This is a genomic window from Shewanella sp. SM21 (assembly GCF_025654335.1).
GTDB lineage: Bacteria > Pseudomonadota > Gammaproteobacteria > Enterobacterales > Shewanellaceae > Shewanella > Shewanella oncorhynchi.
On the sequence record NZ_JAKKRL010000015.1, the window covers coordinates 57,672 to 115,342 of the forward strand.

The window sequence follows — 57,671 nt, forward strand, 5'->3', positions numbered from 1 at the left end:
ACTCAGTGCGCTGCTAGCGAGTGTTTTCTGCCCCATTACATTGGCACTGATGGCTAAGCGATAGTTCGCATAGGCTTTATCATAATCTTGAGTGCTACCGCTCAGTTGTTGTAATTGCGTTAGATTCATCGCATTCGAGGCCGCGTCTACATTGGTGATGTTAGTGTTTGATGGCGTTGCTGCAAACGAGTGAGTACTGATAAGCAAAAAGCTGGAGGCGAGGAGTAATGTTTTCATGGTATTTCCTTATTGAGTGAGTTTCCCAATGTTTGGGTACGGGCTCATTATCAGAAATTCGATAGAAGAAGTGCAGACACAAAGGTCATGGCTTTGGCATGACAAATGTCATCAGTTGAGTTGTGTGCTTATATTTTTTATGAGGTGTGCTTTAAAGAAAGTGCGTGATGAATAAAGTGGACAATACCTAGAGAGCAAAACACCGGAGAGGCCCCGGTGTTTTTTTATCGCAAATGATCAGCTAAGTGTTAAACCACAGCTTGAGTGCTTGCTTGGTTTATTAGGTAGCCCAAGTAACCTAAGTAGCACAGTAGTAATACTGAACCTTCGCGGCGGCCAATACGAAATCCTGTCCAAGCGAAAGGTAAAATCATGATGGCAAATGCCAACATCACGATGAAATCAAAGGGTTGGAAGCCAAGTGATGATACCGGCTGTACTATTGCAGTAATACCTAAAATACCCAAAATATTGAATATGTTAGAACCGACAACGTTACCTATGGCTATGTCACTCTGACCTTTCAGTGCTGCGAGAACAGAAGTTACTAACTCTGGCATACTGGTACCAATCGCCACGATCGTTAGGCCGATAATGACTTCACTGATACCGAAGGTCTTGGCTAAATCTACCGCGCCGTTGACAAACAAAATACCGCCACCGACTAACATACCAATACCGACTAAGATAAATAGGGCTGAAAGTAGCGGATTATTTGGACCTGCTTCAATCTCTTCCTCTTCATTACCATTTTTCGAGCTGATGTAACTAAAGGCTAAATAACCGAACAGTAGTGACAGTAATATCACACCGTCAATTAGGCTGAGCTCGCCATCTAACAAGAGTGCCCAGAACAACATAGAAGCCAATATCATCAAAGGGATATCACGCTTTACGACTTGAGATTGCACTTGAATAGGGCGGATAAGTGCCGTGATGGCTAAAATCAAACCTATGTTAGCAATGTTAGAGCCAATAACGTTACCTAAGGCGATACCGCTGTTTCCTGCTAGAGCAGATTTTACACTCACAGCCAGTTCTGGTGCACTAGTACCAAAGGCAACAATAGTTAAGCCTATGATAAGTGGCGTAATACCTAAACGTAGAGCGATTGAACTCGCGCCACGAACTAGGGCTTCAGCGCCTAAGGTTAAAATAATAAAACCGCCAATAATCGATAGTGTAATTAGCATCGTTAGACTCTGTTAAACCTAATATTGAATGGAAAAGTACAAGGGAATTGCCCCTTGGCCGACTGGCGCACATGATACGTGGTTTTATCGGATTTTGACAGAATATGTCATAAAAAAGCACACCCTAGGCGTGCTTAGTTTTAGCTGATGACCATACTCGCCAACTGATTGTTTGGCCTAGTTATTTTTGAGTTAATTCATCTTCCCAGCGGACTTGGGCGCCACGAATGCCGTCAACTCGTTCGCTAAAGGCTTTTTCAAGCACATGGCGTTTGATTTTGAGGGTAGGCGTGAGCGCATCATTCTCAATCGTCCAAGGATCACTGACCACGACAATCGCATCGACATGTTCGTGTGACTCTAAGTGCGGATTAACGCTATCGAGTGTCGCTTTGAGTGAGGTGCGGACTTCTTCACGGGCTTGTAGATTGGCCCCTTCGGATAACTGCACTAGTGCGACTGGATGTGGCAGACCAGAGCCAATCACACAAATCAGTTCAACATGGGGATCCTGCGCCAATTTACGTTCGATAGGCACGGGCGCTACATATTTGCCCTTGGCGGTTTTAAAGTTGTCTTTCACTCGGCCAGTAATAGTGACACAACCATCGGCATCGATGGAGCACAAATCGCCTGTGTGGAAGAAACCATCAGCATCGAATGCCGCTGCAGTAGCTTCAGGCTGCAGATAATAAGCTGTCATTAATCCCGGGCTCTTGAGCAGTAGCTCACCATCCTCGCCTTGGCGGATCTGGCAATCCTCAACTGGGCGGCCAACAGTACCAATTTTACGCGCATCAAAAGGATAGTTGATGATCGAATAGGCACAGTTTTCTGTCATACCCCAAGCTTCGCAGATATTAAGACCAATACTGTGATACCAGTGGATCAGTGATGGCGGAATAGGTGCCGAGCCAGAGCCGAGTAGACGACAATGGTTCAAGCCTAAACCCTTATGGATTTTGTATTTCACAAAGCTGCTAAGCAGTGGGATTTTCAGCAATAGATTAAGTTTACTGACCCCAATTTTGTCGATAATGTTTTTCTGAAACAGGCTCCATAACCGTGGTACCGAGAAGAATACCGTTGGTTTTGCCCGTTGAACATCGACAACGAAGGAGTCGAGACTTTCAACGAAAGCCACCACACTACCTGAGTAGAAGGATGAGCCTTCAATCGCAACGCGCTCTGTGATGTGGGCTAAGGGTAAATAGGATAAAAGTCTATCGTCGCCATCGGTGCGCAGGTCACGGACGACCGCTTGGCAAGTCCAGCCATAGCTGGCGAAGGTTTGAATCGCGCCCTTAGGTTGGCCAGTCGAGCCAGAGGTATAGATGAGTGTCATCACTTGATCTGGAGTAGGAAGTGGGGCGTTAACTAAGGGGTAGCCTAGCTTAAGTAATTGTTCCCATTGATATTGTGCTGGCATCGTATCATAAGGCATGGCAAGGCGTAGTAGCTCGCCGCCGACACCAGCCTCTTGGTCAGCCCAATGGTCAAGTTTGCCGAGAAAAATGGCTTTTGCGCCACTGTGTTGCAGCACATAGCGAATAGTATCTGTGTTGGCGGTAGGGTAAATAGGTACGCTGACATAGCCGCCGTGCATCAACGCGAGGTCGGTGATAAACCATTCGGCACAGTTTTTAGAGAGAACGGCAATTTTATCACCACGCTCTAAGCCTAAGTGATGTAAGGCTCCGGCAAGTTGTTGAACTTTTTCTTGAACTTCAGCCCAAGTAAAATCAAGGAATTGACCCTTGATCGGTTGGCGTAAATAGACTTGGTCCCCCTGAGTATTAGCCCAGTGCGCCAGCATTTCAATTGGCGTCTTAATCGCTGTATCCATTGGCAATTCCCTGTTATTTATTGTTCTTTTGGCTGTACCCAGTATGGCGAGTTTTGTGAGCTCGCGCAAATAGTTTACAAGATTGTAAAATATGAGAATGGAGCGCAAAGCCTACAAGTTGAGTGTTATACCAATCGTATTAAATATCTGTTCATTCAGCGGGAGTTCAACGCGCTTTAGACAAGGCGAAGGCTTGAAGGCATAGTGGTGCTCTGTCGAAAGCCTTAAACGCAGTATAAAGCGCGTTGCCATGTAGTGAACATCAGCCGCCCTTCGGGAGCCACACAGGCATCCCACTCCGGTGTTGCATTGACTTAAAAGGGAATAACCATTTCTGCGTCAATGCGCCTTGGATTGAAATGCCTGTGAGGCTCTGAACTGATTAGATATTTAATGTGATTGGTATGAAAGCAAGATGAAGAGAGTGGCGAGCGGAGTGTTGGATTGTGTTGGCAACAAAAAGGCGCCGTAGCGCCTTTTCGTTTATAGAAGGTGAAATGCTAGCGCTTACAGCTCCATCACACCGTCCATTTCAACTTGAGAATCCTTCGGCAATTGCTTCACGCCGATAGCAGCACGGGCTGGGTATGGCTGGCTGAAGTAACGGCTCATGATTTCATTTACTTTAGCGAAGTGGCTTAAATCAATCAGGAAGATGTTGAGCTTAACGATATCGTTGATTGAACCACCCGCAGCAGTACAAACCGCCGTTAGGTTTTCAAATACTTGCACGACTTGTGCTTCAAAATCATCGCTGACAATTTGCATTGTGCTTGGCACGAGCGGGATCTGGCCAGATAAATACACTGTGCTGCCGATTTTAACCGCTTGTGAATACGTGCCTATGGCCGCTGGGGCGTTTTCGGTCGCTATGATGATTTTTTCTGCCATGACGCTCTCTCTAGTGTTGAGTTAATTAACGATTACGGGATGTGCGCAGTACTTCGGGTAGTACCCTAATTCGGCGCATCACGTTGGCTAAATGGATCCTGTCTTTCACCGAAATCCGCAGGTTGATCAAATACACGCGACCATCGCGTTCTTCAGTGCTGAGGTTGTGAATGTTTGAACCTTCGGCGGCAATGATCGAGGTGATCTTCGCCAGTGCACCTTGGTGGTTAACAATTTCCACCCGCAGATTGGCTTGGTAATCAACGCCTTCAACATTATCCCATTGTACGGGAATATATTTGTCTGGCTCGCCTTGATAACCACGAATATTGGCGCAGTTTTCCATGTGTACCACTAAGCCCTTACCTTGGCTCACGTGGGCTATCACGGCATCACCTGGGATGGGGCGGCAACAGTTAGCAAAGGTAACGAGCATGCCTTCGGCGCCACGAATTGGCATCATGTGGCCGTCGCGACTCTCTTGATTCTCAAGATTATCGCCAATCAAACGCTGGGCGATAACAATACTCATGGCATTGCCAAGGCCGATGTCGGCGAGCAGCGAATCGAGCGTGGTATGTTTAGTATCGCGGATCACTTTTTCAATCTGCTCAGGCGCAATGCTATCGAGTTTAGTTTTGCCTAGCGCATGGTTGAGCAGGCGGCGACCGAGTGCAATCGCATCATCACCTTTAAGGCTTTTCAGCACTTGGCGGATTTTAGCGCGAGCCTTGCCAGTCACCACAAAGTTTAACCAAGCGGCATTCGGACGCGCGCCTTTGGCGGTAATGATTTCAACGGTTTGGCCTGAAATTAACGGTTGGCTAAGCGGATACGCTTGGCGGTTAACGCGGGCTCCGACGCAAGTATTACCCACGTCCGTATGCACTTCGTAGGCAAAGTCTACCGCGGTTGCATTCACGGGCAATTCCAGAATGCGACCTTCAGGGGTGAACACATAAATCTCTTCAGGGAAGAGTTCAGTCTTCACGTTTTCAACGAATTCGAATGAGGTGCTGGCGCTTTGTTGTAATTCCAACAAGCTTTGCATCCACTTACGGGCACGCACTTGAGTCGTCGTGCCTTGGCCTGTTTGCGCCCCGCCTTTGTAGGCCCAGTGTGCAGCTACCCCTTTGTCGGCCATCTGATCCATATCTTCGGTACGAATTTGGATCTCAACGGGCACGCCATGTGGACCAAATAAAGAGGTATGGAGTGACTGATAACCGTTGGCTTTAGGGATAGCGATATAATCTTTGAAACGACCGGGACGAGGCTTATAAAGTCCATGCATGGCACCGAGTACGCGATAACAAGTGTCGATGGAATCGACTATCACCCTAAAGGCGTAGATATCCATCACTTCTTGGAATTGCAGTTCTTTACTCTGCATCTTGTTATAGATGGAGTAGAGGTTTTTCTCGCGACCTTTGACTTTCCCTGGAATACCCGCATCGTTTAAGCGCGTATACACAGCGGCTTCAATGCCTTGGATCAATTCTTTGCGATTCCCACGGGCGGCTTTAACGACTTCTTTAAGCACCCGATATCGCATGGGATAATAAGCTTGGAAACCTAAGTCTTCTAACTCGGTCTTGATGTTATGGATACCGAGACGGTTAGCGATGGGCGCGTAGATTTCTAAGGTTTCGCGGGCGATACGGCGACGTTTGTCGGGACGCAGTGCGCCTAAAGTACGCATGTTGTGGGTTCTATCGGCAAGCTTGATGAGGATAACGCGGATATCCTGCGTCATCGCCATCATCATTTTACGGAAGTTTTCAGCCTGGGCTTCTTTCTTGTCGCGAAATTTAAGCTTATCGAGTTTTGACACGCCTTCGACGAGTTCGGCCACCGCGACACCGAATAGTTCGGCTAAATCGTCTTTGGTGACATGGGTATCTTCGATAGTGTCGTGGAGCAGTGCTGCCATCAGCGTCTCATGATCAAGACGCATGTCAGCAAGGATGCGGGCAACCGCAACCGGATGAGTAATATAAGGTTCGCCACTCGTGCGCATTTGCCCTTCGTGGGCATCGCGCGCAATCTGGTACGCCTGCTTGAGCAATTCTACCTGTTCAGGTTCTAAGTAACCGGAAGCAGACTCCTTTAGACCTTCAAACAGATACAAGTGGCAGCTCTCCTTTTACCTAAATAGGTTTTTACTCAAAAACTATAATGAACGACCTTCAGCAATGGCTGCAACCGCTGCAATTTCAGCTGCTTCACGTTCACGCACCGTTTGACGCTCATCGGCATCTAAGGTGTGAGCATTAACTAAACCTAGTTCGATTTCACGCAGGGCGATAACCGTGGGTTTGTCGTTCATCTCTTCAACCATAGGGTCTTTACCCTGCACGGCGATTTGGCGAGCACGACGCGCCGCAACCAAGATCATATCAAAACGGTTGCCGATTTGTTCTACGGCGTCTTCTACAGTTACGCGAGCCATGTGTTGAAACTCCAGTTTATCTAGGGAAAAAATGACGCAAAATTGTACACTATGACAGCTATCCTGCCAACAGATCGTGAAGCATATCATTTTGCGCGTGGATCTGACTAGCACCTGTTAAGCGCTGACTGCGAATGATGGCACGCAAATCGGCTAAGGCAGTGTCAAAATCGTCGTTGACGATAATAAAATCATATTCTTTATAGTGGGACATTTCCGATACGGCTTGTGCCATACGGCTGGCGATAACATCGCTACTGTCTTGTCCGCGACCAGTGAGGCGGCGCTCTAGCTCGGCTTTAGAGGGTGGTAGAATAAACACACCAACGGCCTCTGGCATCACGGCTTTAACTTGTTCGGCACCTTGCCAGTCGATATCGAGGAAAACATCGATACCTTGGGTGAGCGTATGCTCGATCACATGGCGCGAGGTACCATAGTAATTGCCGAACACTTCTGCCCATTCAAAAAAGGCATTTTCAGCAATTAAGGCTTTGAATTGCTCAACATTAACGAAGTGATAGTGTTGACCATCAACTTCGCCTGGGCGTGGTGCGCGGGTGGTATGAGATACCGAAACCTGCATGTCGGCTGGCTTGTCTTTAAGCAAGGCTGAAATCAACGAGGATTTACCTGCGCCACTTGGCGCCGACACAATAAATAAATTTCCGCGTGCGGTCATGAGCTAAATATCCAATGGGTTAACGCAAGAAGGGCCCAGAAAGCCGAGTATTATACCGATTTTGACCATAGAAATACTAGGGCTTGTTGGCTGGCAATTTAAGCCTATTTTAGATTTACTTCGATATTATGTGCATTTTTATCCGACTTGGGTCGTAGGCACTGACAATTGCGGGTAAATTGGTTACGCTCGTGCGAATAAGGCAATGAGTGTCTTTTTGTATCTCGTTTTTATAACAATAAAGGAAGGGTCGTGCTGTTAAAATCTCTTTTCTGCCTTCACGGGCGTGATTCTCGTCCCCGTTTTGTCGCAATCAGTGTTGGCGTTTACGTCTGTATTGCATTTGCAGCCGCTGCTTTTGGGGCTAATTTTCTGATGTATTTGCTGGCATTGTTGGGTCTACCTTTATTAGGGCTCACCAGTTTGCGTCGTTTGGCCGATGCCGATAAGTCAAAAGGCTTGATTGGCGTATTTCTATTGCCGTTAATAATTTTCATCGGCCTGCTAGCGGCCGGTGTGCATATTGCCTTAATTGGATTGAGTTTAGTGTTAGCCGCGGGACTGACATTTTGGGGCTGGCGCTTTCCTGCACCAACGATAGTGGATTATCGCTACGGTTATTTCGGTCCTGAGCTGGATGCACCAACATCACAGGCAATGCCTAGGCGCCGTGTGGAACCGACTATCGTTCCTAAAACCATAGATCCTAAAATAGTAGATCCTAACACTATAGACCCTAAAGCCATGGCATCTAAAACTGCCATAGATCCTAACATCATTGACCCTAAACCTATTGTTGCTCAAGACGTTGCCGTAAGACAATCGGCAAAATCTACCTCTCATATTCAAGCACAACCTCAAGCTGAAAGGCGTGAGCCGCATGTTGAGCAGCTTCATGCCCAAACCATTAGCGCTGAGACTGTGTCTGAGCCAGAGGTCGATTTGTCTACCCATGTTGAATCTGTTTTAACATCGCCGAGGGTTGAGCCGAGTGTTAGCGCGGCGGAGGCAGAGCGAGAGGCGTTGCGTCAAGATGAGCTGCGCTTTGATGCGTTAACTCGAATGACGCAGAATCCTGCCGATTTTGTGATACCAGGCAGCCATGCAGATTTCCGTCCCGCTAATACTAGCCGCGTTGAACAGACCCACATTGAGTTGGTCGATGTCGATGTGGACAATGTTAATTTGAAACATGTCGACTTTACTGCGGCGCAATTAGATCCTGCCGAGCGTAGTGCTGAACCCGGTTGGCGTTTTACCGCCGAAGAAGATGACGAGCCTGACAGCTTTAACGATAGAGATCATGCCGAAGAAGTGCGTCAGCGCCGCGCCGAAGCAAAAGATTCTGGTTCGATGACTGAGCTATTTCGCGGTTTATTTGAGTTTTTGGCGCCACTAAAGCGTTTCTTGGTGTTGCCTAAGATTAAACTGCCGAAAGTGGAACGCCGTTATTGGCGCCCAGCAGGAATTGGCTGTGGTGTGGTGCTATTGATTGCCTTGGTGTGGGGACTTTGGCCAAATGGTGATGCAGAGACGGGTGATGGTGCAGAAGTTGTCACAGTTAACGCGATTGCGCCCTATGCGGGTGAGCGGGTGACGCTCGCGTTACCGGACGGTTTTTCTGTGGCGCTGGAGGATGACATCTTGATCATGCGTTGGCTCGGTGAGAAAGGTAAAGCACAAAACCTGTGGTCCTTAGCGACGGCAAAGGGAGATAAAACTTGCAGCGTCTTATCCTTTAACAATGGCACTGACTATCGCCCTGTGACTGTGGATCTGAAAGCGGATTCCGCTTCAGAGGCGCGATTCTCACCACTCGATACTCAGGCCATCATTATTGATCTCGCTCGTCGAGGTAATATTAGCCTGTGTGGTTATAAGTTCAGTCTTAAGGGCAGCCAAGCGATATTGGAACAAAATCGCACCTTTGGCGATTATATTGCTCGTTAAAAAAGTCTGCAGCTAAGTCGATAAAAATTCTGCTTAAATGCTAGTCACAATTAGAGGGGTAGATTACACTTTTGCTCCTCTTTTTCTCAAACCGTACTTTAGGTTGTTTAGGTCGCTGCGGTTTGGGGGAACACCTTTAAATTTGAACTGAATATATCAATCCAGCATGAATACAGAATTGACCTTAGTCATTATGGCTGCGGGGCTAGGTAGTCGCTTCGGCGGCGATAAGCAATTGGCGGCACTCGGCCCCGCGGGTGAACCCATGTTGGTGCTATCAATCATGTCGGCCATTCGCAGTGGTTTTCAGCGTGCTGTGCTGGTGATCCGCCCAGAGTTAGAAAGTGAATTAACTGAGATCCTGACACGATTTTTGCCAGTCGATTTTGAATATCATTTTTGCTATCAAGTCTTAACGGATTTACCCGAAGCGGCGCAGTTGGCGGATCTTAGCCATAGGCTTAAACCTTGGGGTACGGCCCATGCACTCTGGAGTGCGCGCTATCTCGTTAAAGGGCCAATGGCCGTTATCAATGCAGATGATTTTTATGGTGATAGCGCTTTTGCTTCCTTAGCCAAAGGCTTAAGCACTAGGCCAACCGAGTGGATGATGGTGGCCTATCCCATAGAACTCACATTGTCGGAACACGGTGGCGTTAATCGTGGTTTGTGTCAGGTTGAAAATGGTCAGCTTAAATCGGTCGCCGAATGGCTCAATATCGCCGAGCAAGCTGGCCACTTAATGGGTGATGGCCCGCAGGGTCATGCTAATTTGCCGGCGCAGTCCTTGGTCTCTATGACATGCTGGGGCTTCTCCCCAAACATATTTGATGTTATTAAACGTGAATTAACCGAATTTATCGGGCAACAGGGTCAACAACCTAAGTCTGAATGCTATTTACCCGCCATAGTACAAGCGGGAATTGAGCAAGGTTTGCCTGTGTATGTCGATGTTGCCTGTGAGCCATGGCTTGGCGTGACTTATCCGCAGGACACTGTCTGGGTAAAACAAAAATTAACGGAGTTATTGAGTGATTAAACTCATCAGGCAGTCAGTGTTGCCTCATTTTGGTATTGAATCTGCCGAGGCGAAAATTTCTGCCCTCGGTAATGGCCACATCAATGACACCCTTTTAGTGCGATGGCCTGCGGGCGAATTGGTATTGCAGCGAATTAACACTGAGGTATTTAAAACACCCAACGCTTTGGTCTGCAATGCCGATAAAATTAGCCATCATTTATGCGCTAAGTCATTACAGCAACAATACGGCCTTAAAGTCGTTAGCCCATGTTTAACCCAAGAGGGTGAGCTGGCTATCGATTTAGGCGAGCAAGGATTTTGGCGTGCGATCAGTTACTTGCCCCATAGTCTTAGCATTGAAGTGGTTAAGTCGGAACAAGAAGCGGAAATGGCGGCCAAGGCCTTTGGGCATTTTGCCTCTGCCTTGAGTGATTTTGATGCGACAGAGCTTGAAGATGTGATCCCCCAATTTCACCATTTACCGGGACGCATGGCCTTACTAAAGCAGGCCGCTGAACTCGATAGTCAGCATCGCTTAGCGCTCTGCCGTCATTGGGTCGATTACGCGTTATCTCAGCAGGCTTTGCTGGATGAACTTGCAGAAATATCGCCAAAGCTGCCGCTACGAATTTGTCATAACGACACTAAAATCAATAACATGCTTTTCGATAAACGCGACATGTCCAGCATGGCGATTATCGATTTAGATACCTGCATGAAAGGTCATCTGATGTATGACTTTGGTGATATGGTCCGCACCTTCTGCTCGCCAGAGGAAGAAGACTCAACGGCTTTGGATAAAGTCCAAGTGCGCCAAGATATCTTCGCCGCGATTTGCCGTGGCTACTTGAGCGAGTTGGGTGACGTTTTAACGGAAGACGAAAAGCGCAGTCTGTGGCTCGGTGCTCGGGTGATTTGTTTGATGATAGGTGTTCGTTTTTTAACGGATTATCTTAATGGTGATGTGTATTTCCATATCCACCGCGAAGGCCATAATTTAGACCGCGCCGCGAACCAGTTTACCTTGTACCAAAGCTTGCTCGACCAAGAGGCTGTGCTTAAAGCTAATTTTTAATTCAGCGCTTGGATATCTGTACATTGGTATCTGTGTACTGATCCAATGCATTGTTAAAGCGTGTAGTCGAAAAACTTACGGCTTTGTGGGCCTGCGCTATTGGTGTTGACCTTGTTGGGGTGTTTATATTCGCCCCAACTTGCCACGTTGCGGCCCACGTTAAGTTTAGGGAAACTCAGTGGCTCGCTTAAACCTAATGTAACATCGCTATTCTTCGCGTTTGCTTCCATTCCCAAAAATTGCAGTAACTGACTCAAGCTTCCTGCATGGCTAACATCAATTGAAATAAAGTCTTCCCGCCCATTAAAGTAAGCGAATACTTCTTGCTGATGCTTTTGATAACAAGCAATTAAGTGCTCACTGCTGGCAGGTTCCGCCACTTTATCTATGGCGAAAGTATGCCTAAAACTGCGCTTTAATATTGGATGGAAGCGGCCTGTTTTTTCATCCAAATGGGGTGCCATTTTACCAAGTAACATCTGCATCGAAGGCAACCAAGTATTGATATCTCGGTCGAGATAGACAAACACTGCTTCGGGAAATAATAAATCCAACTGCTGATAATCGCTGAAACAAGGCGTGTCAGACACTGCATCGGCAAGCATAAATGCCTGCTTAGTAAAGGCCATGTGTGCCACTTTTAGCCCTTGCTCCAATAGCGCCACACTCACACTCGTGGTGCCCGTGCGTGGCAAACCTATGATAAAGACTTTCTGCTTTTTCACCTTTATCTGTTCGTCACTGAGCGCATTCGACTGGACTGGATGCATTGCATCTTGCGTCGCAATCGGTGAATGACCAGTAGGTTGAACATTGCCGATACGCTGTGCATTAGCAGTACATTGTACGTGAGTCGAGGTTGGTGAATTGTTGGCGTTATCAGGCATAGGTTAGGCTCAGAATGTGTGTCAGCGGTGCGGTAAAGCCGTAAGTTATCACCTCGGCGTTTCACATTGGCGTGTCAAATCAGCGGCGGCAGTATATCTCAGTGCGAAGGCTTTGTCGGTGGCTACACATAAAAGTCACGCGTAGCGGCAATACACCACAGTAAAGGCGCCACAGTATCGTATGGCCGCTGTACGATAAAAATGGCTGACCGCAAGGCTTAGAAACGAGCTCCCGGATTACCAACAAGGCACATTTCCCTGTATTGCATAGCCATGTTGGTATTGATGAGGCGAATAGGTTTGTTAATCGCCTCATTATGTGAGTAGAATAGGCTTGTTATTTGATTCATGGGGTAGATATGTGGATTTGGCAGCAAGCCGATTGGCCTAAGTTTCATTGGAACACCAGCAGCATTGATGCCTTGCTGCGTCAGGTCTATTTCAATCAGGGCCTGTTGCTTGGCAAGCAAATGCTAAGTCACGACGATAGCTTATTAACTTCAGACGCTGCACTTGACACCTTACTCGCTAACATTATCCATTCCAGTGCCATCGAAGGTGAAAAGCTCAATGCGGCTTCGGTGCGCTCATCCTTAGCTAAAAAACTTGGCGTGACTGAAGATAAACCGTATCCGACAACAGCGCAAACCGATGGTTTGGCTGACATTATGCTCGATGCCTTAAAAAATTTAGATACAGAGTTAACCCTTGAACGGATATTGGGCTGGCATAAACAGTTATTTCCCCAGGGTTATACGCTGTTTAACCCTGTTATTGGCGGAGCGCTGCGTGGCGATACACCTATGCAGGTTGTCTCTGGCCGCATTGATAAACCAACAGTACATTTTGAGGCACCCTCTAGAGCGGCATTGGATGCTGAACTCTCGCAGTTTATCGAATGGTTTAATGCTTCACGGCAAGCGCAGGTTTTAGATCCGCTTATCCGTGCGGCGATAACACATCTTTGGTTTGTTACTCTTCATCCACTTGATGATGGTAATGGGCGCATCACGCGTTTATTGACTGATTTAGCTTTGGCGCAAGCGGAGAAACGCTCGATTCGTTTTTACGCTATGTCGGTCAGTATTCTTGCCCGTCGCCAAACTTACTATGACATTTTAGAGTCCACTCAAAGGGGGGATGTCGATATTACTCCTTGGTTAGTATGGTTTTTTGAGACCCTCAATGATTGCTTACTCAATGCGATGGCAGATGTGAGCAGAACGCTGTCGAAAACTCAGTATTGGCAAAGTGTCGACCAATCTTTATTGAGTCAAGAGCAAGCCAAAGTACTCAATTGCATGTTAGACGGCGATTTTGAGTTAGGGATTAATAGTAGCCAGTATCAAAAAGTCGCTAAGGTGAGTCGCGCCACCGCCACCCGTCATCTTGCGCAAATGGTCGAACAGCACTTTTTAGTTAAAGCCGACGCCGGCGGCCGAAGTACAAGGTACTTATTGCCGAGCGGAAAGTAGCGAGATCTTTGATTTAAGGCTCAGCAGTGGCCACAAAATGGTATCGCCCGCAGGCACGCCGTAAACTCTTCCTTGAGGGCTCCACCGCGCCATCCATGGCGCAGAGGGCCTGCTTATCAATACCATTTTCCGCTGTGCAGCCCTTGTACCGCTTTACCTTCAGTGTGGTACTTGTGTGAGGTTATAAATTAGCAGTTGAATAAGCGCATACTCACAATTGGTATCCACATTTCTTCTAATTAAATATCAGTATGTTATATTGCACCAAGCTGCTTAGATAAGGATTGATAACGAATAATGGAAATTCAGATTGGTGATGTACTGAGATATAAAAAGCCAGCATGTGGAGAAAACATGTATGAAGATGGCTACCTCAATTTCCATTTTCTAACCAAATCAATCGAAGCCAACAATCTGCAGCTTGAAAAGGGAATAAACCCTAGTGCCAAGATTAAAACCAGCTTGGGCCAACTCGTCCGCCCGGCAATACTCATTTCCAGTAGTCCAAATAAGAAAGGTTCAATAGAAACACCCTGGGAAGATTTTTATGACGTTGATAACGGTCATATCCGCTACTTTGGTGACAATAAAGAACCTGGTAAAGATCCTGCTACTGCACCAGGTAACAAAGCGCTACTCGAAGCTTTTCGATTAGCGCATTCACATTGCCTACTAGAGCGCTCTCTTACTCCACCTATCTTATTTTTTAGACGCGTAGTTATGAATGGTGTTGCTAAGGGTTATCCCCAGTTTCAAGGATTGGGTGTGATTAATAGCATAGAGCTAGTAACGCAATGGGATAACAAACTCGGGCGTACGTTTACCAACTATGCCTATGACTTTACCGTTTTTTGTATAGCAGCAGAGCATGAAGAGTTCGAATGGGATTGGATAAATAGCCGCCGTAAAAAAGCTTTTTCTCTAGAGATGACCAATCAAACAGCGCCTAAAAGCTGGCGACAATGGCTGAGCGAAGGTAGCAATGCTTTAAACAAACTACGACGCCGAGTATCTAAGTTAAAGCTAGAGAAAACGATAAATCAAAAGCCTATTCCGGGTTCTGAGTCTGACAAAATTTTAAATCAAATTTATGATTACTACGCTAACAAGAAGCATAGATTTGAGGCGCTCGCTGAGGAGATTGCAGAGCGTGTTTTAGACAGAGAGCTAGGCATTTATCAAAAAGGCTGGGTGACTCAAGGCTCGGGTGACGGTGGTGCCGATTTCATCGGTAAGGTGACTTTGGGTAGTGGATTCTCCAAAGTGGAGTTGATTGTGCTAGGTCAGGCGAAATGCGAGTCACTCAATACGCCTACGGGTGGTAATCATATTGCTCGTACAGTAGCCCGCTTAAAGCGTGGCTGGCTAGGTGTGTATGTAACCACCAGTTATTTTTCAGATTCAGTTCAACGAGAAGTGATTGAAGACAAGTATCCAATAGTCTTGATTCATGGACGAAGGCTTGCAGAGGAAGTTGCTAAGATAGTCTATGAAAGCGAAGCGTATTCGAATGTCACAGAGTTTTTAATCGCGATGGATGCAGTGTACCCATCGCGATTAAAGCAAAGGCAAGTTGAAGAAATATTAAACAGCTAAAACATAAATGAGCAGAGATTTAGATGTCAGACTTTTTGAATGAATTAAAAAAACGCAATGTTAAAAGTTTTAAAAGATATATAAATAAAATTCGATTTCCATATTTTAAAAAGCTTAAACAGCATACTGAAATTACTTTTAACTTCCCATTTACAGTGCTGGTAGGGCCAAATGGCTCAGGTAAGTCATCTACGCTTCAAGCATTATATGGTTGTCCTAATGGTAAAAATGTGAGTGATTTTTGGTTTTCGACTTCTCTAGACCCTATAGTAGAAGGTAGTGGTGAGGTCAATAGGTTTATATATCAATATAAGCCTGATGGATATAATGCTGAGATTGAAGTTATTAAAACACGTAGAAAAAGGAAGGCCAAAGGTAATCAACCAGAAGATCCTGATTATTGGGAAACGGCTAGACCTTCAATTAAAGATGGTATGAATAGCATGCCAGAGTATAAAGCTTGTCATGCTGAAATTAGAAGTGATACACGCTGGAACGCTATTAATAAAGATGTGGTCTACATTGATTTTAGGGCAGAATTAAGTTCTTTCGATAAATTCTTTTATTTTGGAAAATTTGAAAAAAGGCAAAGTATAAGATCAAAACAAGATTTTATAAGGCATCGTTCAAAAGCGCTTCGCCAACATATTGATGATAACACTAATTTCCCCATAACCTGGCACTGTCGCACAACTAAATCAGTTGTAAATCTTAATGAAAATGAATTGTACTGGGTAAATAGGATTCTTGGTAAATCATATATTTTAGCAAAAATTGTTACGCATGATTTATATAACAATGATGGTTATTCTATTATTTTTACTAATTCAGATGAACGCTATACTGAAGCCGTGGCAGGTAGTGGTGAAGTATCTGTAGTCAATTGCGCTGTTAAAGTGCTCAGAGCTAATAAAGACTCCTTGATTTTGTTAGATGAGCCTGAAGTTTCTTTACATCCAGGAGCACAAATTGAACTTAGGAATTTACTTCTAGATGAAATTAGAAAGAATGGTCACCAAATTGTTTTATCTACCCATTCTGAGCATTTCGTTTATGGCCTTCCAAATAATGCTATAAAACTTTTTCAATATAACAATGTAGATGGAAGGTATTCAATCCTAAATGAATGTTCTCCACAGCAGGCATTTATTAGGTTAGGCTCAAAATCATATGGCAATAAAAAATTATATGTTGAAGATGAGCTGGCTAAGGCTTTGGTTGAAGAGGCTATAAAAGAGATTGATCCAGAGTTACTTAATACTTATTGTGTTATACCTTATCCTGGCGGGGCACCAACAATTATTAATAACTTGCTTGTCCAATTTTTAATAGATGATGATTTTAATGATGATATCGTGTTGTTAGATGGAGATATGCTTTCATCTATAAATGAGACTGATAGGGAAAAATATAGTGAAGAGCTTAATTTAGGTGAAATTGCTGTTAAGTTATATAGTCAAGATATACCCGAGTCTTCACATCCAGATTTAGATGATATACTGCAAAAACAAATTAAAGGTTTGGGGTGTGAAATTAAACTTCCTTTGAATGGCGGCAATGCAAGTAATACAGAACAAAAAATAGAATTCAAACTAAAAATACTGGACTTGTATCATGGAAGATTTAGATTTATGAATGTAGATACGCCTGAAGAGTTTATTTGGGAAATGGCCGTAGGTGATAGACCTACAAATATTGATGCAATTAAAGAAGATTTTACGATAGGGACATATAAAGAAAGATTTAGAGATGCGGTAATTTCAAATCTAGGTGAGGCTAATGCAGATGCTAAAGCTATATTTGCTTTGCAGATTGCTTTCTTGCAGAAAAGAAATAAACAACATCCATTATGGGGAAGTTTTAAAGAGCTGCTTTCAAGTATTTTAAGTGTTGAAAAAATGCACAGTTAAGATTTTGGTTTAAAACTATAAGTGAGATTTTTATTTCGCGTGATAGTATACATTTATAGCTCATGCCCACGGATTGAGTGGGCATATATTATAGGTTGTAACTGAAGAAATTTAAGCAGAACTTTGAATATAATGTATGAAATTTTTAGTTCTTCAATGCATATGTGTAATTTTTGCCCTGTTATAATAATTGATAATATGGTTTTCCTCTAAATAGGATCCTCTAATTGCACTACATCATGCCGGTGTTACAGTAGCGTCGAGCTTTCCGATAACAAGATTTAAATGGATTTAGAATGCAATTGGCATTTAGTTATTTTGGGCGAGGCAGAGTGATTACAGTGACTTATTATTTGGAATAGCTATTTAGACAGATGACTATTTATTATGGTTCAGTAATATTTAGTTTGATAGATTTTCCATTGTTAATATAAAAGTTTATTTTTTTTGAGAATAAAAATATTCTATACTACGATTTGATGATTTTCTTGATTGTGTTTATTAACACTTTTCCTAATTTAACAGGAACTGCATTACCTATCTGTTTACCTTGTTGAGTCGAAGTGCCCAAAAAATTAAAGCTATCAGGGAAAGTTTGTAATCGAGCGGCATGACGTAATGTCATACCTTGGTTTTTCCAAGGGTGAACAAAACGGCCTTTAGAGGGGTTGTTACATCCTGTAGTGATGGTATTACTTGGTAAGTGGATCATTACTCGGCCATATACGTCTTTATGACCTTTATATCCATTTGAATGGCAGGGCAGCCTAAATTCTTCGCCAGCGTCTTCGCGGCTTCCATTTAAAGGTGTAGCTTCAAATTGCCTAATCATTTTGGGTGTTGGCTGCATTGTGATGTTACAAGGATCATCCTCTTTTACTGCTTCACCATATTCTAGGTTGAGTAGGAGATCTCTTGCTTCATCATCTGCAAGCTTAGTTTTTGGTCGAAAATACTCTTCAATATATTGCTCTATAAGGTCTGCTGGTATTTTTTCAAATACAGTAGAGGCCGTTTTCCAGTAAGGTGATTTATTACTAGACGGTGAGAAGTGTGTCGCTGCTGGCGGAAAATTTGCAGCATCAACATTCAGGTCTTTACGTGTACCAAAGATAAAAACACGTTTACGGTTTTGTGGCACGCCATAGTCTTTAGTATTGAGAATGTCGCAAAAATGAATGGTATAGCCATGGGTTTCTGCGAGAGCTAGAAGCTGATTGAGATAGTTTTCATGGCGTTTCCATAAAAGTCCCGCCACGTTTTCAATCAAGAACGCTTTTGGTCGTAAACCATCAACAAAATCAAAATACTTCAACAGAAGCTGATTTCGGGGATCATCAATACCTGCACCGTTAATCCTATGAGTAGAGAAGCCTTGACATGGTGGGCCACCAAGGAGCAAATCCAATTTTCCTGGTTTGAGCTTTAACTCTGTCATTAAGGCGGGCAAGTCGACAGCATTAATATCGCCATTAATTAATTTAGTTGGCGCTTGTAGGCGTTCAATGAGGTTACGTTGATAAGTAACCGTAGCGGCTGTATCTAGTTCGATAGCTGCGATGACATCAATGCCACATTGATGTGCGGCAAGAGATAAGCCGCCAGCACCCGAAAATAGATCTATCGCTTTCATTAATCATCAGTCCAAACTCAAATTTCGAACCGCAAATTATACATGGCAAGCACTATTCCGCTAGCTTTTAGTTTGTGATTGAGGAGTTTGTAATTGTGATAAAACTTAATGACTAACTTATGTTCACATCGTACAAAATAACGCCACATGCTTAGTCGTTAGATAGCTTTTTTGCATAAATGCTTTTGGGGCTATAAGTACAGATACCTGATAGAGCTGAGGTCATATTAAAATCGACATTGTTGCACCAGTGGCCGTCTAAAGCAGGGAGGTTTTAGTCGAGCCTACATGGAGGTATGAACGGCGTGTCACAGGGGAAATAATGTGGGTTAAGTGACTCATTTCATGTATCACTTTTTGATCTCATTTTTAAATTTAACTCTTATATCAATTGGTAACGAGTAATCCATCCATAAGCAATTAATCCTCTTTTGCCCTAAAACTAATAAATTGTTGTGCTTCTGTCAGTGCAAAATCAAAATGAAACGCTAGCCCTGATTGAATTTCTTCATTATCAAAGCATACCGACCATTCAAAGCCTCCCCTGTACCGATCTGGGTTTCGTTCGATGTAGATCTCGTATCCACACCATTCTTCTTCATAAGGTACAAAATAAGCCTCTTCAAACTGGCTAACGGATTGGTATTCCATGATGTAAACCTAGTGTATTGGTGGGCTTATATTCTCAGGCATTGCTGTTGTATGCTCCACGGACTATGAGTCACATCGAATAGTTTTATTTTATTAGTCGGGCATTTATGTCGTTTGGGCTATTAGGTAATCAATGCGAGATGCTGCAAACTAAGTCACTGTTTCGAATGGTAGCGCGGCTGCAACTGGGGTCCGCTAAGCAGACCCTCCGCGCTAGGGACAGCGCGGTGGAGCCCCCATGGATGGGTTCACGGCGTGTCTGTGTGCTGGGCCAGTTGCGTAGCACTGTTACTGGCGGCTAATTAGTTTCAAGCTTGGTTTTTCAGCTTTGGGTGCATCGCCGCATTATCGCTACGGTTTAATATCATGGTTACCGTATTGAAACGACCTTGGCGCTCAGTTGCTGTTTTATCTGCTCTAGATAATCAATCAGTTCACTGGGTTGTTCAAATTCAAGCTGTAGTGTTGGCTGAGAAGCGGTACGAATTTCTGGGTGTATGTTGTCGCCGTCATTTACGGCCGAAATGATGGTGTAGCGGGGATAATCTTCTTCGCGACAAATGGGGTCGGCATAGTCTACCCAAAGAATAAAGTAGTCGCTTTTTTGTTTGAAATAAAAGCTGGGGCACATGTCATTTTGGTAGCTTTTATCAATGAGAAATGGGTATAAGCTTAGGTCGAAGCCAAGATCAAATTCATAGCCAAATGTTTGATGGTAAGCACTCATATTTCTGCCTTTAATCATCGCATTAAGTGATGTTAAGTATAGTTAAAGTATTTGCTTAACGAACTGTTTTATCTGGTTTAAATGTGTTTTCATTAGTCTGTTTTGGCTGTGTGGTTATGTTCGTTATAACCATTATGTAAAGCCGTATTTATCCTTAACCCTATCTAATAATTGCTTAATCTCTTTGCTAAGAACTCAATCAAAAATTCAATCAATACTGTCACTTTGGTTGGGAGGTATTTTCGTTGCGGATAGTCTGTGAGCGCCAGTATCTTCTTTAGAGAAAGTACCGACTAGAAAGCCATTCATATAAACGTCAAGTGCTGCCATTACCACTCCTGAGCCCATTGCTTATTGTTAGATGGGCCTGTATCACTGTCACTCGCGTTGCGAGGTTTGAGTTCTATTTCGAGTTCGAGGGCTGATAAGAGTTTGAAAAATGTATCAAGTTTAGTGCTGTCGGGATTCTGTTCGAAGTTGGAAATTGTGCCTTGGCGTAAGCCAATTTTCTCACCAATTTTAGCCTGAGAGAGTCCCTGTGATTGGCGAACATCTTGTATATAAGCGCTAAGCTGTTTGGTTGTGGTGATCTTCATCTTGAATTCCCATTATTTCCCAATACGCTTTAAAGTATAAACATAACTTAACACGCTATAGCGTATAGTTAATGTTTAAGACGTTACAGCGTATAATTTGTTTATATACGTTGTAGCGTATAAATAGTGGCTAAAAATGCAAGTGTAGTATTGATTAAAAACATAAATCTGATTGTTCAAATGATTCGCTATCCGCCGCTCGAGAGAGTCAGTCTGATAGTCTATTGTTTATTTTTCATAGGGGGTGAAAGAGAGTTGTCCTTCCTCATTACTGACAAGTGAAAATTTACCCTAACTTGCCACTCGCCAACTTATTCATCAAAAATTCAATCAATACACTCACCTTAGTCGGCAAATGTTTTCGCTGTGGATAAACCGTGTAAATGCCATGTTCGGGGAGGGGATGATCTGTGAGCAAGGCTTGTAGGCGGCCTGCTTGTAAGTCGGCGTCGACCATGAAACGCGGCAGGTTGGCTATGCCTAGACCATCGAGTGTGGCTTGGTGGATGGCATCACTATTGTTGACTTGATAGTTACCGTTCGGCTGGATGCGAGTTGGGCCCTGCGGGCTTAAGAAGGTCCATTCAACACCATCACGAAAGTATGAGTAGAACAAACAGTTATGTTGGCTAAGTTGCTGCGGCGTGTGTGGCGCAGCGTGGCGAGCAAGATACTCGGGTGAGGCGCAAATGACACTTAAACAAGGGGCGATTTTACTGGCAATCAGGCTGGAATCTGGTAGCTCGCCGATACGAATCGCTAGATCGAATCCGCCAGCAATTAAATCGGTTGTCTTATCATCCATCTGCATTTGCAGCTGTATTTTCGGGTAACGGCGCAGAAACTCGGGGATTAAAGGGGCGATATGCAAGCGGCCAAATACCATAGGGGCTGCAATGCGTAAATTGCCCTGAGGCGCTTGTTGTAGCTCGGAAATGGCGTCCAATCCGTCTGCTGCGAGCTTAACTGCAGGGCGAACGTAGTCGAAGTAGCGGGCGCCTGCCTCGGTAAGACTTAAGCTGCGAGTGGTACGGTGCAGGAGTTGAATACCCAGACTTTGTTCTAATAGGGTAATGCGTTTACTCACCGCCGATTTACTCAGCCCAAGCTTTTGACTTGCCAGTGAAAAGCTACCGCATTCCACGACAGTGACAAAGATAGGTAGTGCCGAAAAGTGCTCCATGGTGTCCTTAGATTATCGCGTTCCCCAGCCATTATTGTTGATGATACCTCAACAGTCAGTTTTTATTATCGTGGTTATCATCGCCCTTGATGCAAGGTAGACTAATGCACTTGCTGATTGCGGGTGTCGACTGTGAAGCCTAGTTATTTTCGCGCTCATCGCTCATGTTTATCGCTTATCTTGATTACTGCTAGGTAGTTAGCCACAGTGTTGCCGCAATCGCCGATGTACCATTCTCGATGCCACTGAACGGCATAAGGATGGGTCTTAGCTATTTTGTCAGAAAGAGAGTTCCTATGTCCTTGCCTTACCAATGGATTTTGTTTGATGCCGATGAAACCTTATTTTATTTCGATGCCTTAAAAGGGCTTCAATTGATGTTTAGTGAGTTTGGGGTCGATTTTACCCAAGCCGATTTTGATGAGTATCAGTTAGTTAACAAACCACTTTGGGTTGATTATCAAGATGGCAAGATAACTGCCGCCGAGTTGCAGACCATACGTTTCGAGCCTTGGGCTGACAAATTATCTGTCACGGCCATGACCCTCAATAGTGCTTTTTTATCGGCAATGGCCGAAATTTGTTCGCCGCTACCCGGTGCCCGCGAGTTATTAGCCGCGCTCCAAGGTAAGGCTAAATTAGGCATCATCACTAACGGTTTCACTGAGCTACAAACCGTGCGATTAGAGCGTACAGGATTACAGCATCATTTTGATATTTTAGTGATTTCAGAAAAAGTCGGCATAGCCAAACCTGATGTGGGTATCTTCGAACATGCCTTCGAACTCATGGACCATCCTGAGCGCGAGACTGTGCTCATGGTCGGCGATAACCCGCATTCAGATATCCAAGGCGGCATCAATGCAGGTATTCATACTTGTTGGTATAACGTCCACGGCCACGATGTACCCGCCGGTATCGCCCCGCACTATCAAGTGAGCTCGCACCAAGAGCTGCAAAAAATCCTGTTACCGTAAACGATTGTTCACTGAGCCTAGCTCAGTACTTCGCACTCGATATTAGTGAATCAGAGTGAGTGCTTTAACTGATATTCCCTCAGTGTCATAAAATACAAAAAGCCCTTACATTAAGGGCTTTTGGGTATCTAAAACGCGTTAACTATCATTACTCAACGTTTTGGATCTGAATATTTTTATTTGTAATAAAACCATTATTTAACAATGGATAGCATGTTTTATTTTGTGGTAATTCGCATTGATACCCACCGATATACCCACCAGTTGGAATTCTATAGAAGACACTTCAACAGAATGCGTCAGTTTGTTCAGGTGAGGCCTTTTAGACGCTCTTCGAAGTGATGGTGCAAAAGTGGCTTAATGTCGTCCAACATTACAAATGGAGTCCCCCAGCGTTCTATCTTGGTAAATATGTTTTCGTAAAGTCGAGTGATTAAGCTTTGTGCGGACTCATTTTTGTTAAACTCACTCGTATTTTTGAGGAGTTTTTTCATTAGTTCAACTGCTTTCATTGTGTAAATGGTTTCACGTATAGCCACAGGATACGTGAAGTATTTAGCAAAATATTCCCATTCTTTGTACCAAGAATTTATCACATCGGGATATTTGTCTCCCCAAATAACTCTTACTTCAGATAACACTAATTCTGCTTCAGTTATGCTCTGTGCCATCTTGATTTTTAGTAAATCATCATTAAAGTTTTTTTGGTCTTCGAGTAGTACCGATTCAGTCGAGTTTCTAATTTTTCCTAAGATACATAGTTGTAGCTCTGTTTGAGGATATAGGGTTTTCAGCGCAGCTATAGAATCCTTATGGCTAGTATCTGAACAGATAGTTAGGATCTCTTTAACCCCACGTTTTTTAAAGTCGTTGAGTATGTGTGCCAAACTATGATTATTTTCTATATTATCAGATAGATATAAATCTAATAATTCAATGCTACCAGCCTCATTGAGCACGCAAACGGTACTCACAATGAGATCTTTTTCTTTTGTTTCATGATGATTCTGAATGATCCAAATCACTGGATATCTTGAATTTAATTCGCGTTTTCGTCTATTTTTGATCTCTAGGGGTAATTTGCTATAAATAGCGTTAACGATACCAGCCTTATTAACGGATTTAACTATTGGTACACTACGGTTAGCTCTGGGTTGGTCTTTAATGACTGATGAATGAGGTTCTTCGCCTTCAGGCATGTCGTTTGATATTGGGATTTGTTCCTTGACAGTCGCGGTATCAGTTATGTTGTGTGGATGGGCGACACTGTCATGTTCAGGCGAATTTTTAATCGTGTTACTTTGCTCACTATTGCCTATAACCTTGTGGTCTTCAGCCGGAAGAGTCGTTTCACTTTGCTTCATCGATGGCAGAGATGATGCTCTGTCGCATTTTATAGTGTCTTTGTGCTCATTTAAGACTTCTGGTTCTATTAACTCACCTTGCTTGGTTCTGTTTGACAGCAACTCTTTGTTTATTTGACTAATTGTATTTGTTGTGGCCGTTGGGTTAGCATTGAGGTGTTCGTGAGCTGTAGGAGTGCTGTCCTCTATTTTGTCTTTGGTTTGCTGATCTAAATCTTCGTGCCCGTCGATAATGTCGGAAGCAGCAAATTTATTTTTGTTTCCATGATCATTTTTTAAACCTTTCTCTCTCGATTTTTTTTCATGTTCGAAGTCAATGACATTCTCACCAGCTGGCTTTGCCCCGCTTTGTTGGGCTTGTTTCTTGCTTGAGGCCTGCTTTTTTTGAAGAGCTAGTTCTTTTTGAAAAACAATGTCTTTATCCTCTATGGTTCTATTGATTTTTTGCTTCTTACTACTTGTTTTGACTAATTCATTTTTAATCAATGACGGGTTCCATTCCTGTATCATTTCCGAGATGAATTCAGATTTTTTACTGTTTTTACTGATTTTTTCCAATTTATTAAAAGTAGCACTGTCGATTGTCACAGTGAAGGAGACTTTACCCTTCGAATTCTTTCTACATTTTTTTGTTCTCCAGGTCCCCCCCATCGTTTTTGCAATGACTGTTGTTGATTCTAATGTGTAGCCTCTCTGTACCATTTGATCTGCGAGTGAACGGACGATGGTATTGGTGTCGATATATTCAGATGGAATATAGAACCCTTTCTTATACAGATGCTCTCTGATCCATTTGATACTGTCTGGAGTCTCAGAATTCAGAAAACTGAAAAGCTTTATTACATCACCATGCATTAGAATCATCTAATTTTCCGTTTTTGCATATTTAAAAATATTATAAATTTTTACGACGTTACAATGTAACGTTACAAGTAACGACATTAATCGTTTGTGACCAATTATACTAGGGTTTTCTTAGCAATAATGTGTATTATTGGTAAACACGTATGGAATACAAAGGACATTAATAGTGAACGTACTTGAATCAATGACGGATGCACCGCCTGAAACTAGATTGTTGCTGCTCCAATGGTCCACCTTACAAGGCGGTCTTTTTATTGGTGGTGACATTCAGGATTTAAGTAAATTGTTCAAAATGCCAAAGAGAACTATCGCAGCTGGCTTGCACTATTTAGTGCAAGAAGGGTATATGTTAAAATTCCCAAACCTTGATGTGAGTCCTTCACCCGATAAGCCACGCTCACGTTTCCACTTTCAATTGACCAGTGAAGGGTATCGGCGCTGTAAAAACACACTCGCTACTTGTGACTTCCAAGAAGAGTTAAGAGATGTGCTGTTTGCTACGGACCTGAAGTTGCCTAGGCAAGGCATTCGCTTGCAATGGGCATGCTTAGTGTTATTGGCTAATAAGGCTGGCTATGCCATTGGATATTCGACTGAAACTTTAAAAAAATGGTCGGGTTTATCGGACAAGCAATTGGAACAAAATTGGAACTTTTTGGTGAAAGCTGGTGCAATCTCTTTGGTAGCCAAAGAAGTTAAAAACAGTGATTTTTTTGTGGCTTTACCCACAATGTATAAGCTCGAACTCCGCAGTGCAGCCTTAAATTGCGTAAATTTTGGCGTGCCTGTACAGCAAAACCATTTGCAGGAATTTAACTTTTTAAGGGAGGTTATCAGCTTCAATAGTAAGTTCCAGCAACAAAAGAAACAGCAGCAGATCCCATTGCAAAATAGTGTTCTCGATGACAAGTCGTATTTAGCTATGGCTAAAGGTTTTCTTGATCCCAGACTACGCGTTTACATTCACCATCTATGCGTATCTACGGTGCTGTTAGGGTTATCGCATGAGAAGGTGCTTGATACTTCTCATGACATTTTGAAGAATGAAACACTACAACGGTTTATCAGATCGGCCTTGGAATATGGTTTGTGCATGCCCGAAAGTTTAGTCATTTCAGCCAAAGGCCTACATTCGAACGATTGTAATGTTCAGCAACCAACTGAAAACGATACTGCTCATTTGATTGATTTTGCCCTCAAAGCTCTAACGGATGAGTTGATGTTTAAAATTGCTGAGTTTGCACCATTTCTAAGATTATTCGTTCGTGAATATAAGCTATTTCCAAATTTTGTTGGGTGGTTGCCTGGACATTTTATGCATTCAACCCGAACGATAAAGCTTGCAAAGGTTGAGAAGAAAAGTGAGCAAACTGAAGCTCTGGTAGGCGATGATGTAAGCAGTGAACAGCAGAGTAGAGAGGAGCGTGAGTTTACCACTTTTGTCTTGCAACTATGGTTACCTACCTCAGCTAAGGTCAAAGATAGCATGGTGCTGGGTGATCAGATCTTGGCTTACCAAGGATGGAATTTGGTGAATTCTCCAAATATTGTAAAGGTCAATGAAATCAAAGTTCACAAAATGCGCTTCGGTTGTGACTAAATGGTCGTTTAATTGTCGAGCGATGTGAGATCCCATCGCCCTTGCTCGCCCGATCTACCGCTCAATGATTGACGGGGATTTCAGTTATTGCGATTGTCTGTTTGTTAATACTATTAGTCTGTAGTCATACCTACTACTCAATAGTATCCACTCGACCAGTATCTCTAACACTACCTTATGAACATACAGGGTTAACTGCCATCAAAGGCGAGCTAACCTTTGCAAGTGATATCAATCCCTTTGGGGCTTTTGAGTTATAAATTACACAAACCCCATACGTTATGAACAATAACCAATATGGGATATCAATATGTACTCACGTCACACCTCAAACACTAACCTTACCGTCATCAGCAATGGCCAATACCAAGGCCTCAATGTTTATCCTAGGCCACTAAGCGCTGAATACTTAAGCGCCATTCTACAGACCTTACAAGCTGCTCTGACTGAGCACCCTCGTACCTTTATGGTGCGGTTTGATTTGCATCTACCACAGCTCAATTTTCGTGACTCACCTATAGTTTATGATTCAACGGTAATCAGCAAATTCTTTAAATCTCTGAGTGCTAAAATCCAGCATGATAGGCTTATCAAGGGCCGTGAGGGTAAGCGGGTGCATCCTTGTACTCTGCGTTATATTTGGGCAAGGGAGCGAGCTGATGCCGATACAGACCATTACCATATCGCTATCTTCCTCAATAACGATGCCTATAACCATCTCGGTAATTACAATCGAAGTGGACAAAACCTGAGTACTAAGATTGTTGAAGCCTGGGCCAGTGCCTTGGGATTAGATGATTACAGCACTCGGCATTTAGTCCATTTTCCTGAGGATACGCCAGTTTATTATCTCAATCGTAATGCTCCGAATTATCCTCAAACCTTTGCGAGTGCTTTCTTCCGCTTGAGCTATTTTGCCAAGTTAGAGACCAAGCATTATGGCGATAGAACTCGCTCATTTGGCTGTAGCCGAGTGTAGGATTCTCATTAAGTCTGGCTGCTGGTTAGATTAAAATTAAGTTCTTAAACGTGTTGTTCTATCAGATAAAAATGCCCATTGTTTTCATTGGGCATTTTTTATTTTTAACATTACTTATTTTGCTTGAGTTTTACATGATGGACTGAGGTATTAATGAGCTAGCGAAGTCTCTTTTAAAGACGCGTTGATATCGTTCGTTGGAGAGGATAGTAAGCTATTGCGATGTGGTTGCTATTGTGTTTTTGTTTGGTTGCCAAGTTGTTTTGTTGTGTAATCATTTATTTCATGATTTATGGATTTCCCTGCATTTTGCAAGGGTTTTATTTGTTATTAGAATTTGCTTAATTGTTAATTGAAGTTGCATTGGTTTTTCATCGGGGTTACAACGCGTTATTGCTGTTTCAAATGGAGCTTGATGATGTATACCAATCCCCTCAAAACCCTATTATTTTTCCTCACACTCACCACCACTTTCTCTATTTTCGCCGATACCGAAACAGTGGCGTTAACAGGCGCTTTCCGTGTCAATGAGATGGGAGCTGCAACCTATTCTTTGCCTATAGAGGCTTCTGCTGGGCGAGGTGGAATGAAGCCCTCCGTGGCGATTTCTTATTCATCCTCTGGCGGGGACGGTTACTTAGGCTTAGGTTGGGGAGTGCAAGCGTCATCTGCGATAACTCGCTGCCCTAAAACCATTGAGCAAGATGGATTCCTTCAGGGCGTGCAATTAAAAGACACCGATAGTTTCTGTTTGGATGGACAGCGTTTAATGCTCGTGAGTGGCCAAAATGGCGTCGATGGCGCGCAGTACCGAAAAGAAATTGATGATGCCTCTGTCATTACCGTAGTAGGTCAGGCCAATGGCGGTGGCCCTGGTGCATTTAAGGTTGAGACCAAAGCTGGTGAGACATTTTATTTCGGCGATGCGTATACGCAAGCTGGCAAAAACTTCGTTACGGCTTCTAATACAAACAACCATGATGATTCATATCAAGTTGCGCTAAGTAATGGCAATGAGGTCATTCATTCTTGGAGCTTGAAAGCCATTGAAGACGTAGTTGGCAATTACATCAGCTTCCATTATGTTAAAAACAATGAAGAACAGTATTTATCCAGCATCGATTACTCGGGGCATGCTAACGGTGCATTACCCTATAAAAAGGTCAGCTTTGAATATACCGATCGCCCTTTTCCTAAAAAGGGCATCGTTTACGGCTCAGCCGTATCACAGACAAAGTTACTCAATAAAGTCTTTCTATCAACAGATAATCAAATTGAGCAAACGTATTACCTAACCTATAAACTAGCGACGTCATTGGCTGAGTTTAACTATCTCGATAGCATCCAAGCTTGTGTTGGAACGAATAAAGCGGATTGCACAAGTGTTATTCAGTTTGATTGGGAGCGGAGCAGTGCACCACAATCGCCGACCTATAGGCCTTACACAGGCATTCTTCCTGCAAAAAATCTAAACATTCCTTCTGGTGAGAATTTAACCGCCAATATTTTTGATATGGACGGTGACGGGCTGGCAGATATTGTTTATGTCAGAAGTGGTACTTGGTACAAGCGCTCTATTGCGTCAGGTGTTGAGACGCAAATGACAAGCATAGGTGCATCTCAACATGCTTATGCTCAAACTATCGATTTTGACGGCGACGGGCAACGCGACTTACTTGTCGCTGCAAGCAACACCTCTCCTTGGCAAGTACTCTCTTTCAAGCCGTCAGAAGAAAAGACCAGAGATTGTGAGCCTGATGGTCGTGGGGGGCAGCTTTGCATTGATAGCACACGTACAGTGCAATACACCCAAACATCTTTAGGGCGAACAGCGATTGGTTTGAACGGCAGTGCGATGGTCGCCGATGTGAATGGTGATGCCTTAGAGGATATCGTGTTTCTCGATGCAGGCCAGATTAAGTGGTACAAAAACTTGAGCGGCGGGAGTTTTGCTGCTGCGGAGAGTTTGTTTACGTTCCCAACAGGGAGTGATGCAAGTCCAGGTATACCGCGTATAAATCATACGGCAAAAGGCTTTGAATCAAGTGCACTGTTAGATGTCAACGGTGATGGTTTGACTGACCTCATTCTTAAAGTAAAGAAGACCGTTAGCTACTGCTCTACTGGGATGGGGCTTATTTATGATATTTCACAGTCCGAGTGTGTTGCAGATTTTAATGGTCGCTGGGGACAAAATATCACGGATAACTGGATACTTTATGTATCAACAGGTAGCGGGTATAAAGAACAGCAAATTATCACCATCACATCGGGGATGGATACCTTACGGGCAGCTGATTTTAATGGCGATGGGCTAACTGATATTGCCTATGTCAGTGGTAATCAGTGGTATATCCAATTATCGGATGGCACTGCGTTTCTACCATCAATCAATACAGGGATAACGACTGACGCAGATAAGAAGTTGAACACCTATTTTATTGATATTATGGGTAATGGTCGTGCTGATATTCTTGCTAAATCAGAGTCGCTCAAATCGACACTCTACATGTCTGAGCCAAGTTCAATCAGAGGTGTCTCATCTTGGAAAGCATCCGGGATAATAGACCATGTCATTAATGAACGTTTGTTCTTTGCAGATATTGATGGTGCAGGCAAATTGGACATCGTCGCTAACGCCGGCGGTTGGTTTCGCTACGCTCCCGTCTCGCCCAAATACAACAATACTATTAAAGCAATCACGGATGGCTTTGGGGTTAAAACCAGTATCAGCTATGCGTATTTAACTGAGCAAACGAACGGTCAAAGTAACGTCTATAAAACACAAACCTCAAGTAATCTGGACCACTCAAAGAATTTCTCCATTATTGCACCGCTACAAGTGGTTGCACTGGTGAGTACCCAAGCCAGTAGCACTGGAAGTGTCAGCGTCGCTTATGAGTATGGCGGTCTGTTGGTCAATCGTTTAGGTCGTGGTGTTGCGGGTTTTGAATTGCTCCGAACGATTGATAAACAGTCGGACATCATTACTGAAACCATGTATGACCAAGTATACCCACGTATAGGGCTGCCTATTGCGACCAAACAGAGTTATCAATCGCAAGCCCTGTCTGAGGCTAGAACGCAAGTTGATTTTGCCCGCGATAGCTTTGGTGTGTATCGGCAGACTAGTATGTCCAGTACTGATATTACTCGTCAGTACGGTACAGATGGTGTTGTGAGGGACTTAACCAAAGTTGAAACTCAAAATAGCTATGATGATGCGGGTAACATCGTCAACAGTGAAGTGGTTACTTATGACTTACAGGCTAATGTTGCGGTATCTACAGCTATCATTACAAATGAGTACGATGGTGCTGGGGGCGGCGCAAGTAAAGGGCGGTTAAGCCATTCGGTAGTAACAAAATCTCGCGCTGGTCAACGAGATAATGTCGCCGATATCACCAATGAGAGTCGTTTTACTTACTTTGATAACGGCTTAATCAAAGACTCTATTGTTTCGCCTAACGATAATCGTTACAAGGTCACGACTTCTGTCACCTATGACGCGTACGGTAATAAAACCTCAGAGTTGATTACCGCAGGTACTAAGGCTGATGGTTCAGAACCCCAAACACGAACCAATAGAAGTACCTATGATGTCAGAGGCCGTTATTTAAAAACTACCACTAATACGCTCGGTGATGCTGCAACCTATGTCTATAACGGAACTACAGCTGATAGCGTGACGGGACTGATTACAACAGTGACCCTAACGGATGTGAATAGTCGTACACTCACGAAAACCAGTGACAGATGGGGAAGACCCATCAGTGAGTTGACGCCTGACGGTGTGTTAATGCAATTCAGCTATCAGCGCTGTAGTGGTGGCGGGTGTGCACCGTTCTCTGATGGTTACCTGCTTACTACCAAATCAAAGCCGGGAACGCCAACTGAAAACGTTATTATCGATAAGTTTGGTCGGACGGTAGGTAATCAGCTCATTGGTTTTGATGGGACAGTGATTATCTCTGCGAAAGAATATGACGCGTATGGTCGTCCTGTTAAAGACTATGACCCCAGTTATGCTTCACTGTCTGTGTATTTCACAGAAGTAAGATATGACAAATTTGGCCGCGTAATTGCGCAAGTCAATCCTAATCATGGGGAAACATTAGTTGACTTTTTAGGCTTTGAAACATTAACAATTGACCCTCTAGAAAATCAAACATCCGTTGTGGTGGATGCCCTCGGACTTCAATCTGTGGTCACTGACTCATTGAGCAATCAATTAAACTTTGTCTATGACGCGTCAGGAAACCTATTGAAATCCTATGTGTCAGGTAATGGAACAGAAATTGTTAGGACACAGCTGATTTATGACGACTATGGCCGCAAAACTACTTCGATTGATTTAGATAAGGGTACTTGGAAATACACCTATAACGCCTTTGGTGAGCTACTCTCTCAGACGAATGCCAATAGTCAGTCTACCTTCTTTTACTATGATACGCTTGGGCGGCAAGTGCGCCAAACCGAGCCTGAAGGCACTTCTTGCTGGGTATATGGCACTAAAGCGGCTAAAAACGCGGGCTTGTTGGTTGCTGAAAAACGTTTTGACACCATTGTGAATGATTGTAGCGCTGCAGGTGCAGCCCATCAAAAGACCACGAGCTATGATGAATTGGGGAGATTAAAATCCACAACCACCACGATAGGTGCGTCGAGTTATACCTCAAGCGCCAACTACGATACCCTCGGGCGAGTGTCTGAACAAAGCTATCCTGAAAATCTGCTTACCGTTGTTAACCATTACAATGCGTCTGGTTACTTGTATAAACGTACCGACAAATCGACGGGTAAAGCCTATCAAACCATCGAGCAAATGAATGCGAAAGGGGGAGTTGAGAAGGTTATTTATGGTAATGGTACTGAGGAATTAACGGCTTATGATGCCGAGTCAGGTTGGGTGAGTGATATTCAGTTAAAAAATGCAGGGGGGATGCTGCATCATTTAGAGTACAAATTTGATAGTGTCGGTAACCTTTTTTATCGCAATCACCAACTAGCAGCTGCATCAACGGCCTTTGCTGAAACCTATAACTATGATGACCTGTATCGTCTTGATGAACGAACGATAAGTTTCCCACCTGGCGACATTATTTTACCAAGTGATTTTAAAGTCCCTAAAAGCACTCTTCAATATGATGATTTTGGAAATATTACTTCCAAAACAGGTGTAGGAACATATAGCTATGATGCGACTAACCCTTACCGGTTATTAGATATTTGTAAAGATGGCGGATGTGGTGCTCTTGAAACACTCGCGGCCAGTAAATCCTGTCCTGCAGGTTATGCACTTAATGCGGCTGGTACAACTTGTCAAAAGAGCGAAAACCAATCCGCATCGCTAAGTTACAACTATAGTTGCCCAAGCGGCTACAGCCTTTCAGGAACGACATGTTCGAAAACTGAAACGAAAGTGGCACAGGTTAAAACCGAACAAAGTTGCTCTCGAGGGGGAACCTTAAATACCGCTACGGGCAAGTGTTCTCGACGTTTTAGTTTTACAGGGTTAACTAAGCCATCTGGAGCAGGAGTTGTTTGTGATAACGGTGAACCTATGGGCGGTGGACGACGCCTTTGGGATTGCACCGAAACTTATCAATCAACCGCTAAGCAAGTATATAGTTGTGAAGCGGGTTGGACTGTCAGTGCTACTAACTGCACTCGTACCTTGTCTCAGGCCGCTACTCAAATACCAGTCTATTCCTGTCCTGCAGGTTGGTCTGTAGCAGGGACCTCTTGCAATCGTACACTCACCGCTTCTATCACCTACAGTTGTCCTGCGGCTTGGACCCAAAATGGTGCGCAGTGCAGTCGTTTGCGTCAAGCCAGCTACGCCATGACCTATGATAAAAACGGCAATATACGTTCTGACGGCACACGTACATTCACTTACAGTTCCTACGATTTAGTAAATAATATCACTAAAGGTAACGAATCCAGTAGTTTCAAGTACGATGCTTCAAGACAGCGTTATGAACGCTATGATGTCAAATTGGAAGACGGGGTTTTAGCCTACTACACCACCTATTATGTCGATGGTGCTTATGAAAAAGTAGTGCGTACCGGCGGTGGTAAAGCTGCGCTCACCGAGCAAAAACTGTATGTAGGTAATTTGGTGATTACCAAACGAAGTAACAATAGCACGGATAGCTTCTTGTATTTGCATAAAGACCATCAAGGGTCTACTACGACCATTACGGATGCTGTTGGCAACAGTGTTCAGCAGTTTGTTTATGACCCTTGGGGTAAACAAACCGCAGTATTTGATACTGGGTTATTGGCCAACTATACCACGCCAGCCACCACTAAAGGTTATACGGGCCAAGAGCATATTAGCCATTTGGATTTAATCCATATGAATGGTCGTATCTATGACGCGACAATTGGGCGCTTTATGCAGGCAGACTCATTTATCCAAGCGCCAAGCGATACGCAAAGTTATAATCGCTATAGCTACGTGAAAAATAACCCCATGAGCTATACCGACCCCAGTGGATATTTTTTTAAGAAGTTATTTAAGGCTATTGCTGATATACCAATTTTAAACGCCGTAGTTACAGTTGTCCTCGCAGTATATTGTCAGGCATGTTTAGTCGCGTATAACACGTTATCTACTTTTGCTTTAACTGGTAGCCTTAAATCTGCTCTGGCTGCAGGTGTATCAACTGCTATGATGCCTGGTGGTGGTGGTACAGCTAATGTTATCTCAAGTGCTGCGATCGGAGGCGTAACATCTCTTATCCAAGGTGGTAAGTTTGGACATGGTTTTGTGTCTGCAGGGTTAGGCGCTGCTGTTGGTGGTATTGCCAAAGGAATGTCAAATACTGTCTCAAAAATTGTTGTCGGAGGGGTTGTTGGCGGGACACTGTCTAAAGTCTCTGGAGGCAAATTTGCTAACGGTGCGTTTTCAGGCGCATTTGCAGCTGCTTTGTCTTCTTCATCTGAAGCAGTCGATAGTGAAGTTCAGGGAGATATGGAAATGGCTGAAAAGATCTACGATGACGGCGATGGCTCAAAGGTTGGTGATATTGTTGCGGGTCATAAATTGGCTGAAATCCATGATAACAAAGATAGTGGATTTAGAGCGGGTGTTTTTATTGATTCAGCGGGAAATGCGGTTGTAAGTTTTGCAGGAACAGATTCTTCGAGCTTTGGCGGCTTTTTAAGTGATATGAAAGCAAACCTATTACAATCATTTGGTTTTGAGTCTGCGCAATACTCTAGTGCAAAGCAGTTAGCGATGGATGTAAGCCGAGAATATTCAAGCGTCCGATTCGTTGGCCATTCATTAGGCGGTGGTTTAGCAACAGCAGCAGCTTATACTACTGGTGGGCGCGCAACCGTATTTAATGCGGCGGGAGTACATGCAAATACCATTCGTGGCAGTGGCTATTCACCGATAATCACCCATTACTACAGTGGTTATGATGGCATTCAAGTCCTTAACTCACTCTCACCAATCAGCGTGCCTGGCCGCCAGGTCAATTTAGGCCATGCAGGTGCTCATGGAATGGGGTCAATGTGTACACGAGCTGGAGCAAATCCATGTTAAACAAAATTATCTATTATTTTATGCTGTTTTGCTCATTAAGTGCTTGTGCTTCTGATCCACGTTTTCAGGCCTTGGAAGACGCCGAAAAAGCACATAATAAGAAACAGCGAGAAACTTCTTTAGTGCTAATGGATTTGGATGAGATATTCCCTGATCCTCAAGTTCGAGCATTGGCGAAAGCGGCAGGAAGAGGCGATATCAAAAAAATCCGTGAGTTAGTGGCAAATGGAGTCGATGTCAATGCTCAGGGTAGATCTACAGGCACGCCCCTGTTTTGGGCAATTTATAAGGGTAACCTTGAGGGCTTTGAAGAATTACTAAAACAAGGCGCCACACCCAATGTCAAACTTGAGGGCTCTAGTACAGTGATGCATTGGGCGACCAGAAATAAAGATAGTCGCTTTTTACAGTTGGCATTAGCCTATGGTGGCGATCCAAATCTTAAAGGAGGAATGTTTGATGCCCCACCTATTGAGGAAACCGTTGAGTTAGGCGGAAAAACGATACCCAGGAATTATTATCTGCTCATTGAAGCTGGCACAGATCTTAATATAAAAACAAACACAAACGCTACCCTATTAACTCAAGCAGCTGGTAGACGTCGATACGATATTGTTTTAGATCTATTAAATCGTGGCGCCGAGTTCCAAATGGTTAACCGGAGAGGCATCATTGTTTTATTTGATTGGTTAGCCGAGCATGAGCGGGTGATGGATAAAAATGAAGACGCCTATAAACAGAAGAAAAAAGTTGAACAGTGGTTACAAGACAGAAATATTGACTTCAGCATAATCACTCCAGGCTCAAAGGGGAATTCTGGCTAATAGTGTCCGAGGATTTTTTGAGTGCTAAAGCCAAGGCGTTAACCGTGTATTTTTATCTACTCAGTAAAGCCCATTAAGTCGCTTGGTGTTGATTCGGTTGATGTATTGGCTAAATTAGTTTTGAGATGATATGGGTAAGAGTGGAAGGAATGAGTTATGAAGTATTTGTTACTGCTTATCAGTCTTTGCTTGTGTAGCTGCACTTCCACCACTCTGGAGGTGGCCAGTGTCCCTTCAATCAAGCCGTGGGATTCTGTTCCAGATACGAGAGAGTATATACAGAACGAGAGTCTTGATAAGTACATTGAGTTTTCTAGCGTCCATCTCTCATTGTTGTTGACCAATTACGAAACCAAGTACAGGGGTAATGCCATACTGGGTATAGAGATGAACCGTTGGCCCGATAGTCAATTTAATGATGATGAAATTATACTCGCATTGGGGGTAAAACCCTTGAAATTGAATGTTGAGTTAATAGCAAACAATATCGTACTAATCATGAAAGTTAATGGTGTTGAACAGCATTTCAAACCATATAGGGTGATGAAATTTAAAGACTATGATCCTATCTTTTGTGGTTCTGATTATTCTTTAGGTGCTGGATGGGGTACTCGCAGTATAGACATTGCCGATAAAAATGAGAGTTTACGGCTCGGCAGTGAATTTGTAGATAACTGTTATAACCTGTACTTTAAATTCCCTGAAAAGGTCAAAGATGTAGATTTTGCTCTCGATTTTACAGGCACCCTTCTACCGCTGGATAATCATCAAGTCATCTATTTTCATAAAAAACTGATTAAGTGGAGATCATCAAACTAAACTGACAGGGTTGTTGATTTAGCTGCGGCTTTTTACCTATAGGAGGCTGGCTAACGGGCTAAGCTCCTTAGTGAAAGTATGCTTGTTAGTAAAAATAAAAGTGTCATGAGCCTTGAGGTTAACTAAGTTCACTCAGTGAAGCTAAAAAACGATAGCGGCTTGAGGGCCGCTTCGTTGTTCAAGAGTTGACTCCAATACTTATGACCTTAACCAATACCATGTATCGGCTATCAGCTCAGCACCAGCTTTTACGCCATTGATGCCCACTTCTGCTGTCGTCAACACGGTGTTTAAGCCAGTTTCTATACTGCCGGTGACGAGTTTTATCCCAGCATCGGCTATCTCTCCTTGGCTTAAGCAAGTATAAGTTTCACCTATAGTTTGGCTGGTGCCTTTTAGTAGGCATTCGGCAGGTTTAGCGACAAGATCTCCAGGTGTCCCCAGCAGCGTGTTGACGTTATCGGGTAGCCCTAGGTATTCGCCGGTCATCTTAGCGGCGGTAGAGGCTAATACGACGTTTGCGACAGTCCCCGTTGCCAGCTTTGAAGCAGAGATCCCCAGTAAGCCTGCTCTGGCTGAGCCTTGCAGCGCAATGTGGGTAAGATTACTCACCTGATTGGAGGTGCTACTCCCTTCTAAGCATTCATTGACGAACTGTTCGCAATTATTGGTGGCAACGCTGTATGAGGTGTTACCCAGCTGATTGCGTGCAAGCTCAATAGCTTGGTGAGGAAACAGGCTGGACTTTTTCACTCTGATCTTATGGCCACCAGCAAATTGCTGCAGATCGATTTCTTCGATGATGCCCTGCTTAGATAAGTGAATCACATTTCCTTGGCCAACATAGAGGCCATGGTGTTCGGTTAAACCAAGAGGATCGATGTTGGTGACCAGATGATCACCTGGATGAAATTTATACATGGTATGTACTCCAAGAAAAACAACGCAGATACCCCTAGGTCGCATCTGCTAATGGGTTGAATAGGGCGTGCTGATTGACCTCAGATTTCCAGCTCGACAAAGTCTTTATCGATTTGCTGTTGAGTAATGCCGATATAACGCAGGGTGACCGCTTCCGATTGATGCCGCAGCATGCGCATCACCCGGCCAATGTCTTTGCAAGCTTGGTACAGGAGATAGCCGCGGGTTTTACGCATCGAGTGGGTGCCTAGGGCTAACTTGATATCATTACCGACAAAGGCAAACACTTTGGCGACGGCGCGCCGTGTCAGCGGTTTGGCGGGGGCCTGCCGGTCTTTTGCTTGGCTCGACCGGTATGATTGGAACAGGTAGATATGCTCGGGGTGACGCTGGTGGATCGCCTCAATCAACGCCAGCGTCTTCGGATTGAGTTTGATGCTGGCGCGTTTACCGGTCTTCTGCTCGATGATATTTAAGCGATCGCCGTCGATATCGCTGAACTTGATGGCCAGTAAGTCAGAGATCCTAAGGGCTAGGTTAAGGCCGATATTCCAGACATCGGCCATCTGCTCACCAAAGTGACGTTCGAGCAGGTAACTGATAAGCTTGATGGTGTCGCGGTTCTTGACCGCTTCGACTTCGTTCATGCTTGGTTCCCTCAATTGGCTATGTGATGATTGTGGGCACCAGCACATTGCAAACCCGCATCGGGCCTGCGTTGCTTGGTTCCCAAAATACCTTTGTGGGCACCAAGTTCAGTCGGCACTGACTTGAACCTGATAGACTTCCATCTCCACGTAGTTACAGAAGTTCTCCAGCAGCAACCTCACCAAGCTGTCGGCTTGCTCGATGTAACAGCGGCCAAAGAAGCTGTTGTAGACCTGCTTCTCCTGAAACAGTACTTCCATTTCTTTCTCAAGCTCAGGGAAGGGCCCGCCGCAGTAAGCAAAGTCGGTGAAGTAATTGAGATACCAGCAATCCCCCTGGCGGTAGAGGTTGATCTCCACTGGGTGATAACCACCTCTCTCCGCACTGTAGTCGGGATCGCGGTAGTTCAGGGTGACGATGTTGAGACTCGGGTTATTGAGTGCGGCCAGTTGCCGTTCTAACAATTCATAAAAAGGCTCTGGCAGTGGCAGGATGGTTTCGTGGTGTATTTTCATGGTGGACTCCAAAAACAAAAAGCCCGCTAATGACGGGCGTTGCAGGCGGGGTAGATTGTTGTTAACGACAGAGGCTTGACGTAATCACTTAGGGTAACAAGGGCGCGGGTGTGATGTGCTTGGCCCGTTGATTGCGATAGAGCAGAAACAGGTAGATAGGCTTAGGATGCTCGCGTGAAATGACGGCGAGGCGGGTTAATCCAAGCTCACTTCTACTTGATAGACTTCCATCTGGTAGTAACTGACAAAGTTATCGCTGAACAACTTAATCAGCCCCTGTGATTCCCGCTCCCCAATCCAGCCGCTAAACAGGCTATAGACTTGTTTGCTGTTAAAGCAGATATCGATGTCTTTAACCAGTTCAGGGAAGGGATGACCGCGAAAAGCAAAGTCGGTGACGTAGACTAAACGCCAGTGATCTTGCTGTTTCTCAAGCCGGACTTCGACGGGATGAAAGCCACCATCTTCGGCGTTGTAATCTGGATCGCGAAAATTAAGGGTGATGGCGTTGGCGTCTTTTGGTGTGACTTCAGCCAGTTCCTTTTCAATCACTTGATAAAAACGATCTGGCATCGCTGGCAGTTGATTACGTTTGATAGTTAATGTCATGAAATATTCCTTATTTAAAAACGGGCATAAGCAAGAGCCAAGGCGTTACTGCGCCTTGGCTCTTGCTGTCTATGCGGCTGGGTTAATAAAACGGGGGGTGGCTAAGCGGTTTAATGTGAGTCGCTAAGGGCTACTTGCTAAGGCTTTTGAGCTGGGAGATTAAAGTTTGGTGGTTATGTTTAACGGATTAGTACTGGCTTACCATAATGAACGGGTTATCGAGTGAGGGCGAGGTTGCTGGTGGTCAGTGGTTTATCTTCGGTTTGATAAATCGCAATATACAAATAGCCGTGACTGCCTAAGGTATCTGCTTCACAGATAAAGCCAGCGTGCTCAATGGTGACGCAGTGCTGCTCAGTGGCATCAATCTCGCCGGTGGCCACCAGCCGTTCAAGCTGTTTAACCATGGTCGGAAAGGCATCGACAAATTGTTGTTTAATTGCTGGTGGAAATTCACCGACAAAGCTTGAACGGTCATGGAGATAATCCAAGTGCAGACCACGTAAAATCAGCCTTGCACCAAAGCGGGGAGACACTTTACGGGGTAAGCCCCAAGCGTGCTCGATATCAAAAAGTTTTAGCGTTGTCATAGTGACCTCAATGGTTGAAAAGAACTTTAGGGAGTAGGGTACTCGATAGCTGACTAGCGAGAGCAGTGATAAATACCTGTGCTAGTTAGAGCGGTTAATACAGCCGACTAGTGGAGTGGGTGATGACATGTAACGGTCTTTAGGTGTGTACGCTCCAATTCGGTTGCTCGTTGCTGCCATGGTTGAAGTACACCCCGTTGATCACACGCTGCCATTCACCTGTTGGCACACCATAACTGTCACAGGGGCAAACATAGCGGCAAAAGCTGATCCTCCTTGGGCAAGTGCTCAACCACATCACGGTGAAAAACAAATAATACGGTTTTATGTAGCTCGCGGTGTGGTGCAACGACTGGCTTGCCAATCACTTGGCCCATGGCATTGAGCGGCCGCACAAACATCGGCAAAATCAGCTCAACTGTTAATCGGTTACGCAGTTCGGGAAACGCGGCGCAGGCTTCGGCGACACAGGCCTGAGAAAAGCTGTCGGTAAATTCAATCATGATGGACTCCTTGATTTGGCGTGGCAGGTTTAAACGCTGGCTTAAAGTAAGCCGCGCTCAGCAAAGGACACCGGTGTACGACCAACCACAATATGGTCAAGTACACGCACATCAATAAGTCCAAGTGCATCGGTTAGTCGTTTAGTGATGTGCTTATCTGCCGTTGACGGTTCCGACTCGCCGGAGGGATGGTTGTGGGCAAAGATCACCGCTGCGGCATTGACGGCTAACACAGCTTTTACCACCTCTCGTGGATAAACACTGGCGGCATCTAAAGTGCCAAAGAACAACTCTTTAAACTCGAGTAATTGATGCTGATTATCGAGTAGCATCACTGCAAATACCTCCCGCTCATAACCGCCGAGTTTGTAAGTTAAAAAATCCTTAGTGGCTTGAGGGTTGGTATAGGCGTCCTTCTTCACATAGCGCTCGGCAATGATATTGGCGGCAGAGGCGAGGACCTCATCGGCAGTTTGCGGCCACTGAGTCACATGCTTGTCGGTGGTTTCGTGTAGAGCAGCTTTTGTGTGCATCGCTTTTGTTGACATATCTGGCTCCTTGAAAGCGTTAATGGGCTTATGCAAAGGAGTGATATATATCTGAAAAGATTTGGAAATAGATAAAAAGTTAAAAATTACTAGAAGGACATATGTGATGAGACAATAACCGAGAAACTCATCATGAAACTAATTCGCCTTACTAAAGTTATGGATTACACAGGTCTAGCACGCTCCACTATCTACAAGTACATCGCAGAAGGAACATTTCCCAGACCGGTGTCACTCGGTAGCCGAGCTGCCGCTTGGGTAGAAAGTGAAGTGCAAGAATGGATTTTAACAAGAATAGAGGAGCGAGATGCCCAAAGTGCAACCGTTTAAGCCCATACCAACATCCGTTTTACAGTACATTAATTAACTTCAGGGTATCCCTTACAACCTCCCGTCTTCAAAGGCTAGGAGTGTCCTCCATTACTAGATTGAAATGCTTTTTCTTGGCTGAATCCCTCTATAAGTAAGCCTATGAGCAATAACTAAAAACAACCTAAATAAACCAAGGGAACGACCGAAAATAAGCTAGGGTAAGGACAAAATTCAGAGCTTGCTTAGTTACTATTGTAATAACACGATCTGCCTAACAGCCACTATGCATTAAGCACTGGAATGGCAAAGACTATTCAAACAGGGCACTAACTGACATATAGACAAGCACATCGCCCTCACCGGCATGCGCTTGTCTTGTCGCCCTGATGATCAACACAAGGTGTGGATGTTTTCACCCCTTAGTTCTTCGCCTTCAAAGCGTTTAACTCCAATTTTCAAACGACGAAGAGAACGTAGTTACATGGCCAAATTACCTGAAAAGAAAATCTGCAAAGGCTTTGAAGAGACCCAAGGGATACCGCCAGACAGCTTATACACGGTCACTTTTCCACTCAAGGCAGTCTCACTTTGTAGTCGAACTGCAGCATGGATAGAAAGTGCAGTGAAAGAATCGATTTTGGAAAGGATAGGAGTAAGAGATTGTTAACTTAAAGAATTTGAATATGACCTAATAAGTTAAGTCTTAAATGAAATCAGTGATTAGGGATATCAGTTTAGAGATGATTTAGTTGCTAAATATGACGTAGGTGTCACAACAACGTTATGGTGAGTAAGCGTTTATGAATGTAGTATGTATTTGAAACGGAGAGCATACTAAGGTTTTTTATGGATGATTTTTCACCTTCTGATTTAAAAACAATTCTACACTCAAAGCGCGCCAATATGTATTACTTGGAATATTGCCGTGTGATGCAAAAAGATGGCCGCGTGCTTTATTTAACAGAGGCAAAAAACGAAAACCAATATTTCAATATTCCCATCGCTAACACCACAGTTTTGTTATTGGGCAATGGCACTTCTATTACCCAAGCAGCCATGCGTATGCTGGCACAAGCAGGCGTTTTAGTTGGATTCTGTGGCGGTGGTGGTACTCCCCTTTATATGACCTGCGAAGTGGAATGGTTCACACCACAAAGTGAATATCGGCCCACTGAATATTTACATGGTTGGATGCAGTTTTGGTTCGATGATGAAAAACGATTATTCGCCGCTAAGGCCTTCCAGCAAGCCCGCATTCAATTTATAGAGCAAGTGTGGCAGAGGGATCGCGAACTCAAAACGGAAGGTTTTATCTTTAAGGATCCTGCAATCCAAGCCGCGCTCGAGTTTTTTTATGCCCGCACTGAGGCGGCAACTAAACAGTCGGACCTGCTACTGACCGAAGCCCAGTTAACCAAAGTGCTGTACAAGCACGCCGCCAATAATACCCAACTCAAAGATTTTACCCGACAACACCAAAGCACGGATGTCGCTAATGATTTTTTAAACCACGGCAATTATTTAGCCTATGGACTTGCAGCTAGTTGCCTCTGGGTGTTGGGCATTCCACATGGTTTTGCCGTGATGCACGGGAAAACTCGCCGCGGAGCATTAGTGTTCGATGTCGCTGATCTCATCAAAGACGCAATCGTATTACCCTGGGCATTCGTCTGCGCCAAAGAAAAGGCCAGCGAACAAGAGTTTCGCCAACAAGTGTTACAAGCCTTTACCGACCATAATGCCTTAGATTTTATGTTCAATACGGTGAAAGGCATTGCACTGCAGGAAGAAAAATAGAACTGGCATAAATGCCAGTTCATAAGCAGCCTGTACGGCTGTGTACATGATCTAAGTAATCTTCTGAGCTACCTATTCGGTAGTTCAGGCATTCTACTATATAAAAAACTAAAGGATAAATTTATATTTTATTATAATCTATGTAATGGTTGATCTGTTTTGTTTTGCTGTATATTATTCCATCACTAACATGGGTCGGGGATGGTGATGACAATCATTTTGGCGTTGATACTGAGATATATAATAATGGTAAAGAAGCTTATATCAAAGTTTATCTCTTTGATATTCAAGCCACAAAATATAAGTGTTTTAATAATGATAACAAGACTTATAAATGAACTGAAAAAATTGTTTTTCTAAGCAAATTGCAGCCAAAGGCTTATAAGGTACAGCAGCTATGATGGTGACTTTTATCAGTCAGTGCGAGAAAAATGCCCTCAAAAAGACCCGCCGCGTGCTGGATGCTTTTGCTAACCGCATAGGCGATAACACTTGGCAAACCCTGATCACCGAAGATGGCCTGTTAACGGTTAAGAAAATGCTCAAACAAACTGCAAGTCGAAGTACTGCAGTGAGTTGCCACTGGATCCGCTCACGTTCTAGAACTCAGCTCTTGTGGATCGTGGGAAATCGATTGAAATTTAATGAACAAGGCATAGTGCCGGTGAATCGCACTCAGCTTAATTTGGAACATAAAGAATGGGAGCAGGGCTGGCATTTAAATGAAGTAATTGTCCTTGCGTCGAGTATTGCTGGATTATTTCATGATTTTGGAAAAGCGAATGATTTATTTCAGTTAAAGCTTAAAGGGTTAACTGAGTCTAGGGGGGAACCCTATCGGCATGAGTGGGTGTCCCTGCGATTATTTGAAGCCTTTGCTAATGGTTTAGCGGATAAGGATTGGCTGGAGAAATTGGCCAACATTGATAAAAACAGTATTGAAATAGAACAGCAGGTTTTGTCAAGGCTGTTTAAAGAAGACTCTGGATATCAGCGACCTTTTTATCAACTTGCACCATTTGCTAAATTGGTGGCTTGGTTGATTGTATCGCACCACCGACTTCCGCTCGCCCATGTAGGTAGCGTACATACAAAGGAAATAGACAGCTGGCTCTCTCATTGTTTTAGTTGCCATTGGAATTCAGCGAATGCAGAAAACATGACGGCAATAGATACGGATCTTATCAGGCAAAATTGGCAGTTTAGTCAAGGTACGCCACTCTTAAGTCGGCCTTGGCAGCATAAAGCCCGAAACTTATCCGAACGTGCGCTGAATTGTCCATTGATATTTACTGAACAAGTTTGGCTTGAGCAACGCTTTGTTGGACATATGGCGCGCTTGTCGTTGATGCTCGCCGATCATTATTATTCCTCTCTTCCCGCTGAAAAATCTAAAGTTCAGTGGCGAGATAAAACGTACAACGCCTTTGCTAATACTGATCATAATAGAGTGCCACAGGCGGGTAATGCGTTAAAGCAACAGCTTGATGAGCATAATATTGGTGTAGCGGTGAATGCCCAGCGCTTTGCACAAAACTTACCTGCTTTAAAATATACTTTACCAGCGATTGCCCAACATAAGTTATTTAGTCAGAACACGACAAACGGCAAGTATCGCTGGCAAGATAAGGCTTTTGCTCAAGCTAAGTTGATAGCTAAAGGCAGCGAGAGACAAGGTTTTTTCGGGGTCAATATGGCCTCAACCGGATGCGGGAAAACCATAGCCAATGCCCGCATTATGTATGGTTTAGCAGATGAACGAGAAGGTTGCCGTTTTTCAGTCGCACTAGGTTTACGAACACTTACCTTACAAACGGGTGATGCTTATCGGGATTTACTTAAACTTGGGGATGATGAGCTAGCGGTACTGATTGGTTCACAGGCCGTTAGCACCTTACATCAACTGAACAATGCAACACCGCAGCATAAGCAGATTGGTAGTGAGTCGGCAGAGGATCTTTTCGAACAATTATTTATTAGTTATCAAGGTCAAATTTATGATGGGCGGTTAAAGCATTGGCTTGCTGCGAGTCCTAAATTGGAGCAATTAGTGAGTGCGCCCATTTTGGTCAGCACCATTGATCATCTAATGCCTGCCACTGAAAGCTTGCGAGGAGGTAAACAAATTGCGCCTATGTTGCGATTACTCACCTCTGATTTAATTTTAGATGAGCCGGATGATTTTGGACTTGAGGACTTACCCGCACTATGCCGCTTAGTGAACTGGGCAGGCATGTTAGGTTCTAGAGTTTTACTGTCATCAGCGACATTGCCGCCATCGTTGATCAAAACACTATTTGATGCCTATCATGCTGGCCGCCAGCATTTTAATCAGGCGCATTTCGCCACGACCGAACAGCCTCCAATCTGGTGTGCTTGGTTTGATGAATATAAAAGTGAAACTTTAGAGATATCCAACTCAAGATCTTATATTGAGCAACATAAAATTTTTGTGAGTAAAAGAGTTAAAAAGCTCGCTTGCCAACAAGTCGTCCGTAGGGGAGAGCTGGTAAAGCTTGAATTAGCATCGCCAACCACCCTTGATGAGTGTGTTGCCGCCACGCTACACAGATGTCTACACCAGCTACATGATAAGCACCATGTTGTACATCCATCAGGGCGTAAGGTGTCTTTAGGTGTTGTGCGTATGGCTAATATTAATCCAATGATCGCTGTTGCTAAGTTACTGATTAACATGTCACCGCAAGCCGATTACAGTATCCATTACTGTGTTTACCATTCGCAGTTTCCATTAGCACATCGCTCTTACAAAGAAAGTCGCCTCGATAACGCCTTATCACGTCACGATGAAGCCAATTTGTGGCGCCAGCCTGAAATTCAGCAGGCATTATCAATGACCAATACTTCGAATAATATTTTCATCGTATTAGGCACTTCAGTCGTTGAAGTGGGGCGCGATCATGACTATGACTGGGCGATTGCTGAACCTAGTTCATTGCGAGCTTTAATCCAACTTGCAGGACGTATTCAACGTCATCGTCAGCAGGTACCTAAGACGGCTAATTTATTAGTTTTAAATAAAAATATTCGGGCACTAAAAAATGAGCATCCAGCGTACTGTAAGCCAGGGTTTGAAAGTGCCGCTTTACCCTTACTACAACATGATTTAACCCAATTACTGACTACTGAACTCGATGCCATTTCGGCAATTCCAAGAATTATGGAGCCTGTGCCCAGTGCTAATGGCAGTGAATTTCAATATAGCGATCTGCACAAAAAACAACATGCTCAGGCAGTAAACTCCTTTTGGGGGCAGGAACATCGTGCTTTGCAACTGGCGTTAGGACCTGTTGGCAAAGACAAAGCTGGAGTCATTTTTTATCGCAGTTATAAAGAGGCCAATCTTTGGTGGAAGCATGATGTTGCTTGGAGTGGGGAGTTTATTCGCCAAACCGCATTTCGCCAATCGCAACCCCAAGAGGCATTTTTATTGCGATTACCAAAAGATGAAATATTAACCTGGTGTCAATTAGATATCACACATAAACCCTATCAATATCCCACGTTAAACCATCGTTTTAACTCTGAAATAGTCCCGTTAGCTAAAGGATGTTTCTGGTGGTTTAAACCATCGACCGAACAAATATATCAAGACTTGGCTGACTTACTGGACAGTTCGATCACTAAAGTGAGTGAGCAATTTGGTGAGATTAACCTTCGAATGGCAAATAAAGATCAACCCGCCCTAGTGTGGGCATGGCACGAACAACTTGGTGTGTACGAATGTAAAGACAATAAGGACAGCCCATGGAATTAACTTTAAGCGATGCGCTTGCCGATTATATCGCTCAGCGTAAGCAAACCAAGCTTGAACCGCTACAAAAAGCTCGGGATAAGATACTTGAAAAAACACAGGATCCTATCGAAATAGCAACAGCAAATAGGGAATATGCTGAAGCTGCTGCACCGATTGAGGCGGATTTTAATCCGGTGAATTGGTTAACTGATGCTGCAAAACGCGCCAAACAGATTAGTCTAGCAACCCATGCGGCTAAATTTACCCACAGTGATGCTAAAGCCAGCAGTATATTGGTAACGGATATTGCGCCAGAATCGCAGACCTATCTGAACACGGCGAGTCTAGCGAATAAAGCGATAGATGCTGTCGGTAATGCGGCGGCACTTGATGTGGCAAAACTGCTGAAAATATCAGTCAATGGCGAAAGTCTCATCAAGCAGCTACAAGCTCAGCATGTTGATGCTTTAACTGCATTTACTCAAGATACTGAATTACTTAAAGAGTGGCAGCTTGGATTTGCTAGAGCATTGGCAGATGAAAAGCTAACGGGACATACCTTAACTAAGCAATTGTACTTTCCAGTATCAACGGCGCTTAATGGCGATGAATCACAACACTATCACTTACTGTGTCCCTTGTTTTCTTCATCCTTAGCCCATGAGTTATATCATCACGTCACATCAACTCGTTTTGGCGATGAGCCCAAAGCTATTAGAGAGGCGCGTAAAAAAGGTCATTACCACGCATCGCTCGAGAAGATATTCCCGGCAACAGCAGTGCAAAACTTTGGTGGCTCAAAACCACAAAATATCTCTCAACTTAATAGCGAGCGGTATGGACAAAGTTTCTTACTCAATTGCGCGCCACCGCATTATCAAGCTCAAAGCAAGCCGCCGCTCACGAGTGCCAGTATTTTTAGCCGCCAATTGCGGTTTAAAACCGCAGGTTTTATTCGCGAATTTAAAGCGTTTTTGGCTGGGGTAACCGCGCAAGAAAACAATTTTAAAGCGCGATATCAACGGGATTATGGTTTTGTGTTGCCAATTATCGATGTGCTACTTAATGAGGCCGCCATTATTCAAAATATGACGGAATTTGCAGGTTGGGCAACGTCGGCTGAGTGTCAATTAAAAACCGCTCACGGTCTTTGGCTCGATGTCGCCAACCCAGAACCGCGTTTTCAGCAGGAGCGTGCCAAAGGCGATTGGCAAGACATCATCGCCAACGATTTTGCGACTTGGTTATTGGCTCAGCTGCAAAATAAAGAACGATATGTGCTAGGTGATATTGAACATCAGTATGTTAAGAAATTATGTCTAGTGCAGCTTAAAACCTTTGAGCGTCATACACCTAAACATGGGGATGCATAGAATGTCGCAGTATTTATTAATTAAAAAACTCGATGTGCAAAATGCGAATGCCATTGCAGGGTTGACCTATGGGTTTCCGGCGATAACGAATTTTTTAGGTTTTGCCCATGCTTTATCACGCAAGTTATCTCGTGAGCTTGATGTGAGCTTAGGTGGCGTTTGCGTCGTTAGTCACAAAAACAGGGTGCATGCTCGCCAACCTAAAGGCTGGGGAGATTATGTTTTTGCCTTGACTCGTAATCCATTAACTCAACAAGGAAATACCGCACCAATCAATGAAGAAGGCCGCATGAACATGCAAGTTTCTTTATTGATCGAAATTAAGGGGTTAATTCAAGGCGATAATCAAACAGAGCAAATGCTCATAGACCAGATTAACGCTTTGTTACCTGCAATGAGGCTAGCGGGAGGGCAGATCGCTCAATACGGGCAAATTGAGATATTGAGCGACCACGAACAGCAGCAAAAAGCACTACGGCGTTTAATGCCGGGATTTATCTTAATCGATCGTAGCGATTACCTTGCGAGCCATGTTAATGGATTACAGCAAGAGGTCGTTCATGGTGCTAAGCCAAGCCTGTTTGATGCTTGGTGTGACTTTGCCACCCTAAATTATCAGGCAACTCGGTTAGATATGGAACCTGAAATAAGCGGACCATCAGATACCATCAAAGCGGATTGGCATTATGTGCCAAAGCCTCAAGCGGGTTATTTAGTCCCTATTGCAACAGGTTATTGTGCTATCTCGCCAGTATACGAAGCGGGGCAGGTTGCCAATGTGCGGGATAAGTCAGTCCCTGTTGCATTTGCCGAAACCGCTTATAGCGTAGGCGAATGGCTAAGTATTCATCGGTTAATTGATATTAGCGCGGGAATATGGCGCTACAGCTACCAACATCCTTGGTACTTAGCAAAGACAGAACCATTTCAAGTAGATATACCATCCATTGCAGATTTTGACGCTGCATTAACCTCATTTAATTTAGATGACTATTAATTAATAACGGAGCATTAATCATGGCAGATATCAAACTGAGTACACCATCAGTGTTAGCTTTTGAAGCAAAATTGCTTCCATCCGATGCCCTTATGTTTGCGGGTAATTGGGATGAAAATGTATGGCAACCTATCATAGTAGGAGAAAAAGCCGTAAGAGGAACGATTTCAAACCGATTAAAAGCCGCAACAGCAAACGATCCCGCAAAACTTGATGCCGAAGTCTCTAAGGCGAATTTACAAACGGTCGATATTGCTGCGCTTCCCCACCATACAGACACGCTAAAATTGGTGTTTACCCTACGCATCCTGAGTAATTTACATATACCGTCAACGTGTAACGATCCAGCCTATCAGGAAGCCTTAGCCGCAAAAGTGAAGCAATATCAAATTGAAACTCAATTTAGTGAACTGGCAAAACGCTATGCGCAGAATATCGCTAATGGCCGTTTTTTATGGCGCAACCGTGTTGGAGCACAAGCGGTAAAAATTGTCGTAACAGCCAATAATCAGCACTTTACCTTTGACAGTTATGATTTCAATCTACGTGATTTTGCCGATGATCAGCAGATAAACGAGCTGGCGAAAATAATTCAATTTGGCTTAATGGAAAAACACGCCCTGATTAAGATCGAGGCATACAGCCAACTTGGACAAGGCCAAGCGGTATTCCCTTCACAGGAATTGGTGATGGGCGGTGGTAAGGGAGATAAGAGTAAGTTCCTTTATCAACTTGATGGACAAGCGGCAATGCACTCGCAAAAAATCGGTAATGCATTGCGTACGATTGACACTTGGCACCCCGATTTTGAAGAAATTGGACCGATTGCGGTTGAACCCTACGGTTCTGTGACTAACCGCGGTGCGGCCTACCGTCAACCGAAAGAAAAAAACGATTTTTATAATTTGTTAGATGCTTGGATGCTCAAAGACAAGATCCCTAGCATTGAACAACAACACTATGTCATGGCCATGCTGATCCGTGGCGGTGTGTTTGGTGAATAAGGAGTTGCGATGAATCATTATCTAGACATTACCTTATTGCCCAACGAGGAAGTGGGGCATTATTTCCTCTGGGAGAAACTCTATCATCAAGTGCATCTTGCTTTGGTCGAGCATAAAAATCGGGTAGGGCAATTTGAGATTGCTGCTGCATTTCCACAGTTTAACGAAATGGATAACAGTTTAGGCTCAAAATTACGCTTGCTGGCAACTCAACCTCAGCATTTGGAAGATCTAAAGGTAAGCAATTGGCTGCGTCATTTTACCGACTACTTGCATATCAGTAGTATCCGTCCCGTGCCCGAAAAAATAGAAGTTTATGTAGCTTATTCGCGCCCAGCAATCCGTGCGAATAAAGCGCGGGAAATCGCTCGAAGAATGAAGCGTCATAATGAAACGTTAGTGCAAGCTACAGCGCATTTTGAAGGTTTTAAGCCTAAAAAGACCAAAGCGCCCTTTGTTTATATGCAAAGTTACACTAAGGATTCGCGCTTTCCTTTATTTATTCAACAAACACATAGTGCTGTAGTAAAGGAGGGAAGTGTTTCGTTTGACAGTTATGGATTATCAAGCAGAGGCTATTTACCCAAGTTTTAACCTTATAATTTATGCTCTTTAACAAATTAAATAGAAACAGTGAGTTACTGTAGTGTGTTTTTCGTAAGGTAAAATAATGTTTTTTATCCTAACGAATTGTAGTTACTCACTTTTAAACTAGTAATCTATTGTTCACCGCCGCACAGGCGGCTTAGAAAAGATATTCACGAGCGCGGTTGATTTCTGCAAAGTTCACCGCCGCACAGGCGGCTTAGAAATGAAGAACAAACAAACTGGATGGCACGATGAAGTTCACCGCCGCACAGGCGGCTTAGAAACTATAAGCAAGCTGCCGATCGGTGCCCAAGAAGTTCACCGCCGCACAGGCGGCTTAGAAAGAACCAATTGATGTTACACTGCACAGGTTACGGTTCACCGCCGCACAGGCGGCTTAGAAAGCACAAGTAACCTACTAATGAGTGATAGCACCGTTCACCGCCGCACAGGCGGCTTAGAAAGTATAGTTCGGGTGGCGGTGATAGTGTGACAGGTTCACCGCCGCACAGGCGGCTTAGAAATCATCCCATCCTTCGCTTTTTAAGCTACGAATGTTCACCGCCGCACAGGCGGCTTAGAAATAGGTCGGAAGAAACCAAGATGATGCGCATTCGTTCACCGCCGCACAGGCGGCTTAGAAAACCTGACAGAAGAGTAATTAGCTCGAAAAGCGGTTCACCGCCGCACAGGCGGCTTAGAAAATTGGGTTAGAACCTGTATAAGCACCGCGACAGTTCACCGCCGCACAGGCGGCTTAGAAAAATACGCGCGATTCGATTGAACCGTGTATCCCGTTCACCGCCGCACAGGCGGCTTAGAAATCATTGTGCGCGGCTAATTCTATTCAATGGTTGTTCACCGCCGCACAGGCGGCTTAGAAAAACCAACTGACGCGCCCTATAACGGTTCTTCTGTTCACCGCCGCACAGGCGGCTTAGAAAATCTTGGTACTGAATTATTCGAATGCGCATTAGTTCACCGCCGCACAGGCGGCTTAGAAAACCACTAAACAGGCATTGTCACGAGTACGCGAGTTCACCGCCGCACAGGCGGCTTAGAAAAAGAGGCTAAAGAGTTGATGGACGCAGGAGTGGTTCACCGCCGCACAGGCGGCTTAGAAACAGAAAGTTCGAGAGATTCTTTATTGGGTTTTGTTCACCGCCGCACAGGCGGCTTAGAAATAAGCCACAACGGAAGGTTTTTATAAGGGAATGTTCACCGCCGCACAGGCGGCTTAGAAAATGATATTTAATCCCGTCATTATCACTGGTGTGTTCACCGCCGCACAGGCGGCTTAGAAAAAGAACATGAATAGTCATAGCACGAACAAGCCGTTCACCGCCGCACAGGCGGCTTAGAAAAGTCTCCAAAGACTCAATCTTCAACAACGTATGTTCACCGCCGCACAGGCGGCTTAGAAAGATGAACCACAGCTTAGGAGTTTTCTTCTTGTGTTCACCGCCGCACAGGCGGCTTAGAAACGTAATCCTTCGTCCTGCCAAGCCGCTTTTCCGTTCACCGCCGCACAGGCGGCTTAGAAACGCAAAACTGGCAAGAGCCAAAACCACTATACGTTCACCGCCGCACAGGCGGCTTAGAAAATTCATCTAGCGTTCTTCGAAACTGGTCTTTTGTTCACCGCCGCACAGGCGGCTTAGAAAAAAATCAATAATAGATTGAAACGCGCCACCAAGTTCACCGCCGCACAGGCGGCTTAGAAACCATAAAGATGGCATAAGTAAATCCTCATTGTGTTCACCGCCGCACAGGCGGCTTAGAAATGTGAAGACTACCATAGACAAAGAAACTTACGGTTCACCGCCGCACAGGCGGCTTAGAAAATCAAACACCAGTACATCGACTTCAACAGTGAGTTCACCGCCGCACAGGCGGCTTAGAAAATACCCCATGCACAAACGGACGACCTAACAAAGTTCACCGCCGCACAGGCGGCTTAGAAAGATAGCGCATTAGCAACACAGATCACCACTGTGTTCACCGCCGCACAGGCGGCTTAGAAACCGCAGGTAGGGCAGTTTTTCCCGATAGGAATGTTCACCGCCGCACAGGCGGCTTAGAAATAAGTCGCTCCCCGTTTGCGAGCCAGTACCAAGTTCACCGCCGCACAGGCGGCTTAGAAATTGTCTGCTATCTCACTCCGACATCATGTCCTGTTCACCGCCGCACAGGCGGCTTAGAAATTCCCACCAACCGTCTTGGCGCTCAAAGTCTGGTTCACCGCCGCACAGGCGGCTTAGAAAGTCAAAGCACAGCGTAGAGAAGCCCGCCGCTAGTTCACCGCCGCACAGGCGGCTTAGAAACGCTGCGGTTTCGGTGACACGTTTAGGGGCTGGTTCACCGCCGCACAGGCGGCTTAGAAATTAGGAACGCCCCACCCCCTAGCAGCATTGTAGTTCACCGCCGCACAGGCGGCTTAGAAACCGCCAAGAACCTGCTGATTTAGCCTCGTTTGGTTCACCGCCGCACAGGCGGCTTAGAAATATAAAGTTGGTAAAGGGCGTAAGTTATTTGTGTTCACCGCCGCACAGGCGGCTTAGAAAATTGATGAATGCCTGTTTTAATATGGGTTTCAGTTCACCGCCGCACAGGCGGCTTAGAAATAGTTGCTGAAAACGAGATGCTGCGAGAGTCAGTTCACCGCCGCACAGGCGGCTTAGAAAGTTTTCTTGTGTGCTAAATTCACAGACAAAGCGTTCACCGCCGCACAGGCGGCTTAGAAAGTGCGGCTCGTAAATCCGCACCGTTGCGCATTGTTCACCGCCGCACAGGCGGCTTAGAAATGCAGATGGATCAGCGCACAATGCTGATGATGGTTCACCGCCGCACAGGCGGCTTAGAAATAGTGTCATTACCACCAATCGAAGATATACTCGTTCACCGCCGCACAGGCGGCTTAGAAAAGTAGTTGAGGTAATGACAAACAAGTCATTTTGTTCACCGCCGCACAGGCGGCTTAGAAATAACCAGAAATGCCAGTTAGCGTCCTTGTCCCGTTCACCGCCGCACAGGCGGCTTAGAAAGCTGACGAGTATGTTAGCTGGTCGCCTAAGCAGTTCACCGCCGCACAGGCGGCTTAGAAATTACAGTGTACCATACCAATTTCACAGAATCCGTTCACCGCCGCACAGGCGGCTTAGAAAAATTTGGGTACCAGAAAGACGAACGCGCTGAAGTTCACCGCCGCACAGGCGGCTTAGAAACCTAAAAATGGTGCGCGCGGCTGGATTCGAATGTTCACCGCCGCACAGGCGGCTTAGAAAAGAAGGATTGATGAAATGTGGACAGAGAAAGTGTTCACCGCCGCACAGGCGGCTTAGAAAAACGCCATTTGTAAGGCGTTTGGTGGTAAGTAGTTCACCGCCGCACAGGCGGCTTAGAAAATCGCCGGAACCGATTTCAGCTTTAACGTGACGTTCACCGCCGCACAGGCGGCTTAGAAACCATAACGGGCATAGGCGCGCTTTGCGGGTAAGTTCACCGCCGCACAGGCGGCTTAGAAATTGTATTGCGCTGCCAGTAACCGCCGTAAATAGTTCACCGCCGCACAGGCGGCTTAGAAATAGTGTAGTTCCACCCGCTTGCTGTTAGCACAGTTCACCGCCGCACAGGCGGCTTAGAAACCAACCAAGATAAACACGCCGCTAAGGTGGCAGGTTCACCGCCGCACAGGCGGCTTAGAAATTCACCCGCTTTAGCGCCATGAAGAGTCAGTTGTTCACCGCCGCACAGGCGGCTTAGAAAAGCTTAAAGCAATTTTCTCGGGCTCACATATGGTTCACCGCCGCACAGGCGGCTTAGAAACTACTCGTGAGTTGTTGCTACGACTATTCACTGTTCACCGCCGCACAGGCGGCTTAGAAAAGTGGAGAAGCCGCCATGGCCTGTGCCGAAAAGTTCACCGCCGCACAGGCGGCTTAGAAAATGCGGAAATTATTCGATTTACCATTACAGTAGTTCACCGCCGCACAGGCGGCTTAGAAAAATGAAATGGCGTAAAGATCACAAGCAGCGTAGTTCACCGCCGCACAGGCGGCTTAGAAACTTATCGCTCATTTCCCACGTAAGGCGCTTCTGTTCACCGCCGCACAGGCGGCTTAGAAAGAACAAGCACGGCTTGATGATGTAGCAGATTCGTTCACCGCCGCACAGGCGGCTTAGAAAAGGCATGACAGCTACAGGTTTCTTTTCAGGCAGTTCACCGCCGCACAGGCGGCTTAGAAAGTAACCTTGACATTAGTAATTTGTAACCCTAAGTTCACCGCCGCACAGGCGGCTTAGAAACACAGAACGAAAAGCGTGTTGCGCTCGCAGAAGTTCACCGCCGCACAGGCGGCTTAGAAAATTTCCAGAATTTCGATATCTTCCGGAGTATTGTTCACCGCCGCACAGGCGGCTTAGAAAAAAAGAAGCAAAAATCATTCTTGCTGGTGATTGTTCACCGCCGCACAGGCGGCTTAGAAAAAGCAGAAGAACAGGCTAAAGCCGAAGCTGAGGTTCACCGCCGCACAGGCGGCTTAGAAAAATGGAGTTCAATCAGTGGCAACGGATACTGCGTTCACCGCCGCACAGGCGGCTTAGAAAAATTGCATTGAAAAAGGCAGCGTTGTTTTTCAGTTCACCGCCGCACAGGCGGCTTAGAAATGTTGTTTACTTGATTTCTGGAAGTAAGGATAGTTCACCGCCGCACAGGCGGCTTAGAAAATACGCAGTTTTTAGTGTTTTCTTTGAAGTTCGTTCACCGCCGCACAGGCGGCTTAGAAATCGATCGTCGTTTCCATGTCGTAGCCCATTCGGTTCACCGCCGCACAGGCGGCTTAGAAAGACTGCCCCGAATGCGGGTCGTTCATGTGTCAGTTCACCGCCGCACAGGCGGCTTAGAAAAGCCACAGCAAAACGCGCCCTTAAGCAGTTGGGTTCACCGCCGCACAGGCGGCTTAGAAAACACCGCCGTTTTTAATCCGCAGTGGATTAAGGTTCACCGCCGCACAGGCGGCTTAGAAATCTATTGTTCTATCATCTCCAGTTGGAGGTGGGTTCACCGCCGCACAGGCGGCTTAGAAAATTTGCTGCCTAACATGTTTATCACCTTCAATGTTCACCGCCGCACAGGCGGCTTAGAAACGATAGTGAAATTGCGGTATGCGTGGTTATTTGTTCACCGCCGCACAGGCGGCTTAGAAAATCAATCGCGGTCACTTCACCGCCGGATTCCTGTTCACCGCCGCACAGGCGGCTTAGAAAACTTTGATGATGGGACATTAAACCCGATCAATGTTCACCGCCGCACAGGCGGCTTAGAAAATTAATTCGCGTTCTGCGTTAACAACATCACAGTTCACCGCCGCACAGGCGGCTTAGAAATATCAGTGCAATGATTGCAAAGATAAGGGCGAGTTCACCGCCGCACAGGCGGCTTAGAAAAATGAGTGATATTGCAGATGTAGCTGCCATTGGTTCACCGCCGCACAGGCGGCTTAGAAACAAGAGCCAGAACTATTAGCTATGTGGGTTAGGTTCACCGCCGCACAGGCGGCTTAGAAATTTGAGTGGGTTGAAAGTTCTTCTTATTGCATGTTCACCGCCGCACAGGCGGCTTAGAAATTTGAGTGGGTTGAAAGTTCTTCTTATTGCATGTTCACCGCCGCACAGGCGGCTTAGAAAGCTTCAAACAATAACCCTTGTGAGTAGGGATAGTTCACCGCCGCACAGGCGGCTTAGAAACCGTTTATCGCGCTGCATAACTGGATGAAACGGTTCACCGCCGCACAGGCGGCTTAGAAATTGTCAAAGGTAATACAAGCTTTTCAGCCTCAGTTCACCGCCGCACAGGCGGCTTAGAAACTTGGGTGTAAACAGGTTTTTTAGATGTTCAGGTTCACCGCCGCACAGGCGGCTTAGAAATAAGGACTCGTATGAATGACAAAATCGAATCAGTTCACCGCCGCACAGGCGGCTTAGAAAAACATGCAGACACTTGGGCACGTTGGTGATTTGTTCCCCGCCGCACAGGCGGCTTAGAAAATCATGTTGAAGCAAAGCGCTGTTAGGGCAGTGTTCACCGCCGCACAGGCGGCTTAGAAAAAACAACAGTCGATGGCGGCCAATTTGAAGCCGTTCACCGCCGCACAGGCGGCTTAGAAAATGCTAACCGTATGAAATACACAGAAGACAAAGTTCACCGCCGCACAGGCGGCTTAGAAAATGTGGCCTTGCATTTCTTTAGCAGCCATGACGTTCACCGCCGCACAGGCGGCTTAGAAAATGAAGGATTTGCTTGATGAGCTGTCAGTTCACCGCCGTACAGGCGGCTTAGAAAAAGAACCGTTCAACCGCTTCAAACAACAAACCGTTCACTGCCGTACAGGCAGCTTAGAAAAGCACGAACAGACGATTCTAGAATCTCAACCAGTTCACTGCCGTACAGGCAGCTTAGAAAGTAACTTGGGTCTGGGATTTCCGACAACAGGAGTTCACTGCCGTACAGGCAGCTTA

The 57,671-nt window shown here is 44.8% G+C and carries 40 protein-coding genes, 1 pseudogene and 1 CRISPR repeat array (2 of these 42 cut by a window edge); of the genes and pseudogenes, 19 read left to right on the top strand and 22 right to left on the bottom strand.

From position 1 onward, the window contains the following. The 7 genes from L5L94_RS18185 to gmk form a co-directional block, all read right to left on the bottom strand. Positions 1-237 carry the start of a hypothetical protein gene (locus tag L5L94_RS18185; RefSeq protein WP_263164399.1) on the bottom strand. The gene continues 468 nt to the left of window position 1, outside the view, so 237 of the gene's 705 nt are visible here — the first part of the coding sequence; it begins with the start codon at positions 235-237; the stop codon falls past the left edge of the window. Between the two features lie 248 nt (positions 238-485). Beyond that, entirely contained in the window at positions 486-1,430 is a 945-nt protein-coding gene (locus tag L5L94_RS18190) for a calcium/sodium antiporter (protein WP_105251158.1), read from the bottom strand. A 181-nt stretch (positions 1,431-1,611) separates the two neighbouring features. After that, positions 1,612-3,276 (bottom strand): AMP-binding protein, encoded by a 1,665-nt coding sequence (locus tag L5L94_RS18195; protein WP_212600293.1) that lies wholly within the window; start codon positions 3,274-3,276, stop codon positions 1,612-1,614. Between the two features lie 507 nt (positions 3,277-3,783). Continuing rightward, a complete protein-coding gene (locus tag L5L94_RS18200) occupies positions 3,784-4,167 on the bottom strand; it encodes a RidA family protein (RefSeq protein ID WP_263164401.1) in 384 nt (127 codons plus the stop codon). 25 nt (positions 4,168-4,192) lie between these two features. Further along, the gene (spoT, locus tag L5L94_RS18205; protein ID WP_105251161.1) at positions 4,193-6,298 is read right to left on the bottom strand and encodes a bifunctional GTP diphosphokinase/guanosine-3',5'-bis pyrophosphate 3'-pyrophosphohydrolase; all 2,106 of its coding nucleotides are present in this window, start codon (positions 6,296-6,298) and stop codon (positions 4,193-4,195) included. 42 nt (positions 6,299-6,340) lie between these two features. Further along, on the bottom strand, positions 6,341-6,619 hold the full coding sequence (gene rpoZ / locus L5L94_RS18210; RefSeq protein WP_007651394.1) for a DNA-directed RNA polymerase subunit omega: 279 nt from the start codon (positions 6,617-6,619) through the stop codon (positions 6,341-6,343). Between the two features lie 58 nt (positions 6,620-6,677). Continuing rightward, positions 6,678-7,301 carry a guanylate kinase gene (gene gmk / locus L5L94_RS18215; RefSeq protein WP_105251162.1) on the bottom strand — a complete coding sequence of 208 codons (624 nt, stop codon included), beginning with the start codon at positions 7,299-7,301 and terminating at the stop codon, positions 6,678-6,680. Positions 7,302-7,553: 252 nt separating this feature from the next. Here gmk and L5L94_RS18220 point away from each other — a divergent pair, with 252 nt between their 5' ends. From L5L94_RS18220 to L5L94_RS18230, 3 genes are all read left to right on the top strand, one after another. Next, on the top strand, positions 7,554-9,251 hold the full coding sequence (locus L5L94_RS18220; RefSeq protein ID WP_263164402.1) for a hypothetical protein: 1,698 nt from the start codon (positions 7,554-7,556) through the stop codon (positions 9,249-9,251). 166 nt (positions 9,252-9,417) lie between these two features. Beyond that, a complete protein-coding gene (locus L5L94_RS18225; RefSeq protein WP_263164404.1) occupies positions 9,418-10,290 on the top strand; it encodes an NDP-sugar synthase in 873 nt (290 codons plus the stop codon). Continuing rightward, on the top strand, positions 10,283-11,347 hold the full coding sequence (locus L5L94_RS18230) for a phosphotransferase enzyme family protein (protein ID WP_168826533.1): 1,065 nt from the start codon (positions 10,283-10,285) through the stop codon (positions 11,345-11,347). The genes L5L94_RS18225 and L5L94_RS18230 overlap by 8 nt, the downstream gene beginning before the upstream one ends. Positions 11,348-11,400: 53 nt before the next feature. Here the strand turns inward: L5L94_RS18230 and L5L94_RS18235 are convergent, their stop codons facing one another. Continuing rightward, the gene (locus L5L94_RS18235; RefSeq protein ID WP_263164407.1) at positions 11,401-12,234 is read right to left on the bottom strand and encodes a sulfotransferase; all 834 of its coding nucleotides are present in this window, start codon (positions 12,232-12,234) and stop codon (positions 11,401-11,403) included. Positions 12,235-12,593: 359 nt separating this feature from the next. Between L5L94_RS18235 and L5L94_RS18240 the strand changes: the two genes are divergently transcribed. The 3 genes from L5L94_RS18240 (at position 12,594) to L5L94_RS18250 (ending at position 17,215) form a co-directional block, all read left to right on the top strand. After that, the gene (locus L5L94_RS18240; RefSeq protein ID WP_263164409.1) at positions 12,594-13,709 is read left to right on the top strand and encodes a Fic family protein; all 1,116 of its coding nucleotides are present in this window, start codon (positions 12,594-12,596) and stop codon (positions 13,707-13,709) included. Positions 13,710-14,006: 297 nt separating this feature from the next. Beyond that, on the top strand, positions 14,007-15,305 hold the full coding sequence (locus tag L5L94_RS18245) for a restriction endonuclease (RefSeq protein WP_263164411.1): 1,299 nt from the start codon (positions 14,007-14,009) through the stop codon (positions 15,303-15,305). A 23-nt stretch (positions 15,306-15,328) separates the two neighbouring features. Then, positions 15,329-17,215, top strand: coding sequence for an ATP-dependent nuclease (locus L5L94_RS18250; protein ID WP_263164412.1), 1,887 nt, complete (start codon positions 15,329-15,331; stop codon positions 17,213-17,215). A gap of 469 nt (positions 17,216-17,684) precedes the next feature. On the opposite strand, the gene L5L94_RS18255 is transcribed toward L5L94_RS18250, so the two are convergent. From L5L94_RS18255 to L5L94_RS18280, 6 genes are all read right to left on the bottom strand, one after another. Then, entirely contained in the window at positions 17,685-18,848 is a 1,164-nt protein-coding gene (locus L5L94_RS18255; RefSeq protein WP_263164414.1) for a DNA cytosine methyltransferase, read from the bottom strand. 420 nt (positions 18,849-19,268) lie between these two features. Continuing rightward, complete coding sequence (locus L5L94_RS18260) at positions 19,269-19,499, bottom strand: hypothetical protein (RefSeq protein WP_263164416.1); 231 nt, start codon at positions 19,497-19,499, stop codon at positions 19,269-19,271. Between the two features lie 370 nt (positions 19,500-19,869). Then, positions 19,870-20,226, bottom strand: coding sequence for a hypothetical protein (locus tag L5L94_RS18265; protein ID WP_263164418.1), 357 nt, complete (start codon positions 20,224-20,226; stop codon positions 19,870-19,872). A 207-nt stretch (positions 20,227-20,433) separates the two neighbouring features. After that, complete coding sequence (locus L5L94_RS18270) at positions 20,434-20,556, bottom strand: hypothetical protein (protein WP_263164420.1); 123 nt, start codon at positions 20,554-20,556, stop codon at positions 20,434-20,436. Beyond that, complete coding sequence (locus L5L94_RS18275; RefSeq protein WP_168826547.1) at positions 20,556-20,822, bottom strand: helix-turn-helix domain-containing protein; 267 nt, start codon at positions 20,820-20,822, stop codon at positions 20,556-20,558. Before L5L94_RS18275 ends, L5L94_RS18270 begins: the two co-directional genes overlap by 1 nt. Before the next feature lie 286 nt (positions 20,823-21,108). Then, the gene (locus L5L94_RS18280) at positions 21,109-22,005 is read right to left on the bottom strand and encodes a LysR family transcriptional regulator (protein ID WP_263164421.1); all 897 of its coding nucleotides are present in this window, start codon (positions 22,003-22,005) and stop codon (positions 21,109-21,111) included. Positions 22,006-22,301: 296 nt separating this feature from the next. Between L5L94_RS18280 and yjjG the strand changes: the two genes are divergently transcribed. Next, positions 22,302-22,982, top strand: a complete 681-nt coding sequence (gene yjjG, locus L5L94_RS18285; protein WP_254451432.1) for a pyrimidine 5'-nucleotidase — start codon at positions 22,302-22,304, stop codon at positions 22,980-22,982. Between the two features lie 308 nt (positions 22,983-23,290). Here yjjG and L5L94_RS18290 read toward each other — a convergent pair whose 3' ends face one another. Continuing rightward, the gene (locus L5L94_RS18290; RefSeq protein ID WP_263164423.1) at positions 23,291-25,210 is read right to left on the bottom strand and encodes a transposase; all 1,920 of its coding nucleotides are present in this window, start codon (positions 25,208-25,210) and stop codon (positions 23,291-23,293) included. A 166-nt stretch (positions 25,211-25,376) separates the two neighbouring features. Here L5L94_RS18290 and L5L94_RS18295 point away from each other — a divergent pair, with 166 nt between their 5' ends. From L5L94_RS18295 to L5L94_RS18315, 5 genes are all read left to right on the top strand, one after another. Further along, a complete protein-coding gene (locus tag L5L94_RS18295) occupies positions 25,377-26,810 on the top strand; it encodes a hypothetical protein (RefSeq protein ID WP_263164425.1) in 1,434 nt (477 codons plus the stop codon). Positions 26,811-27,120: 310 nt separating this feature from the next. After that, complete coding sequence (locus L5L94_RS18300; RefSeq protein WP_263164427.1) at positions 27,121-27,789, top strand: inovirus Gp2 family protein; 669 nt, start codon at positions 27,121-27,123, stop codon at positions 27,787-27,789. A gap of 418 nt (positions 27,790-28,207) precedes the next feature. Further along, positions 28,208-35,350 carry an FG-GAP-like repeat-containing protein gene (locus L5L94_RS18305; protein ID WP_263164429.1) on the top strand — a complete coding sequence of 2,381 codons (7,143 nt, stop codon included), beginning with the start codon at positions 28,208-28,210 and terminating at the stop codon, positions 35,348-35,350. Continuing rightward, positions 35,344-36,174 (top strand): ankyrin repeat domain-containing protein, encoded by an 831-nt coding sequence (locus tag L5L94_RS18310; protein ID WP_263164431.1) that lies wholly within the window; start codon positions 35,344-35,346, stop codon positions 36,172-36,174. The genes L5L94_RS18305 and L5L94_RS18310 overlap by 7 nt, the downstream gene beginning before the upstream one ends. 156 nt (positions 36,175-36,330) lie before the next feature. After that, positions 36,331-36,993: a hypothetical protein gene (locus tag L5L94_RS18315; protein WP_263164433.1), complete on the top strand. Its 663-nt coding sequence runs from the start codon at positions 36,331-36,333 to the stop codon at positions 36,991-36,993. Positions 36,994-37,191: 198 nt separating this feature from the next. Here the strand turns inward: L5L94_RS18315 and L5L94_RS18320 are convergent, their stop codons facing one another. The 7 genes and pseudogenes from L5L94_RS18320 to radC all read right to left on the bottom strand — a co-directional run bounded on the left by L5L94_RS18320 (position 37,192) and on the right by radC (position 41,327). Next, complete coding sequence (locus tag L5L94_RS18320) at positions 37,192-37,914, bottom strand: lecithin retinol acyltransferase family protein (protein ID WP_263164436.1); 723 nt, start codon at positions 37,912-37,914, stop codon at positions 37,192-37,194. Between the two features lie 80 nt (positions 37,915-37,994). After that, positions 37,995-38,561 carry a site-specific integrase gene (locus L5L94_RS18325; RefSeq protein ID WP_263164437.1) on the bottom strand — a complete coding sequence of 189 codons (567 nt, stop codon included), beginning with the start codon at positions 38,559-38,561 and terminating at the stop codon, positions 37,995-37,997. Between the two features lie 108 nt (positions 38,562-38,669). Continuing rightward, a complete protein-coding gene (locus L5L94_RS18330; protein ID WP_263164438.1) occupies positions 38,670-39,077 on the bottom strand; it encodes a DUF2787 domain-containing protein in 408 nt (135 codons plus the stop codon). A gap of 195 nt (positions 39,078-39,272) precedes the next feature. Then, positions 39,273-39,686 carry a DUF2787 domain-containing protein gene (locus L5L94_RS18335; protein ID WP_263164440.1) on the bottom strand — a complete coding sequence of 138 codons (414 nt, stop codon included), beginning with the start codon at positions 39,684-39,686 and terminating at the stop codon, positions 39,273-39,275. Between the two features lie 215 nt (positions 39,687-39,901). Continuing rightward, on the bottom strand, positions 39,902-40,276 hold the full coding sequence (locus L5L94_RS18340; protein ID WP_263164442.1) for a type IV toxin-antitoxin system YeeU family antitoxin: 375 nt from the start codon (positions 40,274-40,276) through the stop codon (positions 39,902-39,904). A 139-nt stretch (positions 40,277-40,415) separates the two neighbouring features. After that, positions 40,416-40,779: pseudogene (locus L5L94_RS18345) on the bottom strand (hypothetical protein). A gap of 41 nt (positions 40,780-40,820) precedes the next feature. Beyond that, a complete protein-coding gene (radC, locus tag L5L94_RS18350; RefSeq protein WP_263164446.1) occupies positions 40,821-41,327 on the bottom strand; it encodes a RadC family protein in 507 nt (168 codons plus the stop codon). 132 nt (positions 41,328-41,459) lie between these two features. Between radC and L5L94_RS18355 the strand changes: the two genes are divergently transcribed. The 7 genes from L5L94_RS18355 to cas6f all read left to right on the top strand — a co-directional run bounded on the left by L5L94_RS18355 (position 41,460) and on the right by cas6f (position 51,161). Next, entirely contained in the window at positions 41,460-41,657 is a 198-nt protein-coding gene (locus L5L94_RS18355; RefSeq protein WP_037459496.1) for a helix-turn-helix transcriptional regulator, read from the top strand. Positions 41,658-42,485: 828 nt separating this feature from the next. Beyond that, positions 42,486-43,436, top strand: a complete 951-nt coding sequence (cas1f, locus tag L5L94_RS18360; protein WP_263164448.1) for a type I-F CRISPR-associated endonuclease Cas1f — start codon at positions 42,486-42,488, stop codon at positions 43,434-43,436. 397 nt (positions 43,437-43,833) lie between these two features. Next, a complete protein-coding gene (cas3f, locus tag L5L94_RS18365; protein WP_263164449.1) occupies positions 43,834-47,214 on the top strand; it encodes a type I-F CRISPR-associated helicase Cas3f in 3,381 nt (1,126 codons plus the stop codon). Further along, positions 47,205-48,566: a type I-F CRISPR-associated protein Csy1 gene (gene csy1 / locus L5L94_RS18370; RefSeq protein ID WP_263164450.1), complete on the top strand. Its 1,362-nt coding sequence runs from the start codon at positions 47,205-47,207 to the stop codon at positions 48,564-48,566. The genes cas3f and csy1 overlap by 10 nt, the downstream gene beginning before the upstream one ends. A gap of 1 nt (position 48,567) precedes the next feature. After that, entirely contained in the window at positions 48,568-49,563 is a 996-nt protein-coding gene (gene csy2 / locus L5L94_RS18375; RefSeq protein WP_173243361.1) for a type I-F CRISPR-associated protein Csy2, read from the top strand. Between the two features lie 20 nt (positions 49,564-49,583). Next, positions 49,584-50,567 (top strand): type I-F CRISPR-associated protein Csy3, encoded by a 984-nt coding sequence (csy3, locus tag L5L94_RS18380; protein WP_263164451.1) that lies wholly within the window; start codon positions 49,584-49,586, stop codon positions 50,565-50,567. A 9-nt stretch (positions 50,568-50,576) separates the two neighbouring features. Continuing rightward, entirely contained in the window at positions 50,577-51,161 is a 585-nt protein-coding gene (gene cas6f / locus L5L94_RS18385; RefSeq protein ID WP_263164452.1) for a type I-F CRISPR-associated endoribonuclease Cas6/Csy4, read from the top strand. Positions 51,162-51,291: 130 nt separating this feature from the next. Next, a CRISPR array of direct repeats spans positions 51,292-57,671; the repeat unit is 28 nt; unit sequence GTTCACCGCCGCACAGGCGGCTTAGAAA (it continues 184 nt past the right edge of the window).

Bases quoted from the DNA above. Each gene is read 5' to 3' on its own strand.
- L5L94_RS18320 (WP_263164436.1), bottom strand. From the start codon at position 37,914: ATGTATAAATTTCATCCAGGTGATCATCTGGTCACCAACATCGATCCT.
- yjjG (WP_254451432.1), top strand. From the start codon at position 22,302: ATGTCCTTGCCTTACCAATGGATTTTGTTTGATGCCGATGAAACCTTA.
- rpoZ (WP_007651394.1), bottom strand. From the start codon at position 6,619: ATGGCTCGCGTAACTGTAGAAGACGCCGTAGAACAAATCGGCAACCGT.
- L5L94_RS18275 (WP_168826547.1), bottom strand. From the start codon at position 20,822: ATGAAGATCACCACAACCAAACAGCTTAGCGCTTATATACAAGATGTT.
- L5L94_RS18300 (WP_263164427.1), top strand. From the start codon at position 27,121: ATGTACTCACGTCACACCTCAAACACTAACCTTACCGTCATCAGCAAT.
- cas6f (WP_263164452.1), top strand. From the start codon at position 50,577: ATGAATCATTATCTAGACATTACCTTATTGCCCAACGAGGAAGTGGGG.
- L5L94_RS18270 (WP_263164420.1), bottom strand. From the start codon at position 20,556: ATGGCAGCACTTGACGTTTATATGAATGGCTTTCTAGTCGGTACTTTC.
- L5L94_RS18260 (WP_263164416.1), bottom strand. From the start codon at position 19,499: ATGGAATACCAATCCGTTAGCCAGTTTGAAGAGGCTTATTTTGTACCT.
- L5L94_RS18265 (WP_263164418.1), bottom strand. From the start codon at position 20,226: ATGAGTGCTTACCATCAAACATTTGGCTATGAATTTGATCTTGGCTTC.
- L5L94_RS18305 (WP_263164429.1), top strand. From the start codon at position 28,208: ATGTATACCAATCCCCTCAAAACCCTATTATTTTTCCTCACACTCACC.
- L5L94_RS18340 (WP_263164442.1), bottom strand. From the start codon at position 40,276: ATGACAACGCTAAAACTTTTTGATATCGAGCACGCTTGGGGCTTACCC.
- csy2 (WP_173243361.1), top strand. From the start codon at position 48,568: ATGTCGCAGTATTTATTAATTAAAAAACTCGATGTGCAAAATGCGAAT.
- cas3f (WP_263164449.1), top strand. From the start codon at position 43,834: ATGATGGTGACTTTTATCAGTCAGTGCGAGAAAAATGCCCTCAAAAAG.
- L5L94_RS18335 (WP_263164440.1), bottom strand. From the start codon at position 39,686: ATGACATTAACTATCAAACGTAATCAACTGCCAGCGATGCCAGATCGT.
- L5L94_RS18255 (WP_263164414.1), bottom strand. From the start codon at position 18,848: ATGAAAGCGATAGATCTATTTTCGGGTGCTGGCGGCTTATCTCTTGCC.
- L5L94_RS18315 (WP_263164433.1), top strand. From the start codon at position 36,331: ATGAAGTATTTGTTACTGCTTATCAGTCTTTGCTTGTGTAGCTGCACT.
- csy1 (WP_263164450.1), top strand. From the start codon at position 47,205: ATGGAATTAACTTTAAGCGATGCGCTTGCCGATTATATCGCTCAGCGT.
- L5L94_RS18225 (WP_263164404.1), top strand. From the start codon at position 9,418: ATGAATACAGAATTGACCTTAGTCATTATGGCTGCGGGGCTAGGTAGT.
- L5L94_RS18190 (WP_105251158.1), bottom strand. From the start codon at position 1,430: ATGCTAATTACACTATCGATTATTGGCGGTTTTATTATTTTAACCTTA.
- L5L94_RS18280 (WP_263164421.1), bottom strand. From the start codon at position 22,005: ATGGAGCACTTTTCGGCACTACCTATCTTTGTCACTGTCGTGGAATGC.
- gmk (WP_105251162.1), bottom strand. From the start codon at position 7,301: ATGACCGCACGCGGAAATTTATTTATTGTGTCGGCGCCAAGTGGCGCA.
- L5L94_RS18330 (WP_263164438.1), bottom strand. From the start codon at position 39,077: ATGAAAATACACCACGAAACCATCCTGCCACTGCCAGAGCCTTTTTAT.
- L5L94_RS18245 (WP_263164411.1), top strand. From the start codon at position 14,007: ATGGAAATTCAGATTGGTGATGTACTGAGATATAAAAAGCCAGCATGT.
- L5L94_RS18195 (WP_212600293.1), bottom strand. From the start codon at position 3,276: ATGGATACAGCGATTAAGACGCCAATTGAAATGCTGGCGCACTGGGCT.
- radC (WP_263164446.1), bottom strand. From the start codon at position 41,327: ATGTCAACAAAAGCGATGCACACAAAAGCTGCTCTACACGAAACCACC.
- L5L94_RS18250 (WP_263164412.1), top strand. From the start codon at position 15,329: ATGTCAGACTTTTTGAATGAATTAAAAAAACGCAATGTTAAAAGTTTT.
- L5L94_RS18240 (WP_263164409.1), top strand. From the start codon at position 12,594: ATGTGGATTTGGCAGCAAGCCGATTGGCCTAAGTTTCATTGGAACACC.
- cas1f (WP_263164448.1), top strand. From the start codon at position 42,486: ATGGATGATTTTTCACCTTCTGATTTAAAAACAATTCTACACTCAAAG.
- L5L94_RS18290 (WP_263164423.1), bottom strand. From the start codon at position 25,210: ATGATTCTAATGCATGGTGATGTAATAAAGCTTTTCAGTTTTCTGAAT.
- L5L94_RS18310 (WP_263164431.1), top strand. From the start codon at position 35,344: ATGTTAAACAAAATTATCTATTATTTTATGCTGTTTTGCTCATTAAGT.
- L5L94_RS18200 (WP_263164401.1), bottom strand. From the start codon at position 4,167: ATGGCAGAAAAAATCATCATAGCGACCGAAAACGCCCCAGCGGCCATA.
- L5L94_RS18235 (WP_263164407.1), bottom strand. From the start codon at position 12,234: ATGCCTGATAACGCCAACAATTCACCAACCTCGACTCACGTACAATGT.
- L5L94_RS18355 (WP_037459496.1), top strand. From the start codon at position 41,460: ATGAAACTAATTCGCCTTACTAAAGTTATGGATTACACAGGTCTAGCA.
- csy3 (WP_263164451.1), top strand. From the start codon at position 49,584: ATGGCAGATATCAAACTGAGTACACCATCAGTGTTAGCTTTTGAAGCA.
- L5L94_RS18325 (WP_263164437.1), bottom strand. From the start codon at position 38,561: ATGAACGAAGTCGAAGCGGTCAAGAACCGCGACACCATCAAGCTTATC.